Source organism: Rhizobium sp. RHZ01 (assembly GCF_014851595.1).
In the GTDB taxonomy this organism is placed as follows: domain Bacteria; phylum Pseudomonadota; class Alphaproteobacteria; order Rhizobiales; family Rhizobiaceae; genus Rhizobium; species Rhizobium altiplani.
Window position 1 is genome coordinate 1 of record NZ_JACUZZ010000010.1, and the last position, 57,671, is coordinate 57,671.

A 57,671-nucleotide genomic window follows, 5' to 3' on the forward strand; every position below is an offset into this window, starting at 1 on the left:
CGATGCGAGCGTTCTCGCCTGGCTCGACACGCTCTGAAATAATGCGGAGGAATGTGGTCAGAAACCCTGGCCTTCAGCCAATCTGGTCGCATTCCTTCACATTATGGGCTGCTGCGGATAACTGACACTGCTTAGCGGTGACAGGCGCGCGATCTTCACGGCCGCTTCACAGGCGCAGCGTGCCGTCGATTACCTGCACCATTTGCAACCACGGTTCGCAGACGAGGGGGCGGCGTGAGCCGCCCTTTCACGCCTGAGGATGCCGAATGGAAAGCAGGACCCCGCCCAATCCGAGCGGGGTCCTTCCCATTTACTTGTTCAGTGCGTTCTTTGGTCAGCGCAAGATTTCCAGGACTTCTGATTAAATTCGCGGGCGATGACCGCTGCTCGCGGCTTGGCCAAGATACTGACGTCTCGGACTTGGAGTGTAACGAAGAAATGGTGCGCTGGAGAGCACCCGGCATCTCAAGTTTGCGGCCCTTCGAACAGTCCCGCAAATTCAGGGTCCGCGTAGTATCTGAGCTTTCCGGCAGCGATCGGCCGTTGTCCGGCGATGAACAGGATCTCGACACTGGCGGGCAGGTTGCGGACCTCATCGGGTGTCAGAAGCGGGCGTGCGACATGCTGCTCGGCAAATGAGAGACCGGTCTTTTCGGAATCGAGTGCGCGCGCAAGTGTATTGAACACGACAGTCTCCTCACCGAGCAGATCGGAGACCAGCCGGGCACTGTCATGATCATTGACCCCGAAGACCTGCAACACGCCGGCATTCGATAAGAACGTGCCGGCGCGCTGGCCATAGGTGGCGCGTAGCTGATGAATGTCCTGGACGATTGGCCAGAGCTGCACGCCATACCCTGCCATCAGCCCCATGGCCCGTTCGATCGGTGCCAGATGGCCAAGGGCTGCAAACTCGTCGAGAAGATATAGGACGGGTGGCGCCGATGAAACTGACGCCGATGAACGTGACGAAGGTGGCGTGCGCGCCATCTCGATCAGGCTCTGGGAGATCACCAGGCGCAGCCAGCGCGAATAGGCCGCAAGCCTGTCCGGCGGCAACACCAGAAAGACGGTTGCCTTTTCTGACTTCAGATCGCCAAACCGGAAATCCGAGCGCGATAGCACGTTGGTCATGCGCGGGCTGTCGAGGAAATGCGTGTGCCGCTGGGCGGCCGAAAGCACGCCGCTTGCCTCGCGATCGGACTTGCCAAGATGCCGGTTGGCCGCACGCGCGATCAGCCCATTGACCGCATCACTGTCCTGCATCTCGTCGAGCAGGATGCGGAACGCGTCTGGTGCCAGCGTCAGCATGTGCCTCAGCATCGTCAGCGTGCGCCTGTCGTCGGGCTGGGTTGCAACGACATGGAGGAGCAGTCCCGCAATCAGGGCCTTGGCTTCCTCGTTCCAGTGAGCGTCGCCCGCAAGGCCTGGCTCGTCGAACACGAGCGCATCGGCAAGCGTGGCCGCGTCCTCGGCGACATCGATACTGTCAGCGTCAAAGCCGCTGAGAGGATTGAAGGCAGCCGATGGCTTGCCGGTAATGCCGAACGGATCGAGGATATGGACCGGTCCGAAGCGGAGCCGTGCATCGCCCGCTACCCTTGCATTCTCGCCTTTCGGATCGACGCAGATGATCGAACGATCTGCCGTCAACAGGTTCGGGATGATCGTCCCGACACCTTTGCCACTGCGGGTCGGTGCCATCGTGATGAGATGGGCCGGTCCGTCATAGCGAAGAAGCCGGCCCGAGCCAGGCGCGCGGCCGATCAGCAGGCCATCAGGTGATCGCGTCAGCGGTTTGATTTCCGTTTTGCTGGCCAGGCGCGCCGAACCATGCGTGTCGTCACTTGCCATTCCAAAATGCGTGATCAGGGGAGCCGACAGCATCCGCAGGAGCAACGCCAGAGCAAACAGGAAAAACAGGCAGTTGCCGACAAGGACGAGGATGCCTCCTTCGCTGCTGCCGGGAAGGCGCCAGGTCAGATAGTCGATCCCGATTGAGACGATCAGGATGATCGATACATAGCTCATCGCATGCATGGCGAACGACTTCGCGTACCGGAACGGAAACGTGATCATTGCAACGATCGCCCATAACGGGTCGCGCGCCGCCATGCGCATCATGTTTGCCACAGCGCGTTTGACGAGAGCAAACTGGGTCATTGGCCGACCTCCCTGTCAACGGTCTGGGTGCCCGAGGTCGGCGTCTGCACCGTTAGCAGGTCGTCAAACAGTTGCCGGTCGGCGTCCCGGACCAGGAACTTCGGCAGTTCGGATCTGAGCCACGTGGCGAGCCCTCCCGATATCTGCACATCACGGTTGGTCAGCCGATGCAGGATGAGGGCGCCGATCAGCACCTTGCGCCGGGTGTCGATGCTGCGCTCCTGCTTGCTGAGGCGGATCTGCAGTGTCTTTCGCTGCGCTTCCAGCTGCGCCAGCCGTTCGCCGATCGATTTGCGTGCCACGTCTGCTGTCTCCCCTTTGAACGTTGTTGAAGCGCATGTCCGGCAAGGTGTCGTCCGCGATGAATGCGCGGCCATGAGGCTCACCGAACCCTTGCATTCCGGCAACTCGCAAATCTGCGGGTAGATGCATGCAAGTGGCAGCGGAGACACTGGTCGCGGGCATCGCCTGCATGCTCCCACCAGGGCCGGAGGAGGCAAGCCGACGAGGGCACAAGGGCGCACTTACGAGTTGCGGGGCAACTCAGTGCGCGGGCCGGCAGACCCCGCGGGAAAAGGAGGACTATGGCGATCTACCATCTCAGCATGAAGGCTATCGCTCGCAGTGGCGGGCGCAGTGCTGTCGCCTCCGCCGCCTATCGTGCCGCGGCGCGGCTCACCAATGAGCGCGACGGGATGACCCATGACTTCACCAACAAAAAGGGTGTGGAGCATGCCGAGATCGTATTGCCCGCTGAAGTGTCGGCTGATTGGGCAATGAAGCGATCGGTCTTGTGGAACGCCGCCGAGCGTGCGGAGAAGCGAAGCGACGCGCGTATCGCTCGGGAATTCGAGATCGCGCTGCCGCACGAGCTCAATCCAGATCAGCGCGTGGCTTTGACCCGTGCGCTCGCCCAGCATCTCGCCAATCGCTATAGCGCGGCCGTCGATTTCGCAATCCATCAGCCCGACGTCAAAAGCGATCTGCGCAACTGCCACGCGCATCTGATGATGACGACCCGAGAGGTGAAAGAGTGTGGCCTTGGCGATAAGACGCTGCTTGAGCGAGAGAACCGATGGCTTCTCGCCAACCATATGCTCCCGTCGCAGTTGCAGCTGCAGGAGCTCCGGCAAGCCTGGGAGCACCTCGCCAATCGGCATCTTGCGAAAGCAAGCGTCGATGTTCGCATTGACCACCGCTCGCACCTGGAGGCTGGGCTGACGATCGAGCCGACCGAACATGTCGGTGTTCACGCGACCCAGATAGATCGCCAAGGTGGGCAAGTCTCGCGTGCCCGCATCGCTCCGCAATCGGCCGATCGAAATGCAGAAACCATTCGCCGGCGTCCCGAAGAGATTCTGAAGCTTATCACCAACGAGAAGAGTGTCTTCAACCGTTACGACATTGCCCGGGCCCTGCACCGCTACATCAATGATGATCCGCAGACATTCCAGAATGCCTTTGCATCAGTCATGTCGTCCAAGGCACTGGTCGAACTGAAACCTGAAACAGCGGATCGCGGCGGCAGCGGAGAGGCACGCTATTCGACGATGGAGATGGTTGCGGTCGAGGGTGCGATGGCAACCTCGGTGGTGGCAATGAAAGGACGTCAAAAGCACTGGGTCTCGAAGCGGCACGTTGAAAAAGCGATTTTCGATCAGGACCGGCTGATCAAGGCGAGCGGTGCATCATCGGGGCAGGGCCTGTCGGGCGAACAGCGTCGTGCGATCGAACATGTCACCGCGCCTGGTCAGATCGCAGTGGTGCTCGGCATGGCCGGTGCTGGCAAGAGCACGATGCTGGCAGCCGCTCGGCAGGCCTGGGAGGCTCAGGGCTATCGTGTTCACGGGGCAGCGCTTGCCGGCAAGGCGGCGGAAGGATTGGAGGAATCGTCAGGCATAGTGAGCCGTACTCTTGCGTCCTGGGAATACAGTTGGCAGGCCGGTCGCAGTCGCCCCAAATCGAGGGATGTGTTCGTCATCGACGAAGCCGGAATGATTGGAAGCCGGCAGCTTGCGCGCTTCGTCGAGGAGATCAGAGAGGCTGGAGCAAAACTCGTCCTTGTCGGAGACCATGAACAGCTCCAGGCGATTGGAGCAGGAGCGCCGTTTCGAGCAATCGCAAAAGTGGTCGGACATGCGCAGCTTTCTGAAGTTCGCAGGCAAAGATCGGATTGGCAAAAGCGGGCCTCAATCGACTTTGCCTCTCACCGGACCGCTGCTGGGCTGTCAGCCTACAACGCACACGGAAATCTTCATCTCAAGGCAAGCCGCGAGGATGCTTTGAAGGCGATCATTGCGGATTATGTTGCTGACCGATCGGCAAACCCTGATGCTACACGCATTGCGATGGCGCACAGTCGCAAGGACGTGGCTTCGATCAATGCTGGAATACGGGCAGCATTACAGGAGCGTGGTGGCCTTGCGAAAGGCGCTAAAGGATCGGACGTTCAGGGTCATGAACTCACTTACAGGACGAACAACGGGATACGCGCCTTCGCCCGGTGCGATCGGATTGTTTTTCTGGAAAATGATCGCGACCTCGGCGTCAAGAACGGCATGTTGGGTGAAGTGATATGTGTCGCGCCGGACGCAATACAAGTCCGGCTTGATGGAAGCGCACAGGCGGCAAATGGCCAACGCTGCGTGACCATGCCGGTGAATAGTTATCAGGCGTTTGATCACGGCTACGCGACAACAATCCACAAGACCCAAGGGTCGACGGTGGATTGCAGTTTCGTTCTGGCATCGAGGACCATGGACCGACATCTGGCCTACGTCGCAATGACCCGTCATCGTGAGAAGGCGCAGCTTTATGCGGGGTTGGACGAGTTCAAGACGGTGCGGTCCTTGAGTGAGACACTCAGCAGGTCAGGGGCCAAGGAGACCACGCTCGACTATGCCCCATCGGTTGCCGGCCGACGCGGCATAGGTGATCACCATGGCAAGGGCGGTGAGGCCGAGAAGGAGGAGCGGTCCGTTCCGGCTGGGCACACTGTCGCGCCCACGCACGAAACGCCGTCGCTGACTGGTCATAATGTGTGTGAAGGCGGCGTCCGCCCTGAGAGGCTTGACCACGGTCATGATCGTCCGGTGCTAATCCCGGCAATCGCGAAGTATGAGAACAGCGTGGATGACGTCGCACGCTTGAAAGCGATGCCGGTATTTGAACGCGATTGGGAATCTGCGAAGTTGCTTGCCCGAGGGATATACTCCAACGCACATGCCGTCATTGACGGGTTGCGGGGCCGCATTGTCGAAGGAAACGTAGACCCTGCTGAACTCGGGAAACAGCTTCGCTCCACACCGGAGACACTCGGCACTCTCGTCGGAAGGACAGGAACATTCGGAGAGAACGCCGAGCGCCGACAGGCACTTGGCCTCGTCAACGCGCTTGCGTTTCGTGTCGAACAATCCGGAAAGACTTGGCAACGCCGTTTTAAGGCGGAATGCAGCTCCGAGCAATGGAGGCGAGAAAAGGAGGATGTGATCGACGTGCCTGGTCTCAGCAACCATGCCGAGGCGCTGCTTCGGAAGCTCGATGATTTGCCTTACGCGGAAAAGGGGGCGTTCGTTGCACAGCTAAAGGCAACGATCGAGGGCTCCAAGGCGCTCGACGAGGCAACTGAGACGGCGAGTGCGATCGAAAAACGCTTCGGCCGCGCCAATCCGTCGGATCTTGCGGAGCAGCTGAGGCGGGCTGGGCTCAATCAGACTGGCGATATCGAGCGCATCCGCGACGTCGTACGCCTCGCCGATCGTAGCCATCGGGCCGAACTCACTCAGCAGAGTGAGATGAAGCGCTCGCTTTCACGGAGGAAGGGGTTGCGATTGGGGATGTAGCGTCGACAATGCCGAACGCGCTGGCTGTCACCAGATGTTCATGGCGGAAGGCAAAAACTCGACTTGTGCGCCGTTCAGCAATGTGCAGACTTCATGTGGGTGGGGGACGGGAACGCGTGTCGGAGAAGGTGTTCGTAAGTGCGCAGGAAGTCGCTGATAGAGCGGGCGTTTCGCGATCTGCTGTGTCGCGGACGTTTACGCCAGGTGCCAGCGTCTCACCCGAGACCCGGCGACGGGTGCTCGAGGCAGCCGAAACGCTCGGCTATCACGTAAATGCTCTTGCCCGCGGTCTCATGCGCAATGAAAGCGGCATTGTTTGCCTCATCGTGTCCGACGTGGCGACACCCAATCGTTCTGCTTTGCTACGCGAACTGACAATGTTGCTGCAGAATGCCGGCAAGGTGGCGATGTTGATCAACACGGACCGCTCGGACGGCAGCGTGGACCAAGCCCTTCGCCAAGCGATCCGCTATCGAGCAGATGCTTCGATCATCCTGTCCGGAATGCCGGACAAATCCATCGCACAACTCTGTCTGCGAAGCGGACAGCGGCTTGTCCTCATCAATCGCGATGACGAACAGCCCGGTCCATTGCGGATCAATCTTGATGATCGCGAGGCGGCCGGTCAGGTGGTGACGGCCTTCGTCAGAGCTGGATGCCGGAAGCTGGCTTTTGCCAACTCGGAAGCCGGAACACCAAGCTTGATGGCTCGTGAGCGGGGATTCGTCGCGGCGGCGAATGCGCTCGGAATGGAGGTTTCTGTCGAGCGTCATGGGTGGACGGGTTACGATGCGGGAAAACTCCTCGCACAGCGAATGTTGACGCGCCCGGAGCGCCCGGATGCCGTCTTCTGCGCGACCGACCTCCTCGCATGCGGGTTCATGGACGCCGCCCGCCACCAGTTTTCGATATCGGTGCCAGACCAGCTGTGCATTGCAGGCTTTGACAATATCGAGCAGGCCTCATGGTCCTCGTATGACCTGACGACCTTCGCCCAGCCGGTTTCAGCGATAGCTTCCAAGGCTATCGACTGGCTCTCGCATTCGCAGCCGGACAATGATGGCGCCGTCCACGAGCAGTCGATCAGACTTCATGCCTAACTGGTTTGGCGCGGCTCGATTCGAGGCGGCTAAGTCGATCTGCCCGGCCGCGTTATTTCCATTCCCAGAACAGAGCAGATGCAAAAGGTCTGCGCAGCACCAAACTGTCCGTTCGAGCCGTCTGCTCGTAGGATGTGGCTTCCGCCTCCCCATTTAATCCAACAAAGTGCATCCGGGTGGACGCCGTCTTTGGTTGTCCCTTCCGACGGTAGTCAAAATGCACCGCACAGGTCGGGTACTGCCAATTATCGGTTAGAAGCTCGGCGAACTGTTTGGCATTCTGCTCGCGCCCCTGTCCGGTGAAGGCCAGAAACTGGCCAAGATTGAAGAACCCGCTGAACAGCGCATAGGCGCTTTCCTGCTGCATCCGGACAGCTTGCCCCGTCGTAAAGTCGCGTCGATAGGAGACGCCTTCCGTTTGCCCCTTCGCTTTTTTTGCGGAGTAGCTGACAAGGTTCTTTTGGGCTAACAGTTCCATCGTCAGCGCGTAGCTCTGATAGCTCTCCGCGTTGGTGTGCAGGTCATCGATCCTGGCTTTCAGGTCAACGATGTAGTCTCGATACAATGCGGCGGCCATCTCAACTGCTCCGGTGACGGTGGAGCGCGCTTGCTATCAGATTGTGCGGCGTGGCCAAACCGATATCGCGCCTCCCAAGCCGTTCCTGCGGAAAAATCGTATCAGATGTGCAGCGCGTGCCCCAACGCCTTCAGTGCTGCTTCCTGCACGGCCTCGCTCCGTGTCGGATGCGCGTGGATCGTGCCCGCGAGGTCCTCCAGCCGTGCGCCCATCTCGATTGCCAGCGCAAAGCTCGCCGACAGTTCTGAGACACCCGCACCGACGGCCTGCAGGCCAAGAAGGAGACCGGTATCCGCACGCGCCACGACCCGCACGAAGCCTTCCTCAGACACCATCGTCATTGCGCGGCCGTTTGCGCTGAACGGGAATTGACCGACCCGGATCGCGTAGCCTTGGACGCGCGCCTCCTCCGGCGAAAGTCCTGCCGTTACGATTTCCGGATCGGTAAAGCAGATCGCCGGGATGCAACGCTTGTCCCAGGCACGCTGCTTGCCGGCAACGATCTCCGCAACCATTTCTCCCTGCGCCATGGCGCGATGGGCCAGCATTGGCTCGCCGGTAATATCACCGATCGCATAGACGCCCCGCATCGAGGTGCGGCAGCGATCGTCGATACGCAGATATGGTCCTGTACGATCGAGATCGAGCTCTTCGATACCCGATCCCGATACTTTGGGGCGGCGACCCACGGTCACCAGCACGCGGTCGGCGGGAAGCAGTTGTTGCTGGCCGTCCGACGTCTCGACGGCCAGCGCATTGCCGTCGTCCGAAAGGCCCTTCGCTTTTGCGCCTGTCAGGACCCGAAGGCCAAGTTCGCCAAGCCGTCGTGCAACCGGCCGCACGAGATCGGCATCATATTGCGGCAGTATCTGCTCCATCGCCTCGACGACCGTTACCTCCGACCCCAGCTTCGCAAATGCCGTACCGAGTTCGAGGCCGATATAGCCACCACCCACGACGACAAGTTTCTTCGGCAATTCGGCCAGCGAGAGCGCCTCCGTGGACGAGATGACCCGACCCCTGAACGGCAGGGCTGCGAGTTCCACAGGTTCGGAACCCGTAGCAATCACCACCGTCTCGGCACGAACGACCTGCGTGCCGACCTCGGTTTCGACCTCCACGGTTTTGCCGTCGCGGAAGGCCGCGCGGCCGTGAACGATTTTGACCCTGGCCTTCTGCAGCAGGGCGGAGACGCCTCCATTCAGTCTACCGACGATCCCATCCTTCCAGGCGATGGTTCTTGCAAGGTCGATCGAAGCAGCCTCGACACGAATGCCCATTGCGTTCTTGCCAGCAAGCATCTGTCTTGTGGCTCCGAACTCCTCGGCCGCATGGATGAGCGCCTTTGACGGAATACATCCGACATTCAGGCAGGTGCCGCCGGGCTTGCCCGCCTCGACGATGACGGTATCGAGGCCGAGTTGTCCGGCCCTGATGGCGCAGACATAGCCGCCCGGCCCGGCGCCGATGACGAGAAGCTTGCAGACGATCTCTTTCATGGATGTTAGCCTTCGATGAAGATAAGGGCGGGCGTCTCGAGAAGGACCCGAACACGTTGGACGAAGGTGGCGGCATCCCATCCGTCGATGATGCGGTGGTCGAAACTGGAGGAGAGATTCATCATCTTGCGCGGCACGAATTGGGTGCCGTCCCAGGCCGGGCGCACAGCGATCTTGTTCACGCCAACGATCGCGACCTCCGGGTGGTTGATGACAGGCGTCGAGACGATGCCGCCAAGCGCCCCAAGCGAGCTGATGGTGATGGTCGAACCGCTTAATTCATCGCGGGTTGCGGTGCCCGCGCGCGCAGCATCCGCCAGGCGGCCCATTTCGGTCGCGCAATCCCAGATGCCACGCGCCTCCGCGTTCTTGACAACAGGGACGACAAGCCCGGCGGGCGTCTGCGCGGCAATGCCGATATGGACACCGCCATGCCGGGTGAGGATGCCCTTGTCGTCGTCGAAGGTCGCGTTCACGTTCGGTTGTTCGGCGACAGCCCTCACGATTGCCCGCATCAGGAACGGCAGGACAGTGAGCTTCGGCTGTTCCGGCTTGCGGTCGCGGTTCATGGTGGCCCGCAATTCCTCCAGCGCCGTCATGTCGACTTCCTCGACATAGGTGATGTGGGGAATGCGAGAGGTCGATAACGACATCTTTTCGGCGATGCGGCGCCTGAGGCCGGTGAGCTTGATCTCCTCGGTCGACGTCCGTTTGGCGATCGTTACCGGTTGGGACGGCACTTCGCCGCGCGCGATAAATAGCTCGACATCCTCGCGAAGAATGCGGCCGGCGGGTCCCGATCCCTTGAGTTGGCGCAGGTCAACGCCGCTTTCCCTTGCAAAGAGCCGCACGGATGGTGATGCCAGCGGCTTTTCTGTCGGCGCCGGAGCCTCGGGGCGAAGCACAATCGCGGCCTTGGTGACCGGCCGGGTGTCCGGATCGACGGCAGGGGGTGGACTGTCGGCAGCTTTCGCCGGTGCCTCGGCAGGAGGTGCCTTCACGTCGCCCGTCGTCTCGCCATCGCCAGTCTCGATCCTGACAAGCGGGGCCTTGACGGCGATCTTGTCGCCAACTTCAGCGCCCAACCAGACGACGGTCCCCGTAACGGGCGAAGGGATCTCGACCGTCGCCTTGTCGGTCATGACGGCGGCGATGACCATATCCTCCTTGACCGGGTCGCCCGCCTTGACGTGCCATTCAACAAGCTCGGCTTCCGCCACACCTTCGCCGACATCGGGCATCTTGATCGTGAATTCGCCCATGTGTCAGGCCTCCATGACTTCGGCAAGCGCCCGTCCAACCCGTCCGGGGCCGGGGAAGTAGTCCCATTCCTGCGCATGCGGATAGGGCGTATCCCAGCCGGCAACGCGCATGACCGGCGCTTCGAGATGGTAGAAGCAGTGCTCCTGCACGAGAGATGCGATCTCTGCGCCAAACCCTGACGTCAGGGTCGCCTCATGGACAACGACGCAGCGCCCGGTCTTGTTGACGGACTGCACGATGCTATCGAGGTCGAGCGGCAAGAGGCTGCGCAGATCGATCACCTCGGCATCGATGCCCGTGTCTTCGGCGGCGGCAAGCGCCACGTGCACCATCGTGCCGTAGGCGATGACCGTCACGGCTGAGCCCGAGCGCCGGATGTCGGCCTTGCCGATCGGGATCGAGTAATGGCCCTCGGGCACCTCTCCGAGGTCGTGCTTCGACCATGGCGTGACCGGACGCTCGTGGTGGCCATCAAATGGCCCGTTGTAGAGCCGCTTCGGTTCCAGGAACATCACCGGATCCGGATCCTCGATCGAGGAAATGAGCAGCCCCTTCGCGTCATAGGGATTGGAGGGTACGACGACCTTCAAGCCGCAGACATGTGTGAACAATGCTTCCGGGCTCTGGCTGTGAGTCTGGCCGCCGAAAATGCCGCCGCCAGTGGGCATTCGCAACACGATCGGACATGTGAAATCGCCATTCGAGCGATAGCGGATGCGAGCGGCCTCCTGGGTGATCTGATCGTAGGCCGGATACATGTAGTCCGCGAACTGGATCTCGACACAGGGCTTGAGACCATAGGCCGCCATGCCGATCGCGGTGCCGACAATGCCGGACTCGCTGATCGGCGCGTCGAAGCATCTTGTCTTGCCGTACTTCGCCTGCAGTCCTTGGGTACAACGAAACACGCCGCCGAAATATCCGACGTCCTCGCCGAACACCACCACGTTGTCGTCGCGGGCCATCGAAACGTCCATGGCGCTGCGCACCGCTTCAATCATCGTCATCCTGGCCATGTCAGAAACCTGCCTTCTGCCGCTGGCGACGAATGTGTGGCGGCATTTCCGCGTAGACGCCTTCGAAAATGTCTCGCACCGAGGGCTTGCCCCCTGCATGCAGCGTGCCGTGGTGCTCGGCCTGCTTCTGGGCTTCAATCACCTCATCCATGATTTCCGCTTCGGCCTGGACATGCCGCTCTTCCGACCATGCGCCCCTGATGATCAGGTGCTTTTTCAAGCGGAGCACCGGATCGCCCAGTGGCCAGGCTTCGGACTCCGTCTTTGGCCGATAGGCGCTCGGATCATCAGAGGTCGAATGGGCGCCAACACGGTAGGTGACATATTCGATCAGGGTAGGTCCGAGGTTTCGCCGTGCCCGCTCGGTTGCCCAACGTGCGACGGCGTAGACCGCGAGATAGTCGTTGCCATCGACGCGCAGGGCCGGAATGCCGAAACCAAGTCCGCGCGCTGCAAACGTGCCGGAGCCGCCGCGGGCGATCCCCTGGAATGTCGAAATCGCCCACTGATTGTTGACGATATTGAGGATGACCGGGGCTTTGTAGGTAGAGGCAAACACGAGAGCGGAATGAAAATCAGACTCCGCCGTCGAGCCGTCACCGATCCAGGCAGCCGCGATCCTGCTGTCGTTCTTGATGGCTGACGCCATGGCCCAGCCGACCGCCTGGACATATTGGGTGGCGAGGTTGCCCGAGATGGTGAAAAAGCCGTGTTCCTTCGACGAATACATGATCGGCAGCTGGCGCCCTCGCAACGGATCGCTTTCGTTCGAGAAGATCTGGTTCATCATCTCGACCATCGGATAATCGTCGGCGATCAGGAGACCTGCCTGGCGGTAGGTCGGGAAGTTCATGTCGCCCTTGCGAAGCGCCTTACGGAAGGCGCAACTGACGGCTTCCTCGCCGAGATGCTGCATGTAGAAGGACGTCTTGCCCTGTCGCTGTGCCATGAGCATGCGAGCATCGAAAGCGCGAAGCTTCATCATGTTGCGCAGGCCGATCAGCAACTCTTCGTCGGAGAGCATGCCCGACCATGGGCCGACAGCCTCTCCCTCGCGGTTGAGGACACGAATGATCGAGTAGGCGAGGTCGCGGATCTCTTCCGGCGCAACGTCGACCTCGGGGCGCGGCACCACGCCTGCCTTGGCTATCTTCACGTTGGAGAAGTCGGGTAGGCCGCCCGGCCGGACGGCAGGTTCCGGCACATGAAGGCTCAGTTGAGCTGTGTCCGTCATATCGTAATTTCCCTCCCAACTGCGGTGCTCGCTTCTCTCCTCAAAGAGGAACGCCGCAGTTCTTGTTCTTATAGATTGCGCGCGATCACCATTCTCTGCACGTCGCTTGTGCCTTCATAAATCTGGCAGATGCGCACATCCCGATAGATGCGCTCGACCGGATAGTCCGCCATATAACCGTAGCCCCCATGGATTTGGATCGCATCCGAACAGACCCGCTCTGCCATCTCGGACGCGAAGAGCTTGGCCATCGATGCTTCGGAGAGGCACGGCAGGCCATTGTCGCGCAGCGCCGCAGCGTGAAAGACGAGTTGGCGCGCCGCTTCGATCTGGGTCGCCATATCGGCGAGGCGAAAGGCGACCGCCTGGTGCTCTATGATCGCCTTGCCGAAAGCCGTGCGTTCGCGTGCATAGTCGCGCGCTGCCTCAAAAGCGGCGCGTGCCATGCCGACAGCCTGAGCGCCGATGCCGATCCGACCGCCTTCGAGATTTGCCAGCGCGATCCGGTAGCCTTCGCCCTCCGCACCCAACCGCAATTCGGCCGGGATGCGCATGCTGCTGAAGGCGATCTGACAGGTGTCGGTCGAATGCAGGCCAAGCTTTTCCTCGACGCGGACGACTTCGTAGCCCGGCGTGTCGGTCGGTACGATGAAGGCGGTAATCCCCTTCTTGCCGGCATCCGGATCGGTCACCGCAAAAACGATGATCATCTGACCGTTCTTGCCCGACGTGATGAATTGCTTGGCGCCGTCGAGCACGTAGTGATCGCCATCGAGGCGCGCGCGGCTGCGCAGGTTGGACGCTTCCGAACCTGCTTGCGGCTCCGTCAGCGCAAAGCCGCCAATCCATTCGCCGCTGGCAAGCTTCGGCAGGAAACGCTGCTTTTGCTCCTCGGTGCCGAACTTCAGGATCGGCACGCATGCGACCGAACTGTGGACGCTCATGATGGTCGAGCATGGCCCGTCGCCTGCAGCGATCTCCTCGAGAGCTGCTGCATAAGCGAGCGTTCCGGTATTGGAGCCGCCATATTCCTCGGGAACCAGCATGCCAAGCAGACCGAGTTCGCCCATCTCGCTCAGCTCTTCGCGCGGAAACCTGTGTTCCCGGTCACGTGCTGCCGCACCAGGGGCAAGTTGCTCGCGGGCAAAATCGCGTGCCAGATCGCGAATTTGCTGCTGGAGATCGGAAAGAACCATGCTTGCCTCCTTGCTGTCCGCTCTAGTGCCGCTCGATGGCCACGGCGGTCGCTTCGCCGCCGCCAATGCACAGAGCTGCCATCCCGCGCTTCAGGTCGTAGCGTTTGAGGGCGGCAAGCAACGTGACCAGGATACGCGCGCCGGATGCGCCGATCGGGTGGCCAAGAGCGCAGGCTCCGCCGTGCACGTTAACCTTTTCCTCTGGTAGCCTGAGGTCGCGCATCGCAGCCATGGCGACAACCGCAAAGGCCTCGTTGATCTCGAAGAGATCGACGGTCTCGAGCGGCCAGCCGGTGCGATCGGAGAGCTTCTGCAAGGCGCCGATCGGAGCCGTAGCAAAGAGATTGGGCGCCTGCGAGTGCGTGGCGTGTCCAGTAATGGTCGCGAGCGGTGCCAGTCCTTTGCGCTCGGCCTCGGAACGACGCATCAGCACGAGGGCGGCCGCACCGTCGGAAATCGAGCTGGAATTGGCAGCTGTCACGGTCCCGCCGTCACGAAAGGCAGGCTTGAGGAGCGGGATCTTGTCGATCTTCGCCTTGCCCGGCTGCTCGTCCCGGCTGACCGTTTGTTCGCTCTTTCCCGCAGCGATCGTGACTGGCGTGATCTCGGCCTCGAAGCAGCCGGTGTGGATCGCCTCTTGCGCTCGGGTCAATGATGTCACCGCATAATGGTCCTGCGCCTCGCGCGTGAACTGGTAAGCTTCGGCGCAGTCCTCGGCGAAGGTGCCCATCAAACGTCCCTTGTCATAAGCATCCTCCAGCCCGTCGAGGAACATATGATCGATGACGCGTCCGTGGCCGAGCCTGTAACCGCCACGGGCACGATCGAGAAGATAGGGCGCGTTGGTCATGCTTTCCATGCCGCCGGCGACGCCGATCGTGGCGCTGCCCGCTGCCAGGAGATCATGTGTCAACATGACGGCTTTCATGCCGGAGCCACACATCTTGTTGACGGTGGTTGCACCGGTCGAGAAAGGCAGGCCCGCGCCGATCGCCGCCTGCCGGGCAGGCGCCTGGCCGAGGCCGGCCGGGAGCACGCAGCCGAAGACGACCTCGTCGACGGCATCCAGCTCCACACGGCTTCGTTGAAGTGCCGCGCGGATCGCGGTGGCACCGAGGTCGGGCGCCGTTGCCCCTTTGAGTTCGCCTTGGAAGCCGCCGATCGGCGTGCGCGCCGTTCCGACAATGACGACAGGGTCCTGCAAAGCCATGTTCAAGTCTCCGGGTCAAAACGCGCTAGCGCGCGCTCATGCGCAATGCGCCGTCGAGGCGAATGACCTCGCCGTTCAGCATGCCGTTTTCACATATATGGCGCACCAGCGCCGCAAATTCCGCAGGCCTTCCGAGGCGCGGCGGGAAGGGCACGCTCTTGCCGAGCGCTTCCTGCACCTCATGTGGCATGCCGGCCATCATCGGCGTCTCGAAGATGCCCGGGGCGATCGACACGACCCGAATTCCATGGCGGGCAAGCTCGCGTGCAATCGGAAGCGTCATCGAGGCAATGCCACCCTTGGACGCTGCGTATGCGGCCTGTCCAACCTGTCCATCGAAGGCCGCGATCGATGCGGTGTTGACGATGACGCCGCGCTCCCCCTCAGCGTCCGGGTCCTGCTGCTGCATGGCAGATGCCGCCAATCGGATCATATTGAACGTGCCAACGAGGTTGATGGTGATCGTGCGCACGAAGCTGTCGAGGTCGTGGGGGCCGTTGCGACCGATGATCTTCTCGCCCGGCGCCACGCCGGCGCAGTTCACCAGCCCGCTCAGGCCGCCAAAGGCCTCCATCGCAGCGGCTACGACAGCTGCACCATCCCCGGCGCTCGTCACATCGGCCTTGACGTATCTTGCGTCCACCCCGAGTTCCGCGGCGATCGCTTCGCCGGCAGTCTCGTTGAGGTCGGCGATGATGACGCGCGCGCCGTTCTCAGCCAGCATGCGCGCCGTGGCAGCGCCCAGGCCAGAACCTCCACCGGTAACGATAAAGCTTCCTTCACGGATCAGCATCGGTTTGCTCCCATCACCTTGCGATCGTCTGCCCGGACTGTGACACCTCCCCGGCCCAGCCCAAGCTGACGGATTCTATTCCGTCGCCATATTGCAAGCGATGACAAAAATGCTGCATTGTTTCGGACAGTTTTGCCATAGGTGGAGAAGCTGGTGGCTGACATTGAGAGACGCATGATCGCGCGCGGCTTCGTCGAGGAGGCGCTTGACAGCTTGCGCCGAACAGGGCGGCCGACAGCGCCAATTCTTGTGTCGCTGGGGCTGCCCGAGGTTATCGATGAGCCCGTATCCGCCGAGAGCTATGGCGCTCTCTGGCTTGCGATTGCCAAGGAGCTCGATGACGAGTTTTTCGGGATGGGCGGGCGTCCGATGCGCAGCGGCAGCTTTACGCTGCTTTGCCATTGTGTCCTGCACGCGCCGACGCTCGGCCATGCGCTGCGACGGGCACTGCGTTTCCTCGACGTGGTGCTGGACGATCCGCGTGGCAAGCTTGTTGTCAGAGACGGGCTTGCCCAGATCGAACTAACGGATGCCTGTGAAGCACGGTCGGCCTTCGCCTATCGCACCTACTGGATCCTTATCCATGGGATAACCTGCTGGCTGGTCGGCAGACGCATTCCGATTCGGCTTGTCGATTTCCGTTGCGCCGAGCCGACGCAGGGGGCTGACTATCGGCTCTTCTTCGGAGCGCCCGTCAGGTTTGGACAACCAACCAGTCGCCTCGGTTTCGACAGCGCAATGCTGGATTTGCCGGTCACCCGCACGGAACAGGCGCTGAAGCAGTTTCTGCGGGGCGCACCGGCCAATATCCTCGTGCGCTATCGCTACGATGCGGGGCTCGCCTCCAGCGTCAGGCGGCGCTTGGACAAGGTGCCTCCGGCCGCATGGAAGACATTCTCGGATCTCGCTGTTGAAATGCGGATACCGCCCTCAACCTTGCGTCACCGCTTGCGTGACGAAGGCCAGAGTTACGCCGGCATCAAGGATGACATACGCCGCGATCTTGCCGTCGATCTGCTGCTCAACACGTCGAAGACAACAGGTGATATCGCCGCCCAGCTTGGCTATTCGGAGCCCAGCGCCTTCTTCCGAGCCTTCCGCAAATGGATGTCGAAAAGCCCCGACGCGTTCCGGCGCGAGGGCAGTGGCGCGGCCGGGCAGGACGGGCGCAGCTCGCGGACGATGCGTCACGTCTTCCCGGATCTAGCCCTGAACGTTTCAAAGTCCGTCACTCGGCGCATGAAAATACCCGGCTGACGATGGTATTTAAACGGCGCACCATTGCCGTGCCGAGTACGAGGGGGCGTCGTCAGGGGAGGGCAGCCAGGGATATGGCGGCAGCGAGCATTGCGGACTATCATGTTCCTCCGTGCATCGGTGCTTCGGATGCCGGAACGTGTGCCATCGAGCGCATGCGTGTTCTTGAAAGGAAAGGTTGATCGGTATGCCTGCCGCTCGCGAGGATTTGCGGGACTTTTTGCGCGGAGAACCGGATTGCATACTCGTCGAAGTGACGGGAGCGGTTGGCTCGACGCCGCGCGATACCGATGCCTGGATGCTGGTGTCCAAGCGCCGTTCCTTTTCAACGATCGGCGGCGGCCAACTGGAATATATGGCGATCGACCAGGCACGACGGGCACTCCGCCAGTCCCAGTCGGTAGCGACGATGAGCATTCCTCTCGGGCCTGAGATCGGTCAATGCTGCGGTGGTCGCGTTGGCCTTTCCTTCACCGCAGTCACAAGCGAACTGGCCGATGAGTTGATTGCTCGGGCCGATGACGAGATTGCCCAACGGCCCCATGTCTATGTCTTTGGAGCCGGTCACGTTGGCGACGCATTGGCCCTTGCGCTGTCACTGGCGCCATTGCGCACAATACTGGTCGATACCCGTGAAGACGAGCTTGCCGCCTCGCGTGCTTCGGGGATCGAAACGTGCCTGACCGCAATGCCCGAGGCGATCGTGCGCAATGCACCGGCAGGAAGCGCGTTTGTCATCCTCACCCACGATCACGCGCTCGACTTTTTGATTGCCATGGAAGCACTGCGTCGGGACGATGCCGCCTATGTCGGGATGATCGGCTCGAAGACGAAGCGTGCGACCTTCAGGAATTGGTTATCACGCGAAGTGGGCAGGCCAGAGCTTCTTGATCGCCTCGTCTGCCCGATCGGCGGCACCGCCATAAAAGATAAGCGCCCCGCTGTCATCGCATTGCTGGCGGCTGCCGAGATTATGGTGGCGGTGCTATCTTTCGGCGCGGGGGCCATTAGCGGAAAGCACAAGCTCAAGGCTGACGAATGACCTTTCGACTCCCGCTCTCGAGGGAGCCGTCGGGTTCCTGACCGACCGTGATTTGTTACGATGTCACGATCGGTGGCTATCCGATGCCAAAGGGAGCTCTTGACAGAGGCGTATGAATTTCGCGCCTTCGATGCAATGTTGTTCTGCCTCGCGCGGCAAGCAGCCTATCCATTTCATGCCGGGAGCTGCCGAAACTGGTCAGCAGCCGCCGCGCTTCTCCCTTGTCGAGGCAATACTGTCTCTGCAACATGGCCGGTGAATACGATATCTCGCGTAACTCTTCTCTCATGACGTCTCCTTTCAACTAGGAAACAATCGCGGGCGCTCGGTCGTTCCTTCACTGCTTGAGACCGCGTGTAAGATTGGGCGAGGTCGAGGGCTACGGCCTGACGGCTAAGCCGACTTCGGTCGATGGGTCGGACGGACCGTGTGGCGTTCGATCCGCCCCGCGACTGAAAAGATCAGCACCTCGACGTCCATGTCGATCCTGTCGCCATCCATGAGCCTGACCACGTCGTCGATACCCGTGGTCGGGTGGCCATCGATCGCAAGCAGATAGTCACCTTCCCGAAGCCCGGCTCGCGCTGCGGGACTGTCAATTTCGACCCGGCGCAGTCGCACTGCCGTTGTCTGGACAAGCCCGGCTTCCAGGGCCACGCGGCGTTGCAGTTCCACGGTATCCGCCGCGATGCCGATGTAGGCGCGCCTCACATGGCCGAACCTCAAGAGTTCCGACACAACATGCTTGGCGGTGTTGGACGCGACGGAGAAGGCGATGCTTTGCGCACCTTGGATCACGGCCGTGTTGACGCCAATGACCTCGCCTGCCGAGGACACCAGCGGGCCTCCGGAATTTCCCGGATTGAGCGCCGCATCGGTCTGGATGATATCATCCATCAAGCGTCCGCTGGCGGCGCGCATCGATCGGCCGAGCGCGGATACGATGCCAGCCGTCACCGTCCACTCGAAACCGAGAGGATTGCCAATTGCGATTGCGATGTGGCCGCGCTTCAAGCTCTTAGAGTCCCCAAGCTTGGCCCAGGCGCCCGGCCAGTCGTTCGCTCGAATGAGAGCGAGGTCGCTGTCCGGATCCCGGCCCAGCACCTTGCCCTCGATCACAGCGCCATCTGGCGTTTTGATGCGAACGGTCTTTGCATCGTCGACGACATGGTTGTTCGTCACGACAAGACCATCGGGAGAGATCGCGAAGCCGGAACCGTGCCCGGTGCGGCCGCCCACCCTTTCAATGCGACTGACGGCGGGGCCGACGAGTTCGACCGCGTTCGATACAGAATGAGAATAGGCATCCAACAGGCTAGCGTCCTGAGACGGTTGGATGTCACGATCCAGGAATCCCATGAAAACTCCTCCGACGCGCAAGCGTCGCTTTGAGGAACGGCAGCGGCTGCAAAGGCGAGGGGCTGTCGGTTCGACAGGTTGAAATAGTGTCTATTCAGATGAGATTGCGCGCAACTTAAATCAAGGGGCGCCCAAGCTACTGTAGCGAGCACGTTCAGAGACGCCGGCATTGCGCCGACCCATCACTGAAATTTGACCCAGCGGATGCAAGGCAACGTCGCCTGCATATCAAGCTGTGCTACATTTTTGACTGCTTGGATAAAGGGATTGGAGTGCCATGTTTGCGACGCTCGCGATGCTGATCAGCCTCTCCGGTGCAACCCCCGTTGTGGCGGAACCCGGGGGAGGCGAGGTTGACGTGAAACTCGTCCTTGCTGTCGATACCTCTCGATCCATGGATCAGGAAGAGGCTCGCATCCAGCGCGAAGGCTATGTAGAGGCGCTCAAGCACAGAGAATTCATCGACGCGGTGACCGGGGGCCTCACAGGCCGCATTGCGATCAGTTACTTCGAATGGGCGGGCTATGTGGTGCCGGATTCCGTCATCGATTGGCATGTGATCGCGACGGAGCAGGACGCGATCGCCTTTGCCAACAAGCTCGAGCAGCGGCCGATCGCTACGCAGCGCCGCACGTCGATCTCCACCGCGATTGCGCAAGGGGCTGCGATGATCGTCTCCAGCCCCTACACCGGTATGCGACAGGTGATCGACGTCTCGGGAGACGGTACGAACAATTCCGGCAGTCCGGTTGCGCCAACGCGCGACAAGGCAGTGGAGACGGGCATGGTCATCAATGGACTTGCGCTCATGCTGCGCCCGTCCGGGGCTCCAGCCGGTCTCGACAGGTATTATGCGGATTGCGTGATCGGCGGCCCCGGTTCTTTCGTCTTGCCGGTCTACAAGATCGAGGATTTCGCCGTCGCGGTGCGGCGGAAACTTGTTCTTGAGGTCAGTGGTCTTCCTCCACCGCCGGCGACACAGCGGATCGCCGGCCAACCCGCGACCGACTGCATGATCGGCGAGCGGCAATGGCAGGACATGTTCGAGCGCTGATCGCGAGCCGGCTGCCGCCCGCTCAGCCCCTCAAAGTGTCGCGCAGCACATCGAAGACGCGGGCATCCAACGTCTGGGAAACATTGAAGCGCATAAAGTTCTGGGCTGACTGTGAAAGGCTGAACGCGTTTCCTGGGGCGAAGACAATTTTCCGTTCCAGGGCAGCGCGTGCAACATCGGCAGCGTTGATGTCTCCGGGCAACCGGCACCAAAGAAACATGCCTGCCGAGGGTTCCAGCCAGGGAACGATGCCGAGGTTCTTCAGCTTCGCCGAGACGTTAAACATCGCCTCCGAGAGCCGGCTGCGCAGAGCCTCGACATGCTTGCGGTAGCTGCCATCGCTGAGGACCTTATAAACAAGTTCGGACGAAAGCCGCCCGCCGCCGAATGTGGTGGCGATCTTGAGGTCGATCAGTGCGTCGACCCATTCCGGCTTTGCGGCGATGAAACCGCAGCGGGCCGAGGCCGACAGGGTTTTGGAGAAGCTTCCGATATGGATGACCCTGTCCAGGCCATCAAACGCCGCAAGACGGGGCGCCGGCGTGTGCTCGAAATCGGCGAAAATATCGTCCTCGACGATGGTGAGCTCGAATTGATCAGCGATCTTCAAGACCTTGTGGGCCGCAACAGGAGAAAGCGTCGCGCCTGTCGGGTTGTGGATTGCCGAGTTGGTGATGTAGAGGCGTGGTCGATGTTCAGCAACAACCTGGCTGAACAGTTCGATGTTCGGACCTGAGGGTGTATAGGGAACGCTGACGATCCTGGCACGATGGGCCCGCAGCAGCGCCTGGAAATTGAAGTAGCAGGGATCATCCACCAGCACGACGTCATCAGGTTCGAGAAGGAAACGGCAGAGGAGATCGATCGCCTGTGTGCCCGATTCCGTCAGCATGATCTGATCCGGGGAGGCCTCCACGCCTCGCTCCGCCATGCGTCGCGCAATGTGCTGGCGTAACGGCGGTAATCCGAGGGGCGAGCCGTAGTCGGCGAACGCCGTGTTGTCGGCACGCGACAGTGTTCGCAAGGCCCGTCGAATGCCGTTTTCCGGAAGCCAGGACGGTGGGAGCCAGCCGCAGCCTGGCTTCAGATCCCCGTCATCGGCTTCAAGCGACTGCCGGGAAACCCAGAACGGATCGACGGCTCGGTCCAGCTTGGGGCCGATGTCGGAGAGGGAAAATGGAGCGGCCTGGTTTGCGACGTAGAAACCGGAACCCGGTCGAGACAGGATCACGCCTTCGGCAACCAGGCGCTCATAGGCGTCGACGACGGTCGACGTGGACACGCCGGATGTTTTGGCCATTGCCCGAACGGATGGCAATTTCGCGCCTGGCGTCAGGTTGCGGCCGGCGATCCGTTGCCGGATCGTGGCCATGACCGTCGCCACCCGGCTGGTGTTGAGTTCCGTATTTAAATCCATCTGTACTGCTACCTCAGGCATAACAGTTTTCCTGAACTGTACCAGATTGTCGCTGGCGCTGCCATGGCTTTGGGCCGATAAGAACGGCATGTGAGAAAGGCAGTGTACATGGACCGCACCGCATCTGGGTGGCTTAACGGCCTTATTGGCGTAGTGATTTTCAGCGGCTCGCTACCCGCCACGCGTGTGGCGGTCATGCAGTTTGATCCGGTGTTTCTGACAGTGGCGCGAGCGGGAATTGCAGGAGCACTGGCGCTTTTGCTTTTGCTGCTGTTCAAGGAGAAGCGTCCGGCAAGAGACGATCTGATATCGCTGGTGGTGGTTGCCGCAGGCGTGGTGGTCGGCTTTCCATTGTTGACTGCGCTTGCCCTGCAGCATGTTACCTCGGCACATTCGGTGGTCTTTATCGGGCTCCTGCCACTTGCCACCGCCATCTTTGGCGTGATCCGCGGCGGGGAACGTCCGAAGTTGGCATTCTGGCTCTTTGCAGTGATGGGAAGTGCGCTGGTCTGCAGTTTCGCCGTGGCGCAGGGACTGAGTGCTGCGCCCCTCGGAGACGCCTTGATGATGGCGGCGATCGTCGTCTGCGGGCTTGGTTACGCCGAAGGGGCGAAGCTCTCGCGGAAACTCGGGGGATGGCAGGTCATTTCCTGGGCGCTCGTTCTGTCGCTGCCGCTGATGATCCTTGCGTCGATCTGGTTCATGCCAACAAGCTTCTCGGGCATCAATGCCCCTGCGTTGGCGGGCCTCGTCTATGTCTCTTTATTCAGCATGCTGATCGGCTTTGTTTTCTGGTATCGGGGCCTGGCACAAGGCGGAATCGCGAGCGTAGGTCAACTGCAATTGCTTCAGCCCTTCCTCGGCCTGACGCTTGCCGCAACGCTGCTGCATGAAACGGTGACCTGGACGATGTTTGCGGTAACCGCAGCGGTAATTGCCTGCGTGGCGGCTGCCCGCAAATTTGCCCGATAGCGCGGCGCCTCGTTGTCGGCAGCGTCTTTCAAGCGCCGTCGAACCTGAGTGCTCCTTCCGCTTCCAGACGAACGCGGCCCCTTCCGACCCTGACAATCCGGATTGGGGCCTGCTTCTCTTCGAGCCGCCGGCGCAGCAGCAACAGCCGGGTCTCGAGATTGTCCTTGATCTCCGGCATCCGGCCGCCAACGGCCAGCCGCATCTCCCTGTTGGTGAACTCGTTGCGGCCGTCGCTCAGGTGCCATTCGAGCATCAGACGAAGCAGCGTACCGGCAATGCCCTTCACGATATAGGTACCGTCGACGAACACGCTGTCGTCCACGCGATGATGGACAACGCGGATATCCCGGCCGCAGGCCGCAGGTTCGGACGCGAGCGCGGGTGCACCCTGCGTCGGCTCGGCCGACGCCGCCTCCCGTTCGCTCGCCCTCAAGGCGCTGGCGGCCTGTCCTGCCAGAATTTCAAGCGCGGCCTCATCTTCCTCGCGGAAGGCCAGCCGTTCCGTGCTTTCGACGAAAAGTACTCCGGTCACGGTGCCTCGAGCTGACATGGGTACGGCGATCTGGCTCATTACCATGGGCAATTGCGGAAAGGCGACGATACGCGTGGCGTTTTCCGATGCCTCTGCCTCCATACCGATCGCTTCCCCGAGCCGGCGCACGCGGCTCATGTCGCTGACCTTGATCGTTTGTCCGCTCGTTGCCGCCGCGCCGATCATCCCCTCGCTCCCGGCGATTTCCGATCCCAGTCCCGAACGGTCGTAGCCGAGGCTGCCGGTCGTGACCAGGCAGCCGCGATGGCTATCTTGGATGAGCACGACCGCATTTCGATATCCAAGAACGCGCTGAATGCCGGCGAGGAGGCTATCGATGATCTCGTCCGTTTCTCCCTGCCGTTCGATGGCCCGTATTGCGTCCGATAGAGCGGGAAGGCTGACGGGATCACGGCCTGTCGGGCTACGCGCGGTTTCCACCGGGGAGGGGACCTTCTCGATGCGGCGCACACGGAAGATATCCGCGCTCCGCAGCCGCATTACCTCCGACATGCCGACCTGCGCGCTGCTCGCCTTGAGCTGGAGCGCTATCTTGTCGAACAGCTGGCCGGCATCGACGGAGCGCACGAATCCGATGTCGAGCAGGAACTGGTCGCCCGTGAAGCCATCGACAAGGATCAGCGCGACCTGAGGGTTGGCGCGCACATTCGCCGCCGTCTTGGCAAAGAACTGATTGGAGAGGGCAACGTGGTCTTCATCGACCCGCACCACATGAGAAAGATAGGAGATGTTTGGCGTTCCGTCGGCCGCGGCAGTGGCGATGATGGAGGGAATGACGCCTTCGAAGCAGGCTGACAGGTCGCTGAGACGCAAGCTCATCTGGGCCTCGCGAAAGCCAGCATGCCGGCAAGCGGGCCGGGCGTCTGGATATATATTTCACTCACGGAAAGCCGAACGACCTTGGCCTCGCGAGCAGTAAGCCACGGCGTAATGATGCGCCCGGGCACTCCAAGGGCTTCAAGCTCGCCCGTGGCTGCCGCGATGAAGCGGTCAGCACAATCGATATCATGTGCCTCCGTGTCCCGCATCGAGGCGGCCCCCTTGAGCTGAAAGCTTACATAGTCAGATGGACTGACGAAGGTGGCGGCAATCCGGCCCGTCTGCCGGACGGAGGTTTCGAGCCGAGGCCATTGCCAGGACGAGAAGATGACGTCGATCGTCTCCCGGTCGTCGAAAATGTGGAAGCCGACTCCGCGTCCAGCCGATGGGTGCCCCGTTTCGTCGGCGGCGGCTATGATGCACATAAGTGGTCGCTTGAAGAAATCGAGAAGCTTGTCGTCGACCTGCACCGCCGCCCCCACTGCGTGTCCTAACCCTCTTTAGCATCCTTTTAGGATATTCGGCACGGTTTGCACATTCTTTTAGGAACGCGCGGTTTTCCGGCGCGCTATAGAAACGCCGCACGGATTGGACCGTCTGGATAACCATCTGCCCCGTCGTTTGCGGATCTATGCCACCGAAGCTGCAAACGCCGAGATCATGCCGCCATATCGAACCGGCACGGCATCCGAACCCGTCCGTGCACGAAATCGTCGCAACCGAAACGGCTGAAGCCTGGAGTGAATGATGGAGAAGTTTACGCATGCGGCGGTATCGCCGCCGAACCATGGAACGCCCGCAATGGCGTTCGGCAAGCATGTCATACGCATGATGGCGGCCAACACCGGCGGTTCGTTCGGTATGTTTGAGGCCACCGTGCCGCCCGGGGAAGGTCCGCCGCTTCATATGCACGAGCGCGAGGATGAGTTCTTCCGTGTCCTGTCTGGCCGCTTCGGTTTCTGGTGTGCCGGTGACTATGTCGAACTAACGGAAGGCGGCTGCATCGCGCTGCCACGCGGCGTTCCGCACCGCTTCCGGAATGTCGGCGAAAGCGAAGGCCATATCATGGTCGTTGTGACGCCCGGCGGGTTCGAGAATTTCTTTCCGATCATCGAGCTTTGCAAGCCCGAAACGCCCGAGCAAATCGCCTCTGTCGCGATGGATTTCGGCCTGACCTTCCTGCCCGTCGAAGGCCGCAAGGTCGCCTGATCCGGCGACAAGCCACCCTGAAATACAGCATCGAGAATTCAATAACGGTCCATCGAAAGGAGACCGAAGGATGACACGCGCGCCTTCAAACGAAAACGAAATGACGCTGACAGCCGATCAGCTGGATGCCTATCTTGCCAAGATCGGGGTCTCCCGGCCTATTTCTCTCGACCTTCAGGGCCTATCGAGACTGCATCGCGCCCACCTCATGAAATTCACATGGGAAGCGCTGGATGCCTTTATGGAGTGGCCGTCCTCGATAACACCAAGATCGGCTTTCGCCAAAATGGTGGAAGGAAGGCGCGGCGGTTGGTGCTACGAGATGAATGGCCTCTTCGGTGCGGCTCTCGATGCACTCGGCTTTCGAGTGACCCGCCTTTGCGGCGGCGTCGACCGTGAAAAGCTGGGCGACATCGCGATCGGCAATCACCTGACGCTGCGCGTCGATCTCGAGCGTTCCTATCTCGCCGAGGTGGGCGTGGCCGACGCCATCATCGAACCCGTTCCACTTGCTGTCGGACCAATCAGCCAGCGCGGCTTCGACTTTTCGATCATGCCGACGGATGACGGCTGGTTGCGCTTCAACAATCATGTGCATGGCATCGCGCGCAGTTTCGATTTCCGCGCCGACCACAGCGATGAGGCCGCCATGGCCGCCACGCATGCCTGGTTGACGCGGGACCCGGGATCGCCGTTCACAAATGCGCTCGCCGTTCTGCGTCATACCACGGACGGTTATGTCGCCCTGCAGAACGATCGCTTGCGCAGCGTCACGCCGAACAGCGTTCGCGAGCTGCGCATCACAAGTGCGGACCATCTCGCGGACACGTTCGAAGCCTTTTTCGACCTCGACGTTCCCCACCTCGGACGGGTCTGGGAGAAGATCCGGGCGATTGGTCACAACAAGGCGGCCTGAACAGACCGCCCATTTCAGCACTATGGACTTCAAGGAAATATCCATGCTTCGCATAACGGCATTCTGTATCGGTCTCGCCCTGAACACGGCATTCTCCGTTGCCGCGGACTCCGGTGAGCCGGCTCCCGCGGGAGCCTACAAGACCGACCCCTCGCATTCGAGCGTCAATTGGTCGTTCAGCCATTTTGGCCTGTCCCACTACACCGCGCGCTTCACAAAGGTCGACGCGCGGCTTGAATGGAATCCGGAAAAGCCGGAGACATCCGCGCTTTCGGTCAAGATCGACCCGCTTTCAGTTCGCACCGATTATCCCTGGCCGGAACGGGTCGACTTCGACGCGAAGATCGGCGGTGACGAAATGTTCCTCGCTGGTAAGCCGATCATTTTCGTCTCAAGGGCGATCCGCGTGACGGGCGACAAGTCTGGGACCGTCGAAGGGCTTTTGACCTTTCGCGGCCAAACGCACCCGGCAACCCTCGACGTCATCTTCAATGGTTCGATGGCGAAGCACCCGATGATGGGAATTCCGAAGGTCGGGTTCTCGGCGACCGGCAGCATTCGGCGCAGCGAATGGGGACTGGACTTCTCCATTCCGGAGCTGAGCGACGAAGTAACATTGGTCATCGAGACTCAAATGGTTCCCGCCGATTACGAGTTCCAGTGATCGGCCCATTGCCGGCGGAACGGGTTCGGCCGAATTCGGATCATTTAACCCGCCGCTCTGCAACGCATGGATATTGTCATGCCCGAACCAACGGCAAATTCCGCTTGCAGAAGGGCGGGATGTTACGCGCAGTTTCAGTGGATTTACCGTTGCGTACTTCAGTCGCGAGGAATTGAAGGCAAAACTCGATACAGACGGTGATGGGCTGAAGTCAGCTCCCTTGCCGCCGGATATCGGAGGAAGTCTGAATGACGGCGCGTGACGACATTTTCGAGCTTGGCAAACGGGTCAGCCAATCCATCATTGGTCAAAATACAATGGTCGAGCGGCTGATCATCGGTCTCCTTGCAAACGGGCACCTGCTTGTCGAAGGTCTTCCGGGGCTTGCCAAGACGCGAGCGATCAAGAGCCTGGCGAAGAACCTCGATTCAGAGTTGTCACGCGTGCAGTTCACGCCCGATCTGCTTCCCGCCGACATCACGGGTTCGGAGGTGTATTTTTCCGAAGGTGGAAAGGGCGAGTTCAAATTTCAGCAGGGGCCGATCTTCGCAAACCTTATCCTCGCCGACGAGATAAACCGCGCGCCAGCCAAGGTCCAATCCGCGCTTTTGGAAGCGATGGAGGAGCGGCAGGTAACCGTCGGTGGCACAAGCTATCCGCTGCCCGACCTCTTCATGGTGATGGCGACGCAGAACCCGATCGAGCAGGAAGGCACCTATCCCTTGCCGGAAGCTCAGCTTGACCGCTTCCTGATGCATGTCGAAGTCGGCTACCCCGACGAGACGTCCGAGGCGGCAATCATGCGCCTCAATCGCGACGAGGAGAATGCAGGGCAGAACAAAGACAAGCACGCCGATGCCCCGAGACTCAACCCCCAGGCGATATTCGACGCGCGGAAGGAAATCGGTGCCACTGCGGTTTCAGAGCCGGTGGAGAAATATATCGTCGCTCTGGTGATAGCTACGAGGTACCCGGATCGCTACGACAAGGATCTCGCCAAGCTATTGCATGTCGGGGCGAGCCCGCGCGGCGTCATCAGCCTCGATAAGGTTTCGCGATCGCATGCCTGGCTCAAGGGGCGCGACTATGTGACGCCCGACGACGTCAAGGCGGTCGTCAACGACGTCCTGCGCCATCGCCTTATTCTGTCCTATGAGGCGCATGCCTCTAATACGAGCGCGGATGAGGTGATCAACCGCATCACTGAATTGGTGGCAGTCTCATGAAGGCCCCGACACCGAGCATCGGGAACGGCATACATGTCACGACCCAGGAACTTGTTGCCCTGGAGGGACGCGCGCGCGACCTGGCTTTCATACAGCGTGCGCGTAGCCATCAGCAGCTTGCGGGGCGCATGCAGTCCTCGGTGCGTGGCCGGGGTTTGATTTTCGAAGAGCTGCGAGAGTACCTCCCCGGTGACGACGTCCGCGCGATCGATTGGCGCGTCACCGCCCGAACGAGGAAGCCCGTCGTCAGGGTCTACGGCGAGGAAAAGGAGCGTCCTGCAATTGTTGTCGTGGACCAGCGCATCAACATGTTCTTTGGCAGCCGCTTCGCGATGAAATCGGTAGCAGCCGCGCAAGCGGCGATGCTCGCGGCCTGGCGCATACTGGGGTCCGGTGACCGCGTCGGCGGCTTCGTGTTCAACGATGAAGACATCAGCGAGATCAAGCCGCACCGCAGCCGGAATGCCGTGATTGCGCTGGCGGACAGGATCGCCGAAAAGAACGGGATGTTGAAGTCCACCTATGCGGGCGCACCATCACCCGAGGCATTGGACAACGTTCTCCGGCAGGTCGCGGGCGTCGCCCATCACGACTTTCTCTTGGTTGTGGTCAGCGACTACGATGGCCATGGGGACACAACGCGGCAGCTCCTTCTCGAGCTTTCCAGCCGCAACGATGTCATCTGCCTGCTGATCTACGATCCGTTCATGCTGGAATTGCCGACAACCGGGGATATCGTGGTGAGCGGCGGTGCGCTGCAGGCCGAACTCTCGTTCAGGCAAGCCGGCGTGCGCCAGTCCATCGATACCTTTGCCCGTGATCGCGGTCGCGAACTGCGGGAATGGCAACGGCAACTCGGCCTTCCGATGCTTCCGATTTCCACCGCAGAAGAGGTCGCTCCACAGCTCAGAAGCCTGCTTGAGCAATCCGCCTGGCGTCAGCGGAGGCGCTGATGGACTCCGAACCCAAACTCGACCCCATCACCGAAATGGCGCTTCGTTCGCTGAAGGACATCGCGGTCCCCGCGCCGGTTTCCTGGATGCCTCAAACCTGGGGCTGGCTGATTGTCGTGCTGCTCCTGCTCTCTGCGATCTTGCTGTGGTGCGCGCTCGCCTATCGTCGGTGGCGGAAAAACGCCTACCGCCGAGAAGCCTTGAAGCACCTTGAGGCAATAGAGGTCGCGGTTCGTGACGCCGATAAACGCGCGCGGGCACTCCGCGACCTTGGTGAATTGCTCAAGCGTACAGCTCTGGCGGCTTGGCCGCGGAAGGATGTTGCCGCGACCTCCGGGCTGGCTTGGGCAGCGTTTCTTGTCGAGCATCGCAATATGAAGAATGGGGAAGCATTTCAGCGGTTCTTTGACGATCTTGAATACCAGGCGGCTACGCTGGTTTCCACAGAGGTTGCAGACGGACTTGTTCGCGACGCTCGACGCTGGATCGAGGGACACCATGTACCAGCTTGATTTCCCCTGGCTGCTCCTGATCTTGCCGGCTCCCCTGATCGTGTGGTGGTTGTTGCCCCCGCATCGTGAAACGTCCGCTTCGATCCGCCTTCCGTTTTTCAACCAGGTCGCACGCGCCGCCGGCGTAGAGCCCACCGAGGGCTCCGTCGTGCCGAAGAGGTCCTGGATGCAGGTCGCGGTCGATCTGATCGCCTGGTGCCTCATCGTTCTCGCTCTGGCCCGGCCGCAATATGTCGAACCACCGGTCGTGAAGAACGAACCGCAGCGAGACATCCTGCTCGCGCTCGATCTCTCGCAATCGATGGATACGCGCGATTTCGCCGCGCCCGACGGTACGTCAAAGGCGCGCGTTGAAGCAGTCCGAACCGTTGTTTCCGATTTCGTATCCAGACGACCCGGGGATCGCCTCGGGCTGATTGCCTTCGGAGACGCGCCGTATCCCCTTGCTCCCTTCACGATGGACCACGCCCTTGTCAAAAACCTCGTGGAAAGTCTTTTGCCCGGCATTGCCGGTCCGCGCACGGCAATGGGGGATTCGCTCGGGCTCGCCATCCGTATGTTTGAAAAGACAACGGTGCCGCAAAAGGTCCTGATATTGCTGACCGACGGGAACGATACAGCCAGCAAGATGCCGCCTCTCAAAGCTGCCGGTATCGCCAAAAGCAAGCAGATTGTCATCCACACGGTCGGCATTGGCGACCCTGCGGCGACGGGAGAGGACAAACTCGACACCGCGTCGCTCGAGAAGATCGCCACTGATACTGGAGGCCGCTACTTCTTTGGGGGTGATCAAAGCCAGCTTCAGGAGATTTACGACGAGCTTGATCGCATCACGCCTGAGGACCAAAAGCAGCTGTCCTGGCGTCCCCGAACCGAGCTGTTCTTCTGGCCGCTGGGCGGAGCAATCGTCACGATGCTCGCCTGGTATGGTCTAACCGGATTGTATAGCCTCGTTCGCAATAGGTTGCCGGCATGATCTCCGACTTTCATTTCCTGCGCCCCCTGTGGCTGCTCGCTCTTCTGGCGCCACCGGCAATCGTCTGGATGGCATCCCGTTCAGGCGATATTCGCAATCGCTGGAAGGGCATGATCGCGCCGCACCTCCTCGACAGCCTCGTGATCGAGCCCGACGGGCGACGTCGGTATATGCCAACCTGGATGTTGGCCGGCGTGATTTCGATAGCGGTGCTAGGCGCTGCCGGACCGACCTGGAAACGCGAAGCCCCTCCCTTCGTCGCCGACACGGCTTCCCTGGTCATTGCCATTGATCTTTCGCCGACGATGGACGCCATCGACGTCTCCCCCAGCAGGCTTGAACGGGTCAAGCTGAAGATCCACGACATTCTGGCTGGCCGGAATGGCGCACGCACTGCTGTCGTGGCCTACGCCGGTACGGCGCACCTGGTGGTCCCTCTGACCGATGACACCGATCTCATCGAAACCTATACCGATGCCCTCGCCACAAACATTATGCCAAAGCCCGGTAGGAATACCCCTGCGGCCCTGAAACTCGCGGATGGGCTGCTTCAGCGGGATGGAGCTCCCGGAACGATCCTCCTTGTTACCGATGGCGTCGAGGCGGGAGCGACAGTCGCGTCCGACGGGCTGCATAGCGCAATTGTCGTTCTCGGTGTCGGCACCCCTGAGGGTGGCGTCGTCAAGCGCTCCGACGGTAGCTTCGTCAATGACGCAGGTGGCGCTCGGATCAATGCCAAGCTGGATGTGGAAGCTCTGAAGAAGTTCGCGAATGACGCTGGAGCGGATGTCGCGACGATGACGGACGATGACACCGACATCAGGTGGGTCGGACAGCGCGTAAGGACGAATTTCGCTCAACAAACGACATCCCAGGGAGATCGCTGGCACGACGTCGGATGGTGGTTCATCGCACCGGCTGCTGCGCTATCAGCGCTTTCGTTTCGGCGAGGCTGGTTGGTCAAGTTTGCAGTGATCGGGCTCTGCTTTCATCTGCTCCAGCCGTCGTCCGCGGGAGCAGCCGGGTTCATGGACCTTTGGTTGACGCCGGATCAGCAGGGCCGTCTCGCCTATGAGCGAGGAGACTATGCATCGGCCTCTGCGCACTTCCGCGATCCCATGTGGAAGGGGACGGCGCTCTATCGTGCCGGTCACTATCAGGATGCCATCGATGCGTTTGCGTCGATCGACAGCGCGGACAGCTGGTACAATCAGGGAAACGCGTTCTTTCATCTGGGCGATCTGGAGGAGGCGGGTTCGGCCTACCAAAAGGCCTTGGAAAAACGGAAGGACTGGTCCGACGCACAGGAGAACCTGGCAATCGTGCAGCGACTGCTGAAAATACAGAAAGACAAGGAGCAGGAGCAGCAGCAGGATCCGAACGAAAAGCCCGACAGCGTTCAATTCGATAAGAAAGCCGACAAGGGCAAGGCAGGCGAGGTCCAGGTCGTCGAACAGACGTCGGAGATGTGGATGAAGAACATTCAGGTGAGCCCCGCCGATCTCATGGCGCGAAAATTTGCCATCGAGGCGGGTGAGACCAAGCCATGATGAAGTTTCTGCCGGGTGTCTTCCTTTTGCTTTTACCGGCCATGGCCTGGGGAGCGGAACCCTTCGCGCGCGCCACGGTAGAAGACAACGGCACCATTGTGCCCGGGCAGCAGGTGCGAGTTGATGTCGATGTGTTCGCGCCTGATTTCTTTACCTCGCCTCCGCAGTTTCCTCTTTTTGATGTTCCAGACGCTCTTGTCACTCTTCCAGAAGAGCGGACGCAGAACATCAGTGAAACCATCGACGGCGTTCAATATTCCGGAATCCGGAAATCCTATGCCGTCGTGCCGCAGGCGCCCGGAAAGTTTGTTCTGCCGGAGATCGACATCGGGTTGGGCTATTCGGTCGATGGAAAGCCGACAAAGGCAACGGTGAAAATGCCTTCGGTTTCGTTCAACGCCGGAGAGGCATCCGGGGCCGCTGGGCAAAAGATTGTCTTCGCAGCAAGCGATCTCACTATCGAACAGGCTTTCGACCCGAGCGCCCCGTCGCTCAAGGTCGGCGATGCTCTCGTCAGAACAATCACGGTGACGGTGGAAAACACGCAAGCCATGATGATACCCCCGGTTGGGGTCGGGACCATTTCGGGGCTGCATCAATACGAGAAGCAACCGAAGATCGAAGACGGCATCCCCGCCGGGCGCGAGACGGCAAGCCGCCGAACCGAAACCTATGTGTATACCGCGGACAGGGAAGGGTCGTTTACAATCCCTGCGGTTTCCTATGATTGGTTCGATGTCGCGCGCCATGAGCAGACATCCGCTTCGCTGCCGTCGGTAACGGTTGCCGTCTCTCCCGCCGTCGCCATTACCCCGATCAAGCCTGTACTTGATGACGTACGACGCCAGGCGCCCCACGTCATCAGACAGAAAGTCGCCCTTGCAATCTTGGGGCTGTTGGCGGCGATGGGAGTGTTGTGGGCTGTCTTACGCTTTTGGCCGGGGATCAACAGTCTGCTGCAGAACGCGCGCCTGAAACACCAGGCATCGCACGGCTACCGCTTGAAGCGGCTCCGCCAACTCATCCGCTCGGGGAGCGAACAAGAGATCTATAATGGTCTCCAAACCTGGAGCCGAAGTCTGGGGAATGGCACGCTGGAGGAATGGGTTCGTTTCGGCCCCGCCGACCTACAGCGCCAGGTCGACATTCTTTCTCAAAAGCTGTTCCGATCCGGGCGTGCTGAAATCGACAGGGAGCGACTGGCCGCAGTCGTTGACTACCGCCGACCAGCGCGCCTCAACGCGTCCCGGGTGCTTCCGCCGCTCAATCCTTGATCGGAAGCCATAGATGGTTCGCCTTTGGTGGAGACCGTCCACTGGCGACGATATCGGGGAATGCGAGCTCCTGGTGACCTGCTGGCTGCGGTGGTGGGAATGCGCGAACACCTAAGAGGAAGCCGTTTCAAGCTCGTAGAGCTGGTCCATGCTCAATGTCGCGATCTTGGCAAAAGAGGTCTGGTTCTTGACGCGGCCATCTTGAAGTATGACGACTTCGTCGCAGAACGAGATGGTGCTGCGATGATGGCTGATGACGATTGTCGTGCGCCGACCGGCTCTTGATTTCAAGGTTTCGACAATCGCTGCCTCCGACAGTCCGTCCATGGCATTCGTGGCCTCGTCCAGAATGAGGATTTCCGGATCGCGCACCAGGGCCCTTGCCAGAGCGATGCGCTGTCGCTGTCCCGCCGAAACGGTGGCTCCCCGGTAGCCGACGACGGTCTCATATCCATCTGGCAGCTTTTCGATGAATTCGTGCGCTTCAGCAAGTCTGGCTGCGTTCTTGACCTCTTCAAGCGAAGCGCTGTGGCCATAGGTGATATTTTCGAGAATGGTGCCGTCAATCAGCTCGAGATCCTGGCTGGCGAGCGCAATTTGTCCCCGCCACTGCATCGGATCGATTTGATTGAGCGGGGTGCCGTCGACCAGAATGTTTCCTCCGTCAGGCTCGACAAATCGACATAGGAGATTGACGATCGTCGTCTTTCCGGCGCCGGACCGTCCAATTATGGCGGTTGAACGACCTTTGGGAAGATTGAAGGTCGCAGCGCGCAGCACGACGGGTCGCGAGCCGGAGCCCGGATACTTGAACGTCACGCCATCGAATTTGATGTGCTGACGGATGGCCTGAACCGGAGCATCGCCTGCCGGTGGGTTCGGCTTGTCGGACGGATCCAGTAACCATCTGACCTCTTCCAGGGACCCGCTCCAGCCTTGCACGGCGCTCCATGCCATTTGCAGCGCGCGGACATGCGGCTGCAGCCGATAAAGCAAGACAACGAAGGCCACGATAACAGGAAAGCTTATACCCCAAAGCCAGGCGCTGACGACGACAGTCAAAAAGAGAGCCGAATGCAGCACCTCTGTCAGTGGCGGCAATACCGCCTGGCGGGATTGGAGATCGAAGCCAGCCTCTCTGACCGCATCCGACGAGGTATCGAAGACTGCTTTCTCCCGCTGTTCCTGTCCGAAGGCGCGAATAAGCCGTCCGGCGTGAACGAGGTGAAGCATCTTGGCGGCAAGTTCACCGTTGAACGACGTGACTTTGCGGCTCGGGGCTCTGAGGCTGGCTGAGAGAAGCGCGTGCAGGGCCTGGATCACCACCAGCCCAAGTGCAACGCCAAGCGTCATCTGCCATGAAAGAAGCAGGAGAAAGGCGAGGAGAATGACCACAGCCGATGCGTTTACGACCGCTGAAAGTGTAGTCTGGATTGCGTCCGAAGCACGCCATGACTCGTTTGATATGATGTTGAGCAGTCGCCCCGGACTTTGCTGGAGGAAGAATGAGTATCCAACCGTCAGAAGCTGGCGGGCAAGAGAGCTTCGCATGGCATGGCCGGCCCTGCCGTAGATCAAATTGGTGAGCACGGCGTTGGCGAAGGCGAGCACATTCTTCAGGGTGATCAATCCGAGGATTGCGGCGGCAATCACAATCAGCCTTGCCCGGTCATCCAACCCGGCACCGACTTGCTGAAAGACCGCTGAGAGCCCCGCCATTCCCGACGGTTCCTCCCCGCCGGCGATAATGCTGAGCATTGGGATGATGAGACCGATGCCCGTACCTTCGAGAACGGCGGTGCTTAGTCCCAAAATGACGACGACCACCAGCAGACCGACCTGCCGGCCGAGTGCCTGACGCAATAGACGAAAGCTCAACTTGGCGAACTCTAGCATGGCTGCGACCCCAGCGAGTGATGAACGCGTGCGCGCGGGAATTCGCGATACTTTCCGGCCATCATGCTAGCCCTTGAAGCGGCTGTACGGACTTGGCGGGCACCGATTGATAGTACCGCGTCATGAGATCCATGCGCCGGGTTGCACCGTCCGAGAAACGGCACAGCCACGGTGCATAAGCGGCGGAAAGAAGGCCGTATCGCTCTCGACGCCGGATGAGCCGCCACTTTCCCGTCTGCGTGAGAAAGGCGTGTGTCAGCTCCGGGCGCTGCTCATCGATAATGAGCTGATAGAGGAAATAGAAGAAGCACAAGGTTCCATGCGCATAGCTCGAGGACGCGCGGCCCTCCTGCTCGGCGATTTTTCTTTCGATCGTAAGTATGCAATCCGCAGCGCGGCGCACGGTGTCATGGGTGACGGCAGCACCAATATCGTGAAGGGCGCCGGGATCGTCGCAGAGAGACTGTCGTTCAAGGTTCTCGGCCACGATCTTCAAGTGGGTTCGCCGCATTTGCCGCTTGTGCCTGCTTGAGACGCTGTCGCTATGAATGCGATAGGCGACCAGGCTCTCATCGATCATCGCTGCTGGAAATTGCCGTGCAATGCGTCCGAAGAGATCGAAATCCTCGGCATGGACATAGCCTGCATCGTACACCAGCATGTCTTCGGGAATGACATTGCGGTTGTACATCACTGTCGAATGCAAGAAGATGGTAAAAAACATCGACAAGATGTGCCAATCGCCAGTCTGATAGATTGGATTTGGCCTGCCGCGGACCACCCGGTTGCCGAGAAGCTGATCGATGCCGGTGCCGCTGATGGCGAGCTGAGGCTGTCGGGCAAAGAGCGCGACCTGACGCGAGAAGCGCGACGGGTAGGAAATATCGTCCGCATCCATTCTGGCGATGAGATCGCCTTTCGCCAAGGCGATTCCCTCATTCAGCGTCGCAATCAGCCCACGATTTTCGCGCGAGACGATCCGGATGCGATTGTCGGCGTTTTGATATCGTTGGAGGACCTCCAGCGAGCCATCGGTCGATCCGTCGTCAAGAGCGATGACCTCGAAGCGGGTGTAGTCCTGGCGCAGAATGCTTTCGAGTGCGGCGGCAACATGGGGTTCACCGTTATAGACCGGCAGCACGACGGAGATCAGTGGATCAGACATCCTTCAGCTCCCGCGTTCATTAGGGTTGGCGTAGCTCGGGCGATAGGCCGAAGCCTCATACCCCCGCTCGCCGGCAATGCTCGGCCGGGACGACGGCGGCGTGCTCGGCCTCGCCGAGCTGACGTAGGGGAAATAGCGCTTGAGCTGGTTGAGCGGCCTCTCGAATGCCAGCCAGGAAATCGAAGCCAGCATCAATGTCGCTGCGGTCGCAACCACAAAACGACCGGGCCCCTGCTCTGAGACATTGACCGGGATCCAGGACTGAGCCTTGACGACCAGCGACAGCACAACTGGATGAAATAGGTAAACCCCGTAACTCATACGTCCGATCGCGGTACTCGTCGGTCGTTCCAGCATCCGGCCGAATACACCCTGCATGCCCGATGAGCAGCATCCGACCAGCATGACGAGGGGTATGAGGGGGAACACCTCCCCGCCGATCCATGTCACCCATTCCAGGGGCGGTGTCATGGACACCGACTTCAACCACAGGAACGTGATCGAGGCTATGGTTAAGGGCACGACACTTATCCCAATCCATCGGGGCCAAGCCTCGGTTTTCCTGCGGTAGACGGCAAGGAGAGCGCCGGCCACCAGCGCATCGACGGACGCCGGAGGAAGGAGGTCTCGCGCCAGAGATGGTGTGCCCGTAAATGGCCAATAGAGGCGATAGGCCAGCGAGAATGCTATGACGGCGACGCAAACAGGCGCAATTAGCCGGCGCGGAGCCAGCAGGATCACCAGAGGCCAGGCGATATAGAACTGTTCCTCGATGCTCAAGCTCCAGGCGTGACACAACACCCAGGGCGTCCATTCGTTTCGAAGCGCATACCAGAAGTTCGACAGATACAGCGCGTGCCACTTGAGGCTGCCCCGGGCGCCCTCAAGGTTGACAAACCATATGAAGCCCAACATCGCGAAGTAAGGAGGAAATATGCGCAGTGCGCGGCGAATGTAGAATGCCTTCAGCGCCGCACTTGGCTGGTAGTCGGCAAAGGAACGTGCGTCTAGCAGGAGCCGGGTTATCAGAAAGCCGCTGAGGACGAAGAACAGACGTACGCCGAGATGGCCCAGGACTGATCCATTGACCGCAAAGAAGTGGTGATAGAGGACCATTGTGACTGCGAGAGTCCTAAGTCCGTCCAGTTGCCGGTCGCGAGACATGGATCTCCTTGGCCGATCGGGAATCGCTCCTTGTGAGAGCCTTCCTCGATGGCATTCTTGCAGCTCGCATTGCTGCTGATTGTGCCGTCCCGGACGAGACGAACTGAAGTATCGACGCAGGCGCGAAAATTCTGGCGGAATCGGGCCAAACTGTGACCCTGGCGTGTGATCAGACTTTGGTCCGATGCCTCCGCGACAAGGTTTGCCTCGATTTCGGGGCTTCGCGTGTCGGCACTGATCCTCCAATTCTGCAGCCCAGATCGGGTTCCAAAGCCGCTCGCGGGCACCCGGAACATGACGGCTTGTCGATTGCCAGCTGACATCAGACGAGCCGCTGGCCCAGATGCACGAAAGCTATTCGGTACTCGCTACGAGCGCGTGAATTGCGCTCTCATTGCGGGGAGGGGAGAAGTCGTCAGGCACTCGTCGCGGCGCGATATTGCAAACCAAAGGCGAGGCTATTTCTGCATGACCCTTTGCCGAAATTGAATTGGTCAGCCGGAGCAAGTTCGCGTCAATGTGCCGGCCTGGGCCAAACAGTCGAAATGAGGGTTGCATGAGCAGGATCGTCTTTGTTCACGGGTCTTTCGTTCCCGAGGCGGAGGCGCGAATCAGTCTTTTCGATCGCGGCTTCCTGTTCGGCGACGCGGTCTACGAGGTCACGGCCGTGATCGATGGCCGGATGATTGACAACGATCTGCATCTGGCTCGGTTCGCCCGTTCTCTGAAGGAGATGGACATTCCCCTGGCCTTGTCTCTGGATCGCATCGTCTCGATCCAGTTGGAGCTGATCGAACGCAATGACCTGCAGCACGGCACCGTCTATCTTCAGGTTTCGCGCGGCGAGGCCGATCGCGACTTTCTGTACAGCGACAAGATGGAGCCGAAGCTGATCGGCTTCACCCAGGCGAAGCGGCTTACGGGAACCGCGGCGCAGCGCGACGGAATCTCCGTCGACCTGGCTCCGGATCAGCGCTGGCAGAGGCGGGACATCAAGACGGCAATGCTGCTCGCACAGGTCATGGCCAAACAGGCGGCACGCGCGCGAGGCTTCGACGATGTCTGGCTGGTCGAGGACGGACTGGTGACGGAAGGCGCGTCTTCGACCGCGCATATCATCACTGCGGATCGACGAATCCTCACCCGGCCGGCTTCCCGTGCCACGCTGCCGGGCTGTACGCAGCGCGCCGTTGCACGTTTATGTGCCGAACAGGGATTGCTCTTCGAAGAGCGTGCCTTTACGCCCGAGGAAGCGCAGGGCGCCGCCGAGGCGTTCCAGACCTCAGCCTCGAGTCTGGTCATGCCGGTCGTGCGCATTGCCGACAAGTCGATCGGCGACGGCAAGCCTGGCCCGATGACGCGTCACCTCCAGACGCTCTATCTGAAGGCGGCTGGCGTTCTGGCATAGACAAGAGAATAGAGATGAAAACAGCGCGGGAACTAGGACTGATATTTGAGGGAGTAATGGCTCCCGGGCCAGAAAACGCCATTACCGATGTGCCTGGCGTGGCGGTTGGACACCGCTCGCTGCGCGCCGAAGGCATCCATACGGGCGTCACCGCCATTGTTCCTCATCCAGGCGACATCTTTCGCAGGAAGCCGCGTGCGGCGGTCGAGGTGATAAACGGCTTCGGCAAGTCGGCGGGACTGATGCAGGTCGCTGAACTCGGCACGATCGAGACACCGATTCTCCTGACCAATACGTTTGGTGTGGCCGCCTGCACCGAAGCGCTGATTCGCCGTGCGATCGCGGCAAATCCGGCCATCGGGCGCAAGACCTCGACGGTCAATGGCCTCGTCTTCGAATGCAATGACGGTAGCATCAGCGACATCCAGGCCATGGCGGTAACGCCCGCCGACGCCTGTGCGGCGCTTGACGACGCACGGACGGGTGAGGTGGAGCAGGGTGCGGTCGGAGCCGGATCCGGCATGACTGCGTTCGGCTTCAAGGCTGGCATTGGTACCGCGTCGCGGCGACTGCGGATTGCGAAGCGTGATTTCACCTTGGGAACACTGGTTCTTGCCAATTTCGGCGCTGCCGGCGATCTCATTCTGCCCGATGGTCGCCGTCCGGATCCTCGCCGTCCAGCCAGCCCGGAGCGGGGCTCCGTCATCGTCGTTATGGCGACGGATTTGCCGCTCGCCGATCGCCAGCTGCAGCGCGTCGCCAAACGCGGCGGTGCGGGGCTGGCGCGACTCGGTGCCTTCTGGGGCAATGGCAGCGGCGATATCTGCCTGTGCTTCACCACCGCCGATCCGGTCGATCAGGAACCGGCGTCACCCATTACGGTCCAGGACCGGCTTTCCGACGCGTTCATCGACATTGCCTTCCGCGCTGCCGCTGAAACCACACAGGAGGCGGTACTGAACGCGCTCTGCATGGCGCCTGCAACGCCCGGCCGCAACGGCCGCCTTTATCCCGCCCTTGCCGACTGGCTACAGGAGAACCCGCTGCAATGAAAGTTTTCATCTCTGCCGATATCGAAGGTACCGCTGGTATCGTTCATTGGGACGAGGCCGAGCGCACGCATGCCGACTGGAACGAGTTCCGCGCACTGATGACTGCCGAGGTCGTTGCTGCCTGCGACGGGGCCCGCGCTGCGGGAGCGACCGAGGTCGTGATCAAGGATGCCCATGACAGCGGGCGCAACCTGATCCTCGAGCGGTTGCCGGACTATGTCCGGATCGTGCGTGGCTGGTCGGGGCATCCCGATGCGATGATGTTCGGTCTCGATGCCGGTTTTGCGGCGGCGATCTACACCGGCTACCATTCCAAGGCAGGCAGCGAGGCCAATCCGCTCGCTCACACGTCCAACCTGCGCATATCGCGCCTTCTCCTGAACGGTGAGGTGGCTTCCGAATTCACCGTGAACGCCCTCTGCGCGGCGGGATATGGGGTGCCTTCCGTCTTCCTGTCTGGCGACGCGGCCATGTGCGCGGAAGCGCGCGCGATGGTGCCCGGTATGTCCACGGTGGAGACACTTGAGGGAAAGGGCCGTGCCTCCACGTCGATCTCGCCCGCTTGGTCGCGCCGGCTTATCCGCGAGGGCGTGGCGTCCGCGCTGTCGGCGGATTTCAGCCAGGCGCTCCCCGACCGGGCCGAGCGCTACGAAGTGGTGATCGAGTTCAACAATCCGACCGACGCCTATCGTGCTGGCTGGTACCCGGGCGCACGATCCCATGGTCCGCGCGCCGTTGCTTTCGCCAATGCGGATTTTGCCGAAATCCTGCGTGCACTCGTTTTCATGAAGGTCTGAGCCTGTCGTTTCGTAAGCCGGTCGTCAGGCCGGCTCGCGCTCCAGCAATTGCCCGGACATGCGCCAGAGTTCGTCGACCTTGCGATTGCGGCTCGCCGCGTGGCGGTAGAGGCGGATTTCGAGATCGAGGTTCCACCCCTCGTCCTTCGAGGCGGGGACGAGGCGCCCTGACTCCATCTCGTCACGTGCGAGGCTTTCAGGCAGCCAGCAGACGCCCGCTCCCGCAAGCGCCATGTTCATCAAACCGGCACTGATCGTATTCTCATGTGTCGTCCGGCGACGAAATGGCGGGCGGCGAAGCAGAAGACGCGAGAGAGCTACGCCGAAGAAGGAATTGAAGCCGTAGCTGAGATAGGGGATTGCTAGCCGCTGCTGCTCGACGGCCCGATCCAGCAAATTTCTTCCGGCTTGCGAGTGACCGGAAACGATGACGTTCGGCGCCACCAGGGGGATCAGCCGGTCGTGGGCGACAGTCAGCCACGCGAATTTGCCGCGGTCGAGATGGAATGGCACCTCCGGATGGGCGTAGGTCAGGAAAAAATCGGCCTCGTCGCCAACGAGCGCATCCAGGTTCGCCTCGATGCCACCTCGGTCCGGTATCAGCGAGGTGTTGAACGCTCCCCCTGCTTTCTCCAACGCCCTTAACCATTGCGGAAAGAATGTAACCGTCAGCGTGTGCAGTGCCGCGAAGCGAATGAGGCCGGGTTCATGTGACGGACGCAGGGCCTCTCGCGCCGCATAGCATGAGCGGATCGTTTCCTGTGCGACGGGCAGGAAATTCCGGCCGGCCGGCGTCAGCTCGGCAGGCATCGCCGCACGGCTGATCAAGGTCGCGCCCAGCCATCCCTCGAGCTGCTTGATTCGGCGGCTGAAGGCCGGTTGTGTCACGTTGCGCAGTTCAGCCGCTCTCGAGAAACTGGAGGTGTCCGCAAGGGTTACGAAGTCCTCCAGCCATTTGATTTCCATTCCATTCTCCTCCCCAATGCTCCTCGCCCAATTCAGCATAAGTCATTCATCTTGAATAGATATGCCAAATTCGCATGGGGTTGTGCCAAAACCGAATTGGCCAAGCCTGCCACAAGCTTTCACCTTGTCACACGACAGAAATTCATGGACGGCGCGAGCGCTTCGCATCGCCTGTCCTTAATGCCGGGTTCGTCCGGGTCGTGGCAACGGAGCAGTTAATGGCAGTCAGAATTGAAGCCGATCTCATCCTTCACAACGGCCGCATATGGTGTGGTCGCGAGGAAGGATCCTGCGAGGCGGTGGCCGTCTGGCAGGGAAAGGTTCTCGCAACCGGCAGCAGTGCAGAGATGCTGAACCTAAAGGGATCGCGCACCGAGGTCATCGATCTGGACGGCCGTTTTGCCAGCCCCGGGCTGATCGACAACCATCTGCACCTGATTTCGACCGGTATCGTCATGGGCTGGGTGGACGCGACGCCTGCCGCGGCCCCCACCCACGCCGCGCTGATGCGCCAGATCGCCGAACGCGCGGCGGTGACGCCGAAGGGCGAGTGGGTTCGCGCACGTGGCTATGATCAGGTCAAGCTCGATACGGGCCGGCATCCGACACGCGCGGACCTTGATCTCGCTGCGCCCGATCATCCGGTACTGGTGACGCGGGCGTGTGGCCATGTGGCGATCGCCAATTCGAAAGCTTTGACGCTGGCAGGCGTGACCGAGGCGACACCGGTGCCGGATGGCGGCGTCATCGGCCTGACGGACGGCAAACTGAACGGCCTTCTGGCGGAGAACGCCATGAACCTCGTCAAGGCCGTGATCCCGTCGGCCACGACCGCCGAACTGATCGATGGGATCGAGCGCGCCGGGCAATATCTCTTGTCCCTCGGCATTACGAGCTGCATGGACGCCGCCGTCGGACAGCTTTCCGGCTTTGCGGAAATTCAGGCCTATGAAATGGCCAAGATCGCGGGTCGCTTGCCAGTGCGCGTCTGGCTGACCCTTCTTGGTGATCCCGGAGTGTCGATCGTCGAGGACTGCTGGCGCGCGGGCCTCGTCTCCGGCGCCGGCGACGACATGCTGCGCGTTGGCGCGGTGAAAATATTCCTTGATGGATCGGCCGGCGGACGCACGGCGTGGATGACGAAGCCTTACAAGGACGAGCCGGAAAACCTCGGCGTGCAGATGCTGCCCGACGCGGTCGTCGAGGAGATTGTGCAGTCCTGCCATGACCGGGGCTACCAAATGGCTTGCCATGCAATCGGCGACGGCGCTATCGAGCAGTTGATCACGGCTTATGAGAAGGCGCTCGCTGCCAATCCTGATCCGGATCGCCGCCACCGTGTGGAGCATTGCGGCTATCCGTCTGCGGAGCAAAACGCGCGCATGAAGGCGGCGGGCATTCTGCCGGCGCCGCAGATGGCCTTCATTCACGATTTCGGCGACAGCTATATCTCCGTCCTCGGCGAGGAGCGCGGCGTTAAGTCCTACCCGATCGGCACGTGGGCGCGCATGGGGCTCAAACCCTCCACCGGCTCCGACTCACCGGTCTGCTCGCCTAATCCTTTCCCCGACCTCTACGCGATGATCACCCGCCAGACCGGCAAGGGCACCGTCATGGATGCCTCCGAGAAGCTTAGTCGCGAGGAGGCGCTCCAGGCCTACACGGAATACGGTGCCCATTCGCAGAGGGCTGAAAACGTGAAGGGGCGGCTGGTCGCTGGTCAGTGGGCTGACATCGCGGTCTTCGACAATGATCTTCTCACCGCATCGCCCGAGGCGATCCTGTCGGATACGCGCTGCCTGCTGACGCTGTTGGCGGGCAACGTTGTGCACGACGCGCGAGGCTGAGCCACCGAAAAGAATGACTGACACGATGCCGAAAAGGGAACCCGGCACAAAGAGGGAGAACGAAATGCTGAAGAGACTTTCAATCGCTGCGATGCTCAGCCTGGGCGTCGCGACCATGGCGTTTGCGGATGGCGAGCGGCATGGCGGTACACTTGTATTCACCGCGCCTTATGGCTCCAGTTTCGCAACGCTGGATGTTCAGTCGAGCCCCAACACGCAGGAAGAATTCATCACCCAGGCCATTCACCGGGCGCTGTACAGCTGGGACTCGATCAACAACAAGCCGGTTCTGGAATTGGCGACCTCGGCGGATGTTTCCGAGGACGGGACGACCTACACCTATCATCTGCGTGACAACGCCGTCTTTCACAATGGCAAGCCGCTGACGGCCGATGACATCATCTACAGCTACAAGCGCATCGGCAACCCGAAGAACGCGTTCCCCGGTGCCAGCTTCATCGCCATCATCAAGGGCGCGGACGACTATATCGCCGGCAAGGCGCAAGACATCAGCGGCCTGAAGAAGATCGATGATCACACGCTTCAGGTCACCTATACCGGGCCAATCAATCCCGGCTTTTCGTTGATGCAGAACACGACGGTGATCTATCCCTCGAACGTCGCTGACGAGTCGACTTTCGGCAAAAACCCGATCGGTCTCGGCGCCTTCGCCTTCAAGGAATACACGCCTGGCTCTCAGGTCGTCGTGGAGAAGTTCGACAAGTACTACGAGAAGGGCAAGCCCTATCTCGACCGCGTGAAGATCGTGCTGATGGGTGAGGATTCCGCCCGCGACGTGGCCTTCCGCAACAAGGAAATCGACGTGTCGATCCTTGGGCCCACCCAGTATCAAGCTTACCAGGGTGAGGATGCCCTGAAGGACCATCTGCTGGAGGTCGCCGAGGTCTACACCCGCAACATCGGCTTCAATCCGGCCTTCGAGCCGTTCAAGGACAAGCGGGTTCGCCAGGCCATCAACTACGCAATCAACACGCCGCTGATCGTCGAGCGCCTGGTCAAGAACAAGGCCTACCCGGCTTCCGGCTGGCTGCCGCTCTCCTCACCGGCGTTTGACAAGGAAAAGCCTGCCTATGCTTACGACCCGGAAAAAGCCAAGGCGCTTCTCGCTGAAGCCGGTTACGCCAAAGGCTTCTCCTTCGAAGTGACCGCCAGCCCGAACGAAAGTTGGGGCGTGCCGATCGTCGAAGCCGTCCTGCCGATGCTGCAGAAGGTCGGCATCACGGTGAAGCCGAAACCGGTCGAAAGCTCGGCACTCGGCGATGCGGTGACGTCGAACAATTTCCAGGCCTTCATCTGGTCGAACCTCTCCGGCCCGGATCCGCTGCAGGCGCTTCGCTGCTACTACTCCAAGACGCCGCAGTCGGCCTGCAACTACGAGAGCTTCTCGAACGCCGATTTCGACAAACTCTACGAGGCAGCGCAGCAGGAACGAGACCCGGCCAAGCAGAACGAACTGCTGCGCCAGGCGAACAACCTGATCCAGGACGAAGCGCCGGTCTGGTTCTTCAACTACAACAAGGCAGTGATGGCATACCAGCCGTGGATCCACGGGCTTGTTCCGAATGCGACGGAACTGGCCATCCAGCCTTACGATGAAATCTGGATCGACGACACGGCGCCGGACTCGCGCAGTTAATCCGGGAGTTCATGCCGGTGGCCGCGGGATTTCCCGCGGCCACTCGAATTCGCATTGCCGCGCGCCTCCCTAAAGGGCGACCAAAACGGGTTTGTTCATGCTTCGCTTCACTCTGCGCCGCGTCCTGCAGATCGTGCCGACGGTGATCGTCGTGGCGTTGTTGATCTTCGTCATCTTCAGCGTTGTACCGGGCAGTTTTGCCACCAGCCTGCTTGCCGACGGCAAGCGCACCGCTGACCCACAGCTGATTGCCCACCTCAACCAGGAATTCGGCCTCGACAAGCCGCTGACGGAGCGGTTCGTGAAATACGTCACCGACCTTGCGCGGCTCGACCTCGGGACCAGCTTTCGAAGTCGCCAGCCGGTGCTCGATCTGATCGGCGACCGCATGTGGGCTTCGCTGGAACTAGCGCTCGCCGCCATGGCGTTCGCGGTCGTGGTCGGCGTGCCGCTCGGCTTTCTCGCCGCTCTCCGTCCCGGATCGATTCTCGACACGACGACGATGATCGGCGCGGTCTCGGGTCTTTCCATGCCCCAGTTCTGGCTCGGGCTCCTGATGATGTACGTCTTTGCGCTTCATCTGAACTGGCTGCCGAGCTTCGGCTATGGCGACGGATCGTTCCGTAACCTGATCCTGCCGGCCGTCACGCTCGGCGTTACGCCGCTGGCGCTTCTGGCACGCACCACGCGGGCGGGGGTTCTCGACGTGCTGAACGCGGATTTCATTCGCACCGCGCATTCGAAGGGCATGAGCGAAGCCAAGGTCGTGCGCTGGCACGTGATGCGCAACGCTCTCGTGCTGATCGTGACAACGGTCGGTCTGCAATTCGGTTCGCTGATCGGGCAGGCCGTGGTGATCGAGAAACTTTTCGCCTGGCCTGGCATCGGCTCGCTCCTGGTGGACAGCGTGGCGATCCGCGACATTCCCGCGGTGCAGGGGACGATCCTGGTCATCGTCCTCTGGTTCCTCGTCATCAACACCCTTGTCGACCTGATCTACGCGGCGATCGACCCGCGCATCAAGCAGGGGTGAGGCTATGCGCTTTGGTTTCAATTTCATCCTCGGCGCGCTTCTCACGGTGCTCGTCATCCTCGCCGGCATCCTTGCTCCCTGGATCGCGCCGTTCGATCCGGTGTTGAATGCCGATCTGATGAATGCCGAATTGCCGCCCGATGCCACATTCTGGTTTGGTACGGACGCTCAGGGCCGCGACGTCCTTACCCGCATCCTCTTTGGTGCGCAGATCTCGCTGACCGTCGGGATCGTCTCGCAGGTCATCAACTCCATCATCGGCTGCACGCTCGGCATGACTGCCGGCTACTGGGGCGGCTGGTGGGACGATCTCGTAAACGGTCTCACAAACGTCATGCTTGCCATCCCCTCCTTGATCTTCGCGCTGGCGGTCATGGCCGTACTTGGCCCTGGCCTGCCATCACTTCTGATTGCCCTGGGGCTCACGAACTGGAGCTGGACGTGCCGCATTGCGCGCTCCTCCACCCTGTCGCTGAAGTCTCAGGGATATGTGCAGGCGGCACAAACGCTCGGCTACGGCGATCTGCGCATCATGTTCACGCAGATCCTGCCCAACATGATGGGTCCGATCCTTGTCATGGCAACGCTGGGCATGGGCTCGGCGGTGCTTTCCGAGGCGGCTCTCTCCTTCCTCGGACTTGGCGTCCAGCCCCCCTTTCCGAGCTGGGGCTCGATGCTGACGGATGCGCGCCAGTTGATCCGGACCGCGCCCTGGGTCGCGGTGTTTCCGGGGCTCGCCATCTTCCTCTCGGTGCTTGGCTTCAACCTTCTGGGCGATGGGCTGCGCGACAGGCTCGATCCGCATATGAGGACGCGCACGCCATGACCGCTCCGCTTCTCGACATCAAGGAACTCAAGCTCGATGTTTCGGCCGGGCGCTCTCTTCTTCCAATCCTCAAGGGCGTCTCGTTCCAGATCATGCCGGGTGAGGCCTATGGGCTCGTGGGCGAGTCCGGTTCTGGTAAATCGGTGACGTCGCTTGCCGTGATGGGTCTCCTGAAAAGGCCCTTGCGCGTTTCGGGCGGTGAGGTCGTCTTCAAGGGCCAGAACCTGCTCGCCCTGCCGAAGCGGGAGATGAGACGGCTGCGGGGAAACCGCGTCGCCATGATCTTCCAGGAGCCGATGACGGCGCTCAATCCGCTCTCCACGGTCGGGCGCCAGATCGCCGAGATGTTCGTCCTGCACCAGGGCAAGGACTGGGGCGAAGCGATGAAACTTGCCGTGGACGCGCTCGCAAGCGTGCGCGTGCCCAATCCGGACCGACGCGCCACGAACTATCCGCACCAGATGTCGGGCGGCTTGCGCCAGCGCGTGATGATCGCCATGGCGCTCGCCTGCAATCCCGACCTCTTGATCGCGGATGAGCCGACAACGGCGTTGGACGTGACCGTTCAGGCCGAAGTGTTACGGTTGATCAAGGAACTCTGCGCCGCGCGCGGCACCGCGGTCCTGTTCATCAGCCACGATCTCGGCGTGATCGCCAGTGTTTGCCAGCGGGTGGGAGTGATGTATGCCGGTTGCCTGGTGGAGGAGAACGACACCGCTCTGCTGTTTTCCGATCCGAGGCACGAATACACGCGCGGGCTTCTCGGAGCGCTGCCGCGGCTGGGGAGCCGCAGCCTGCATGGACGCCAGCGCCTGGTAGACATCGACAGCATCATCGCCGATCGCTCGAAGTTGACCGAGACGCGGTTCATTGCGCCACGCCGCGACGAAGGAGGAAAGCCGTGACCGGGTCTTTGCTGCAAGTGGACGACCTGCATGTGCGCTTTCCGGTGTCTGGTGGCGGGCTTTTGGGAACCGGACGGCGGACGCTTTACGCCGTAAACGGCATCAGCTTCGAATTGGGAAAGGGTGAGTGTCTGTCGATCGTTGGCGAATCAGGCTGCGGCAAGTCCACGACGGCGCTGTCGATCCTCGGTCTGCAGGCGCCGACCTCAGGAACGATCCGCTACCGGGGTCAACCGCTGACCGGACCTGGTGCGCCGGGGCGCATGCAGCGCGCCAAGGCGGTGCAGATGGTATTTCAGGATCCTTACGCCTCGCTGAATCCCCGCCAATCGATAAGGGCTTCGCTCGCCGCACCCCTTCGCCTTCATGGCATCAAATCGGCATCGGAGATTTCCGACAGGATCGAGGCGATGCTGATCGACGTCGGGTTGAAGCCGGAACAGGCCAGTCGTTACCCGCACGAGTTCTCGGGAGGGCAGCGCCAGCGCATCGGCATTGCCCGCGCACTCATCCTCGAGCCCGAGATCGTTGTATTGGACGAACCGGTATCGGCCCTCGACGTCTCGATCCGAGCGCAGATCATCAATCTTCTTCTGGATCTGCAGGAAAAGCTCGGTCTTTCCTATTTGATGATCAGCCATGACCTAAGCGTCGTGGAGCACATGAGCGATCGTGTGCTGGTGATGTTCTTCGGCCAGGTCGTCGAGGAAGGTGGGTGGCGACAGATCTTCGAGGCGCCGGCCCATCCCTATACGCGCCGCCTTATAGGGGCCATTCCCGATCCCGAAATCGCCATGAGCGGGCAGCCGAAGGCGAAGCGCTTCCATGATGCCCAGCTCCCGGCCGGACGCGGTTTCGGATCGGACGGGAGCCCGGCACCGGATGTCTTTGCCGCGCCGACCCCGTCGGAACTGGTCGAAATCGCCGACAATCACAGGGTGAGGCTGTCCGTCGCGGCTTGATTGAATTTCATGGTTTGATTTCCGGGAAAAGCGGCCCCGAATTGACGACTGTATAATTGCGTTGGGGCTCGTTCTCGAACGGGGCATCATGCCCCTGTCGACGCATTGAGCAAGTCTGCCGATATGCCGTTCGCAATGTTCGCGGGCAGTACCTGCGAAGGGAATTCGCAGAGCGGGCCGAAGCTTCTGGACAACGAGAGTGGGCGAAGCTGCAAGAGCTTTCTCCGGATCAAAGCTGACTATCGATGTATACTACCTTTTCAGTAGGCGGCAGCGCTATTCTGCGAAGTTCAACGCGATGCAACTTATTGTAACTTGCGCTGGCATCACTCTTTTTTCAAAGGAAGCCAGCATGTCATCTACCGATGATCGGAAGTTGCCCCTCAATACCGCGCGCAGGCATTTTCTAGGTGTGGCGGCTGCGGCCGGTGCACGTTTCGCGAGCGTTGCAACCATAGCAGCGGCAGTTTCATCGTCTCCTGCGCGTGCAATGGGCCGGCGCTGGGGGCGCGGTCACTCCGGTGGAGGCGGGAACGGCAATTCTGGTGGAAACGCTGGCGGTGGCGGCGGCGCGCAGTGCTTCCTGCGCGGGACGTCGATCCTCACCGATTGTGGCGAAAAGCGTGTTGAGGATCTTCGCATCGGTGATCGCGTGGCGCTTGCGGACGGAGATGCCCGACGGATCAAGTGGGTCGGTCGCCAGGTGTTCAAGAAGAGTGGTGCACGCTGGCAGGAGGGTGTCGTGCCGATCCGGGTCTTGCGCCATGCGCTGGATGATTGCGCGCCACATTCTGATCTCTATCTATCGCCAGGCCATGCACTGTTCCTGAATGGCGTTTTGATCCGGGTGCGTGATCTCGTGAACGGTACGACGATTGCGCCGATCCTTCCTGCCGACGACACGATGATCGAGTACTATGCGGTCTTGCTCGATACCCATGAGGTCGTTCTCGCCGAAGGCGCCGCGGCCGAGACTTTCCACATTTCAAGCGGCAATCACGAAAACTTCTCAAACTTTGCAGAGTACGAGCACCTCTACGCCGCGGAGGGCCGCACTGCAATGACCTCCTATGCCCCGGTTGCCGGCGAGGAAGGCGGTTGGAAGCATTTGAAATCGCTTTTGCTGCTTGGTGCGTCGCGTTTGATCCCGATGCGTGACCCATACGAAGAGGCGTGCGAGAAGATCAACGCCCGCGCCAGGGAATTGTCGAGCTGATACCTTGGACCGTCGCGGGCGCCTGCGGCAAAGGGACAGCAAATAGAGGCCTGGTCGCCGGCCAGTCGTGACGGCTGTCGAACACCTCATCCAGGGACGTCCTGTTTGACAAGAAAGCGCTGAGCCTTGTCAGCAAGACAGCTGACAGGCTCGCGTCAGTCGACAAACTCGACAGTCACGCCTGGTTTTACCATCGCGGCCAATTCCTCGGCGTCCCAGTTGGTCAGGCGGACGCATCCATGTGATCCGATCTTGTCGATAAGGGAGGGTTCCGGTGTGCCGTGAATTCCATACGTCGGCTCTGTCAGATCGATCCAGATGGTTCCAACCGGGCCGTTGGGACCTTTGGGCAGAGTTAGGGGCTTGGTGTTCTTTCCCTGCTGAAAGTTGATTTTCGGATCGTAACTGTATGGCGGCATTCGCGCGACGCCCTTGACCTTGTGGGTTCCTGACGGTGAAGGCGTTTGCCTGCTGCCGATCGTGGCGGGATAAACGGCCAGCAAGGAGCCATCCTTGCCAAAGGCCAGGACTTGCCCAATTCGTCGTCGCACTTCAATCCTCTTGACCATATCTTCTTTCGCGCTGCCGGGCATCGCCACCAGTATTGTCTTTCCGACCGTAAACGGCTTGCCGGCGTTCAGCGCTTTAAGAAGATCGATGTCCATGTGGAACCGCTCGGACAGTTTCTCGGCAACACTTGTGTATCCGAGGTACCTCATCTCGGCTTGCTTGGCGTAGTCTTTGGGAATGCGGTCGACGAGATCTTGTGTGTCTTCCGGGGAGATTACATAGGTCCCGATGACTGGCTGGTCGTCAAGCAGAAGGCGAATGACGGCAGGATCCAGCTTTCCATCGGTCGGGATGCCCCGCATGGCTTCGAGGCCAGCGATCGCCTTGGTGACGTTCTCGCCGTAATGCCCGTCTATCACCCCGGGAGACGACCCCAAGCGATCCAGAAGCACCTGCAGACGTATAACGGCAGGCTCTGGTCGAGGGGAGGCTTTGGCTGGTCGCTCGGTTGGAATGGAGTCGAGCGAGGCACTGTTGATGGTTTCCGCACCAAGTTCCTGGGCGCTTGCGGTGCCAAGCAGGCCCAGGGTCAGCGACACGACGAGAAAGATCGTTGTTTTCATGAGCGTGAAATCTACGACCGGCCAAGTTGTTCCAACGGCTATTACAGATCACTCACTGAGCGGTTCTCGGTCGAAGCCGGATCGCAAGACTACGGCTTTAGAGAACGTAGCTGATCGGATCGTTGCTGACCGGATGCGGAAAGACGCCCATTTCCAGACCGAAGACCGACTTGAGCACATCGGACCTTACGATTTCGGTTGGCGTGCCGTGTGCCGAGATGCGGCCCTTCCTCAAAGCCACGATCTCGTCGCAATAACGGGCGGCCAGATTGATATCGTGGAGGACGACGACGATCGTTAGCCGGCGCTCGTGGCTGAGTTCGCGCAGCAGCGCCAACACGCTGTCCTGGTGTAGCAGATCCAGCGCGGAGGTCGGCTCATCAAGAAGCAGGCACTGTGCATTCTGCGCCAGCATCATGGCGATCCAGGCGCGTTGCCGCTCGCCGCCGGACATGCTTGCGACCGGGCTGTCTGCAAAACGCTCGAGATCGGTTCGCTCTATGGCCTCGTCGACGAGTTTCTGATCGGCGCTGGTGAAACGGCCGAGCGTGCCGTGCCACGGGAATCGGCCAAGCGCCACCAGTTCACGAACCGTCATGAAATCGGTCGCTGGTGTGAACTGCGGCATGTAGGCAACCTGCCGGGCGAAGGGTCTGGCGCCCCAGCGCGAAATCGCCTCGCCTTTCAGCTCGACCCCACCAGAGGTCGGGGCAATCTGTCGGGCTATGATCTTCAGAAGCGTGCTCTTGCCGCTACCGTTCTGCCCAACCAGACCGTAGATGCGTCCGCTCTTCAACGTCAGGTCTATCCCGGAAAGGATGCTCTTTCCTGCCGCGTGATAGGCAATCTGTGACGTTGTAAGGAAGGGTGTCGACATGCGGCTTCTCTTTGCTTGCATCAGATAGCGATCGCGGCTCTGTACGCGCTCGTGCAAAACTTTACCGCTACTGTCAACTTATATATTCTCTGGCGAGCAATTATTTCGAAATGAAGCTTGGCCGCCTTGAGACTGGTTGCCCCGCACGCCGTCTTAAAAAGATTGGCCCTTTCCGTCATTTCGCCAGCAGCGCCCGAAATCGATCTGGTCAAGTTGCGACAACTGACCCTCCTAAGTCTTGCGAGTTGGTCGGAAAAACAGCAGCCTGCCATATACGCTGATCTACCGCAGGCGGCTGGATGCAGTCCGTCGTTCAACTTGTTCCCGACCTGCATAAATCCTTTCGTAGTGATCTTGATTGGGCCTCGCTGTCCCCTAGCTCAATTATTCAGGGCGTACGCGGCAATGGGGCTGCGCAAATTTCAGCCGAATGGAGCCCACCATGAAACATCAGACATTGGAGCAACTGCAGAATATTGCGGATATCGACCAGGCATATCCGCACCGCGTCATGTCGCGAAGCGAGCGTCTCGAGCGCTGGGTGGAGCTTCTCGAGTTGAGCCCGCATCGACGACTGGCTACCCTCTACCAGACCGAACATCAGCCGACGTCAGTGCTGTCGCTCCTGCGTAGCGATAACTCGCCGATCTCGGTCGCCTTTGAGGACCCGATCCTGCGAGCAGCGGGGCTTGAGAACGATACTTATGGCCAGGCCAAGAAGTTCTTCGGTCTAACCGACGGCGAACTGCATAACGTTCTTTGCTACTGCCATTTCGGCGCGACGGTCAGCGCCGCCACAGCCGCCCACTATGTACGCGGTATTCTTGGCGTGGATCGGCCAGGTTTATTCGCCCGTCTGCGGGCACTGTTCACATCCTGACTGGAACGAGACCAGGCGCCATTCGAACACCTGATCACTGCTCCCGTCTTCAAGCCGCCGCTTCGGCGGTCGCCGGCTTGTCGCTTGCGATCGCCAGCTAGCTGATCACTCACCATCCTCGCCAGACAGTCCGGTCTGCTGCTCCAGACTGCTCAGGCAGGCATCGTTATGAGCAAAGCGGAAAATACTATAGACCGCCAGTCCCCAGTCCTCACTTCCAGAAATCGTGACGCTGGCCGACTGGGCATTCTGGAACTTCGTGCTCAGATTGTCCCATTGCTCGAACACCTGCCGCTCCTGAGCGATGACCGCCTGCCGGAACATGCCGTCCTTTCCGAATTTGGACGTGGCGACATGGTCGACCTTCTCGTCTGCGGGCCCGAACTGGGAAGCGAGCAGCGAAGCCGCTTCCTTGTAAACCTGCCGTGTGGTCGTGCCGCGCTGATCATCGTCGATGTAACGGGAAATCGCGACGACGTTGCATATTCCCATGCCGTGGACGTAGGCCAGCACATATTGATCAAAGAGGTCGCTTCCGCCAGGCAGAACGTTGCATGAGTACTGACCTGTCGTATCCGGCTGCTCGCCATTGATCGGTTTGCAGCCGAGCGCTGACGGCAGCGTATCCTGCGAAACGCCGAGCGGCCGGAAGGCAGGTACATTTGTCTCGGACGGTGAAATGGACGCAGTCATAGTTGCGGCAAAAGCCACGGACGCCAGAATATCGATTACGGCCATCGAATCTCTCCCGAGTAAGATCGGGCAATACCACAACAGCAGCCGTCAGAAACCCGATCTGCGCGCCAGGCAGGGTGCCGCAAGTTGACTTTCCACAGCCTTTCGCGTTCAGCACATTCGCGCCGAAGGTTGAAATCCAATGGTCGGGAATTGTTCCATCACGATTCTGTGGCGAGCGGTGCCGCACTGTCCGCATAGGGTGCTATTCAAGCATGAGTTGCTTGCTGGTTGGAGTGGCTGTGGCAAACGGTCGCGCGGACCGATCGTGCTAGACAGGCATATGAGGAGATGCTTGCATGCCGCCAGCTGAGGGGCCGATGTAGGGATAAGATCATGGACATTCGAAATCTTTTTGCGAATGGCAAAAAGAACTTGAACGTGTCAGCGCAGATCAGAGGTGAACCAATCGAGGTTGTTCAGTCGCGCTCCCGGGCTCAGCCGAATCACAGTATCGATAGCGATGAGCGGGAAACACACACCGAAAGGAGCGCACGCATGACGCAAGGAAGCTTTGGCTTTCCGCCTGCGGATCTTCGAGTACGCGCCTTGGGGGAAATTCATGCGCGACCCTATGCGCTCGTTCAGGCACGCCGCGTCATCTTCCAGCTCGCTTTCCTGACGGAGAGTGCCGGTGACAATGACCATGAGATGCTTGCGGATCTTTCCCGATCCAGCGGCGTTGCTCCGCCGACCCGCGAGACCAGCCATCATGCGATAAGCTGGGGCCAGGGCACCTTGCGCTGGGAACGGCACACCGAATTTTCGACCTACTTCTGGGACTGCCCCGCACCAGAGAAGTTCGGCGCCCCGATCGCCGTTCATCCTTTCGGCGACAGCTTCACGCCACCAGGTCCGTTCATATCGGGCATTCGTTTGGAAATACGCCCCGACACGCCCGAGACAGTGCAGGAAATTGCCGTTTTCGATCCGACCAGCCTGTGTCGAAGCGAGCTCAGAAACGGTCAGGCAACGATCCTCACCGATTTCCGCCAGGATGGCGACGGATTGACGAAGTTTCTCGTGATCGATCGCGGCATGTCCGACAGCGCACGCGGTGCGCTGGTCCAGCGGCTTCTCGATATCGAGACCTATCGCACGCTGGCGATGATGGGCCTGCCGCTTGCACAGTCGCTCTCGCCCGAAATCCGCCAGATCGAGTCCGGCCTGACGGCCATTACGCAGCGGATGAAGCTGCATGCACGGGATGAAGCGGACCAGATGCTGTCCGAGATCACGCGCCTTGCGGCCGAACTCGAGGCGAATGCAGCGCTCAGCCTCTATCGGTTCGGGGCAAGCCGCGCCTACTACGAAATCGTTCAGGAGCGCATTCGGGCTCTTGCCGAGACGGCAATACCAGGCAGCGAAACACTCGGCTCATTCCTGGAACGGCGACTGGCACCGGCCATGCGAACCTGTCAGTCGGTCGAGGAGCGCCAGGCGAACCTTTCGCGCAAGCTTGCCCGGGCCACGGCCCTGCTGCGAAGCTGGATCGACGTCGAACTCGAGCGTATCAATACGACGGTGCTGAATTCGATGGATCGCCGGGCGCAACTGCAGCTGCGTTTGCAGCAGACCGTCGAAGGCCTGTCGGTGGCGGCAATCTCTTACTACGTCGTCGGGCTCTTCGGTTATGTGGCAAAGGGTGCGCACAATGTCGGCTTCGAGGTGTCCCCCGAGACGCTGACAGGTCTCTCGGTACCGATCGTGGTTGCCGGCATGTGGCTTGTCGTGCGAAGCATCCGGCGGAGGCATGCCGAAGAGGACAAGCGTTGACGTTTTGCGTCGTAGGCTGCCACTGCCCTGTCAGGGCGCGTCGGCCGGCCAGACGATGCCAGGAAGTCCGTCATGGACGGCACCATGCTTCCCGAGACGCACAAGGGAGCCGTCGTAAAGGAAGTCGGCCAACACGCGTTCGATCCGGAGGGCAAGCGCTTTCATTGACCGTAAGCCGCATGGCTCCCACCGTTCCGCTAATCCCAGCTGGCTTCAGAGTTGCGCCGTCGAACACTCGTAGAGCACCGCACCCGTTCCAGCATCGACACCACTCAGGCTCACGTCGTAACCCCAGAGGTGGCGAATATGGCCGAGCGTGGCATCACGGGTGCTCTCTTCCAGGAGGATGCCATTCTTCACATTATGCTGTAGCCGAAGTTGCCGGTCACCTAGCAAGTCCACGTCGGTAACCTGGATATCGGGCTGTCTGGCCCCGACGTCGTAACTATGGGCAAGCGCCGAGCGGATCCTGGAATAGCCGCGCTCATTATGGATTGCGGATACTTCGCAATAGCTGTCGGTGGCGCGATCGGAGAGCAGGAACAGCCGGAACTTGCGGATCATCGCCGGGCTCAGATATTGGAGCATGAAGGACTCGTCGCGGTGGTTTGCCCAGGCGTCGAGCAGCGTCCCCTGCCAATCGCCGTTGCCGGCAAAGGACGGAAACCAGTCGCGATCTTCCGCCGTCGGTTCCATGCAGATGCGCTCGATATCCTGCATCATCGCGAATCCCAGTGCGTAAGGGTTGATGCCCGGGAAGCGCGAATCATCGAAGGCCGGTTGAAAAACGACGTTGGAGTGGCTTTTCAGCAATTCCAGCATCGCCCCTTCGCTGATCCGGCCCTGATCGAAGAGGCGGTTGATGATCGTGTAGTGAACGAAGGTCGCGCAGCCCTCGTTCATCACCTTGGTTTGGCGCTGTGGATAGAAATATTGCGCAATGACGCGCACGATCCGGAGAAGTTCGCGCTGCCATGGATCGAGGATGAGGCTGTGCTTTTCCAGGAAGTAGAGCAGGTTCTCCTCCGGAAGATTGAGAACCTTCTTGCGTTCGGACGCGTCGCGTTCGGCCTCTTCCGGATTGCGGTTTTCCGTTGCCAGCGGCAGCGTGCGCCACAGATCGCTGTAGGTCTGCTCTTCATATTCCAATCGCTCTCGGGCGCGTTCTCTGACTTTTTCGGAGGAAAGGCGGGGCGGGCGGCGGTAGCGGAAGACGCCCTGGTCCATCAGGGCGTGCGCTGAATCGAGGATCGCCTCGACGGCGCTCAATCCATGCCGCTCCTCGCACTTGGCGATGTATTTCTTGGCGAAGTCCATATAACTCAGGATGGAGCCGGCGTCCGTCCACTGGCGGAACAAGTAGTTGTTCTTGAAAAAATGATTGTGGCCGAAGGCTGCATGCGCGGTCACCAACGCCTGCATCGCCATGGTGTTTTCTTCCATGAGATAGGTGATGCAGGGGTTGGAGTTGATGACCAACTCGTAGGCGAGGCCGCGCTGTCCCTTCCGATACAAGTGATCCTCGAAGATGAAGCGCTTGCCGAAGGACCAGTGCTGATACATCAGCGGCATGCCAACCGACGAATAGGCATCGAGCATCTGCTCGGAGGAAATGATCTCCAACTGGTTGGGATAGACGTCCAGTCCCATCTCATCGAGCGCAACGGTCTCTATCGCATCGTAGGCGCGCGAAAGGGTGGTGAAATTCCAGTCGGAACCATCAAACAGCA

General features: G+C 60.6%; 49 protein-coding genes and 1 pseudogene (1 of these 50 running past the window's edge). 28 read left to right on the top strand and 22 right to left on the bottom strand.

The window, feature by feature from the left end:
• Positions 1 to 139: 139 nt before the first annotated feature.
• Positions 140 to 238 (top strand): annotated as a pseudogene (locus IB248_RS31690) (antirestriction protein); the annotation flags it as partial.
• 227 nt (positions 239 to 465) lie between these two features.
• Here IB248_RS31690 and IB248_RS12485 read toward each other — a convergent pair.
• A complete protein-coding gene (locus tag IB248_RS12485; RefSeq protein WP_192240938.1) occupies positions 466 to 2,163 on the bottom strand; it encodes a type IV secretory system conjugative DNA transfer family protein in 1,698 nt (565 codons plus the stop codon).
• Positions 2,160 to 2,465: a mobilization protein gene (locus IB248_RS12490; RefSeq protein ID WP_192240939.1), complete on the bottom strand. Its 306-nt coding sequence runs from the start codon at positions 2,463 to 2,465 to the stop codon at positions 2,160 to 2,162. The genes IB248_RS12485 and IB248_RS12490 overlap by 4 nt, the downstream gene beginning before the upstream one ends.
• A 282-nt stretch (positions 2,466 to 2,747) precedes the next feature.
• On the opposite strand from IB248_RS12490, the gene traA reads away from it, so the two are divergent.
• Both traA and IB248_RS12500 read left to right on the top strand, forming a co-directional pair.
• Positions 2,748 to 6,005 (top strand): Ti-type conjugative transfer relaxase TraA, encoded by a 3,258-nt coding sequence (traA, locus tag IB248_RS12495; RefSeq protein ID WP_192240940.1) that lies wholly within the window; start codon positions 2,748 to 2,750, stop codon positions 6,003 to 6,005.
• Between the two features lie 116 nt (positions 6,006 to 6,121).
• Complete coding sequence (locus IB248_RS12500; RefSeq protein ID WP_192240941.1) at positions 6,122 to 7,105, top strand: substrate-binding domain-containing protein; 984 nt, start codon at positions 6,122 to 6,124, stop codon at positions 7,103 to 7,105.
• Positions 7,106 to 7,157: 52 nt separating this feature from the next.
• Here the strand turns inward: IB248_RS12500 and IB248_RS12505 are convergent, their stop codons facing one another.
• The 8 genes from IB248_RS12505 to IB248_RS12540 all read right to left on the bottom strand — a co-directional run bounded on the left by IB248_RS12505 (position 7,158) and on the right by IB248_RS12540 (position 15,893).
• Positions 7,158 to 7,682 carry a hypothetical protein gene (locus IB248_RS12505; RefSeq protein WP_192240942.1) on the bottom strand — a complete coding sequence of 175 codons (525 nt, stop codon included), beginning with the start codon at positions 7,680 to 7,682 and terminating at the stop codon, positions 7,158 to 7,160.
• Between the two features lie 101 nt (positions 7,683 to 7,783).
• Positions 7,784 to 9,181: a dihydrolipoyl dehydrogenase gene (lpdA, locus tag IB248_RS12510; protein ID WP_192240943.1), complete on the bottom strand. Its 1,398-nt coding sequence runs from the start codon at positions 9,179 to 9,181 to the stop codon at positions 7,784 to 7,786.
• A gap of 5 nt (positions 9,182 to 9,186) precedes the next feature.
• Positions 9,187 to 10,443 (bottom strand): dihydrolipoamide acetyltransferase family protein, encoded by a 1,257-nt coding sequence (locus IB248_RS12515; RefSeq protein ID WP_018857996.1) that lies wholly within the window; start codon positions 10,441 to 10,443, stop codon positions 9,187 to 9,189.
• 3 nt (positions 10,444 to 10,446) lie between these two features.
• Positions 10,447 to 11,460: an alpha-ketoacid dehydrogenase subunit beta gene (locus IB248_RS12520; protein WP_192240944.1), complete on the bottom strand. Its 1,014-nt coding sequence runs from the start codon at positions 11,458 to 11,460 to the stop codon at positions 10,447 to 10,449.
• 1 nt (position 11,461) lies between these two features.
• Complete coding sequence (locus tag IB248_RS12525) at positions 11,462 to 12,694, bottom strand: thiamine pyrophosphate-dependent enzyme (RefSeq protein ID WP_018857998.1); 1,233 nt, start codon at positions 12,692 to 12,694, stop codon at positions 11,462 to 11,464.
• Between the two features lie 68 nt (positions 12,695 to 12,762).
• Positions 12,763 to 13,890 carry an acyl-CoA dehydrogenase family protein gene (locus tag IB248_RS12530; RefSeq protein ID WP_018857999.1) on the bottom strand — a complete coding sequence of 376 codons (1,128 nt, stop codon included), beginning with the start codon at positions 13,888 to 13,890 and terminating at the stop codon, positions 12,763 to 12,765.
• A 22-nt stretch (positions 13,891 to 13,912) separates the two neighbouring features.
• A complete protein-coding gene (locus IB248_RS12535; RefSeq protein ID WP_169683320.1) occupies positions 13,913 to 15,100 on the bottom strand; it encodes an acetyl-CoA C-acyltransferase in 1,188 nt (395 codons plus the stop codon).
• Between the two features lie 25 nt (positions 15,101 to 15,125).
• On the bottom strand, positions 15,126 to 15,893 hold the full coding sequence (locus tag IB248_RS12540) for a 3-hydroxyacyl-CoA dehydrogenase (protein WP_192240945.1): 768 nt from the start codon (positions 15,891 to 15,893) through the stop codon (positions 15,126 to 15,128).
• Positions 15,894 to 16,046: 153 nt separating this feature from the next.
• Here IB248_RS12540 and IB248_RS12545 point away from each other — a divergent pair, with 153 nt between their 5' ends.
• Together IB248_RS12545 and xdhC are read left to right on the top strand one after the other, a co-directional pair.
• Positions 16,047 to 17,150, top strand: a complete 1,104-nt coding sequence (locus tag IB248_RS12545) for an AraC family transcriptional regulator (protein WP_348648597.1) — start codon at positions 16,047 to 16,049, stop codon at positions 17,148 to 17,150.
• A gap of 187 nt (positions 17,151 to 17,337) precedes the next feature.
• Complete coding sequence (gene xdhC / locus IB248_RS12550) at positions 17,338 to 18,192, top strand: xanthine dehydrogenase accessory protein XdhC (protein ID WP_192240946.1); 855 nt, start codon at positions 17,338 to 17,340, stop codon at positions 18,190 to 18,192.
• A gap of 393 nt (positions 18,193 to 18,585) precedes the next feature.
• Here the strand turns inward: xdhC and IB248_RS12555 are convergent, their stop codons facing one another.
• Positions 18,586 to 19,551 (bottom strand): trypsin-like peptidase domain-containing protein, encoded by a 966-nt coding sequence (locus tag IB248_RS12555; protein WP_192240947.1) that lies wholly within the window; start codon positions 19,549 to 19,551, stop codon positions 18,586 to 18,588.
• A 277-nt stretch (positions 19,552 to 19,828) separates the two neighbouring features.
• On the opposite strand from IB248_RS12555, the gene IB248_RS12560 reads away from it, so the two are divergent.
• Entirely contained in the window at positions 19,829 to 20,605 is a 777-nt protein-coding gene (locus tag IB248_RS12560) for a DUF1194 domain-containing protein (protein WP_018858005.1), read from the top strand.
• 22 nt (positions 20,606 to 20,627) lie between these two features.
• Here IB248_RS12560 and IB248_RS12565 read toward each other — a convergent pair whose 3' ends face one another.
• A complete protein-coding gene (locus IB248_RS12565) occupies positions 20,628 to 22,043 on the bottom strand; it encodes a PLP-dependent aminotransferase family protein (protein WP_192240948.1) in 1,416 nt (471 codons plus the stop codon).
• Positions 22,044 to 22,130: 87 nt separating this feature from the next.
• On the opposite strand from IB248_RS12565, the gene IB248_RS12570 reads away from it, so the two are divergent.
• Positions 22,131 to 22,994: a DMT family transporter gene (locus tag IB248_RS12570; protein WP_018858007.1), complete on the top strand. Its 864-nt coding sequence runs from the start codon at positions 22,131 to 22,133 to the stop codon at positions 22,992 to 22,994.
• Positions 22,995 to 23,022: 28 nt separating this feature from the next.
• On the opposite strand, the gene IB248_RS12575 is transcribed toward IB248_RS12570, so the two are convergent.
• A complete protein-coding gene (locus IB248_RS12575) occupies positions 23,023 to 24,366 on the bottom strand; it encodes a GAF domain-containing protein (RefSeq protein WP_192240949.1) in 1,344 nt (447 codons plus the stop codon).
• The gene (locus tag IB248_RS12580) at positions 24,363 to 24,836 is read right to left on the bottom strand and encodes a pyridoxamine 5'-phosphate oxidase family protein (protein ID WP_156828764.1); all 474 of its coding nucleotides are present in this window, start codon (positions 24,834 to 24,836) and stop codon (positions 24,363 to 24,365) included. The genes IB248_RS12575 and IB248_RS12580 overlap by 4 nt, the downstream gene beginning before the upstream one ends.
• 277 nt (positions 24,837 to 25,113) lie before the next feature.
• On the opposite strand from IB248_RS12580, the gene IB248_RS12585 reads away from it, so the two are divergent.
• The 9 genes from IB248_RS12585 (at position 25,114) to IB248_RS12625 (ending at position 33,646) form a co-directional block, all read left to right on the top strand.
• Positions 25,114 to 25,575, top strand: a complete 462-nt coding sequence (locus IB248_RS12585) for a cupin domain-containing protein (protein WP_018858010.1) — start codon at positions 25,114 to 25,116, stop codon at positions 25,573 to 25,575.
• A gap of 70 nt (positions 25,576 to 25,645) precedes the next feature.
• A complete protein-coding gene (locus IB248_RS12590) occupies positions 25,646 to 26,491 on the top strand; it encodes an arylamine N-acetyltransferase (RefSeq protein ID WP_192240950.1) in 846 nt (281 codons plus the stop codon).
• Between the two features lie 43 nt (positions 26,492 to 26,534).
• A complete protein-coding gene (locus IB248_RS12595; protein WP_192240951.1) occupies positions 26,535 to 27,155 on the top strand; it encodes a YceI family protein in 621 nt (206 codons plus the stop codon).
• A 248-nt stretch (positions 27,156 to 27,403) separates the two neighbouring features.
• On the top strand, positions 27,404 to 28,381 hold the full coding sequence (locus IB248_RS12600; RefSeq protein ID WP_062369183.1) for a MoxR family ATPase: 978 nt from the start codon (positions 27,404 to 27,406) through the stop codon (positions 28,379 to 28,381).
• Entirely contained in the window at positions 28,378 to 29,334 is a 957-nt protein-coding gene (locus tag IB248_RS12605) for a DUF58 domain-containing protein (protein ID WP_192240952.1), read from the top strand. Before IB248_RS12600 ends, IB248_RS12605 begins: the two co-directional genes overlap by 4 nt.
• A complete protein-coding gene (locus IB248_RS12610; protein ID WP_192240953.1) occupies positions 29,334 to 29,846 on the top strand; it encodes a DUF4381 domain-containing protein in 513 nt (170 codons plus the stop codon). The genes IB248_RS12605 and IB248_RS12610 overlap by 1 nt, the downstream gene beginning before the upstream one ends.
• Positions 29,833 to 30,822, top strand: coding sequence for a VWA domain-containing protein (locus tag IB248_RS12615; protein WP_192240954.1), 990 nt, complete (start codon positions 29,833 to 29,835; stop codon positions 30,820 to 30,822). Before IB248_RS12610 ends, IB248_RS12615 begins: the two co-directional genes overlap by 14 nt.
• Complete coding sequence (locus IB248_RS12620; protein ID WP_192240955.1) at positions 30,819 to 32,372, top strand: VWA domain-containing protein; 1,554 nt, start codon at positions 30,819 to 30,821, stop codon at positions 32,370 to 32,372. The genes IB248_RS12615 and IB248_RS12620 overlap by 4 nt, the downstream gene beginning before the upstream one ends.
• Positions 32,369 to 33,646 (top strand): BatD family protein, encoded by a 1,278-nt coding sequence (locus IB248_RS12625; RefSeq protein WP_192240956.1) that lies wholly within the window; start codon positions 32,369 to 32,371, stop codon positions 33,644 to 33,646. Before IB248_RS12620 ends, IB248_RS12625 begins: the two co-directional genes overlap by 4 nt.
• A gap of 111 nt (positions 33,647 to 33,757) precedes the next feature.
• Here the strand turns inward: IB248_RS12625 and IB248_RS12630 are convergent, their stop codons facing one another.
• The 3 genes from IB248_RS12630 to IB248_RS12640 form a co-directional block, all read right to left on the bottom strand.
• The gene (locus tag IB248_RS12630; protein WP_192240957.1) at positions 33,758 to 35,542 is read right to left on the bottom strand and encodes an ABC transporter ATP-binding protein; all 1,785 of its coding nucleotides are present in this window, start codon (positions 35,540 to 35,542) and stop codon (positions 33,758 to 33,760) included.
• Positions 35,543 to 35,603: 61 nt separating this feature from the next.
• The gene (locus IB248_RS12635) at positions 35,604 to 36,707 is read right to left on the bottom strand and encodes a glycosyltransferase family 2 protein (protein ID WP_192240958.1); all 1,104 of its coding nucleotides are present in this window, start codon (positions 36,705 to 36,707) and stop codon (positions 35,604 to 35,606) included.
• 3 nt (positions 36,708 to 36,710) lie between these two features.
• Complete coding sequence (locus IB248_RS12640; protein WP_192240959.1) at positions 36,711 to 37,871, bottom strand: acyltransferase; 1,161 nt, start codon at positions 37,869 to 37,871, stop codon at positions 36,711 to 36,713.
• A gap of 556 nt (positions 37,872 to 38,427) precedes the next feature.
• Between IB248_RS12640 and IB248_RS12645 the strand changes: the two genes are divergently transcribed.
• Genes IB248_RS12645 through IB248_RS12655 form a run of 3 tightly spaced genes read left to right on the top strand, consistent with a single transcriptional unit; the run spans position 38,428 to position 41,128 of the window.
• Positions 38,428 to 39,279, top strand: a complete 852-nt coding sequence (locus IB248_RS12645) for a D-amino-acid transaminase (protein WP_192240960.1) — start codon at positions 38,428 to 38,430, stop codon at positions 39,277 to 39,279.
• 14 nt (positions 39,280 to 39,293) lie between these two features.
• Entirely contained in the window at positions 39,294 to 40,331 is a 1,038-nt protein-coding gene (locus IB248_RS12650; RefSeq protein ID WP_192240961.1) for a P1 family peptidase, read from the top strand.
• Positions 40,328 to 41,128, top strand: coding sequence for a M55 family metallopeptidase (locus IB248_RS12655; protein WP_192240962.1), 801 nt, complete (start codon positions 40,328 to 40,330; stop codon positions 41,126 to 41,128). The genes IB248_RS12650 and IB248_RS12655 overlap by 4 nt, the downstream gene beginning before the upstream one ends.
• Before the next feature lie 24 nt (positions 41,129 to 41,152).
• Here IB248_RS12655 and IB248_RS12660 read toward each other — a convergent pair whose 3' ends face one another.
• A complete protein-coding gene (locus tag IB248_RS12660) occupies positions 41,153 to 42,094 on the bottom strand; it encodes a LysR family transcriptional regulator (protein ID WP_169683273.1) in 942 nt (313 codons plus the stop codon).
• A gap of 218 nt (positions 42,095 to 42,312) precedes the next feature.
• On the opposite strand from IB248_RS12660, the gene IB248_RS12665 reads away from it, so the two are divergent.
• From IB248_RS12665 to IB248_RS12695, 7 genes are all read left to right on the top strand, one after another.
• Positions 42,313 to 43,941 carry an amidohydrolase gene (locus IB248_RS12665; protein ID WP_192240963.1) on the top strand — a complete coding sequence of 543 codons (1,629 nt, stop codon included), beginning with the start codon at positions 42,313 to 42,315 and terminating at the stop codon, positions 43,939 to 43,941.
• Positions 43,942 to 44,005: 64 nt separating this feature from the next.
• Entirely contained in the window at positions 44,006 to 45,598 is a 1,593-nt protein-coding gene (locus tag IB248_RS12670; RefSeq protein ID WP_192240964.1) for an ABC transporter substrate-binding protein, read from the top strand.
• 97 nt (positions 45,599 to 45,695) lie between these two features.
• On the top strand, positions 45,696 to 46,631 hold the full coding sequence (locus IB248_RS12675; RefSeq protein WP_018858030.1) for an ABC transporter permease: 936 nt from the start codon (positions 45,696 to 45,698) through the stop codon (positions 46,629 to 46,631).
• 4 nt (positions 46,632 to 46,635) lie between these two features.
• Positions 46,636 to 47,457 (top strand): ABC transporter permease, encoded by an 822-nt coding sequence (locus IB248_RS12680; RefSeq protein WP_192240965.1) that lies wholly within the window; start codon positions 46,636 to 46,638, stop codon positions 47,455 to 47,457.
• Positions 47,454 to 48,362 (top strand): ABC transporter ATP-binding protein, encoded by a 909-nt coding sequence (locus IB248_RS12685; RefSeq protein WP_018858032.1) that lies wholly within the window; start codon positions 47,454 to 47,456, stop codon positions 48,360 to 48,362. The genes IB248_RS12680 and IB248_RS12685 overlap by 4 nt, the downstream gene beginning before the upstream one ends.
• Positions 48,359 to 49,324: an ATP-binding cassette domain-containing protein gene (locus IB248_RS12690; RefSeq protein WP_192240966.1), complete on the top strand. Its 966-nt coding sequence runs from the start codon at positions 48,359 to 48,361 to the stop codon at positions 49,322 to 49,324. The genes IB248_RS12685 and IB248_RS12690 overlap by 4 nt, the downstream gene beginning before the upstream one ends.
• Positions 49,325 to 49,676: 352 nt before the next feature.
• Entirely contained in the window at positions 49,677 to 50,540 is an 864-nt protein-coding gene (locus IB248_RS12695; protein WP_192240967.1) for a Hint domain-containing protein, read from the top strand.
• A 155-nt stretch (positions 50,541 to 50,695) separates the two neighbouring features.
• Here the strand turns inward: IB248_RS12695 and IB248_RS12700 are convergent, their stop codons facing one another.
• Together IB248_RS12700 and IB248_RS12705 are read right to left on the bottom strand one after the other, a co-directional pair.
• Positions 50,696 to 51,673, bottom strand: coding sequence for a L,D-transpeptidase (locus tag IB248_RS12700; protein WP_192240968.1), 978 nt, complete (start codon positions 51,671 to 51,673; stop codon positions 50,696 to 50,698).
• Between the two features lie 97 nt (positions 51,674 to 51,770).
• Entirely contained in the window at positions 51,771 to 52,550 is a 780-nt protein-coding gene (locus IB248_RS12705) for an ATP-binding cassette domain-containing protein (RefSeq protein ID WP_192240969.1), read from the bottom strand.
• A gap of 442 nt (positions 52,551 to 52,992) precedes the next feature.
• On the opposite strand from IB248_RS12705, the gene IB248_RS12710 reads away from it, so the two are divergent.
• Positions 52,993 to 53,430 carry a hypothetical protein gene (locus IB248_RS12710; RefSeq protein WP_192240970.1) on the top strand — a complete coding sequence of 146 codons (438 nt, stop codon included), beginning with the start codon at positions 52,993 to 52,995 and terminating at the stop codon, positions 53,428 to 53,430.
• 105 nt (positions 53,431 to 53,535) lie between these two features.
• On the opposite strand, the gene IB248_RS12715 is transcribed toward IB248_RS12710, so the two are convergent.
• Positions 53,536 to 54,168, bottom strand: coding sequence for a hypothetical protein (locus IB248_RS12715; RefSeq protein WP_025660249.1), 633 nt, complete (start codon positions 54,166 to 54,168; stop codon positions 53,536 to 53,538).
• A 495-nt stretch (positions 54,169 to 54,663) separates the two neighbouring features.
• Between IB248_RS12715 and IB248_RS12720 the strand changes: the two genes are divergently transcribed.
• Positions 54,664 to 55,941, top strand: coding sequence for a DUF3422 family protein (locus IB248_RS12720; protein ID WP_192240971.1), 1,278 nt, complete (start codon positions 54,664 to 54,666; stop codon positions 55,939 to 55,941).
• A gap of 213 nt (positions 55,942 to 56,154) precedes the next feature.
• Here IB248_RS12720 and IB248_RS12725 read toward each other — a convergent pair whose 3' ends face one another.
• Positions 56,155 to 57,671 carry the 3' portion of a SpoVR family protein gene (locus IB248_RS12725; protein WP_169683242.1) on the bottom strand. Its footprint extends 25 nt past the window's final position, so the window shows 1,517 of its 1,542 coding nt (coding positions 26-1,542); its start codon lies beyond the right edge, outside the window; it ends in the stop codon at positions 56,155 to 56,157.

Coding starts and splice junctions, on each gene's coding strand:
- IB248_RS12485 (WP_192240938.1), bottom strand. CDS start 2,163: ATGACCCAGTTTGCTCTCGTCAAACGCGCTGTGGCAAACATGATGCGC.
- traA (WP_192240940.1), top strand. CDS start 2,748: ATGGCGATCTACCATCTCAGCATGAAGGCTATCGCTCGCAGTGGCGGG.
- IB248_RS12505 (WP_192240942.1), bottom strand. CDS start 7,682: ATGGCCGCCGCATTGTATCGAGACTACATCGTTGACCTGAAAGCCAGG.
- lpdA (WP_192240943.1), bottom strand. CDS start 9,181: ATGAAAGAGATCGTCTGCAAGCTTCTCGTCATCGGCGCCGGGCCGGGC.
- IB248_RS12515 (WP_018857996.1), bottom strand. CDS start 10,443: ATGGGCGAATTCACGATCAAGATGCCCGATGTCGGCGAAGGTGTGGCG.
- IB248_RS12520 (WP_192240944.1), bottom strand. CDS start 11,460: ATGGCCAGGATGACGATGATTGAAGCGGTGCGCAGCGCCATGGACGTT.
- IB248_RS12525 (WP_018857998.1), bottom strand. CDS start 12,694: ATGACGGACACAGCTCAACTGAGCCTTCATGTGCCGGAACCTGCCGTC.
- IB248_RS12530 (WP_018857999.1), bottom strand. CDS start 13,890: ATGGTTCTTTCCGATCTCCAGCAGCAAATTCGCGATCTGGCACGCGAT.
- IB248_RS12535 (WP_169683320.1), bottom strand. CDS start 15,100: ATGGCTTTGCAGGACCCTGTCGTCATTGTCGGAACGGCGCGCACGCCG.
- IB248_RS12540 (WP_192240945.1), bottom strand. CDS start 15,893: ATGCTGATCCGTGAAGGAAGCTTTATCGTTACCGGTGGAGGTTCTGGC.
- xdhC (WP_192240946.1), top strand. CDS start 17,338: ATGCCTGCCGCTCGCGAGGATTTGCGGGACTTTTTGCGCGGAGAACCG.
- IB248_RS12555 (WP_192240947.1), bottom strand. CDS start 19,551: ATGGGATTCCTGGATCGTGACATCCAACCGTCTCAGGACGCTAGCCTG.
- IB248_RS12560 (WP_018858005.1), top strand. CDS start 19,829: ATGTTTGCGACGCTCGCGATGCTGATCAGCCTCTCCGGTGCAACCCCC.
- IB248_RS12565 (WP_192240948.1), bottom strand. CDS start 22,043: ATGCCTGAGGTAGCAGTACAGATGGATTTAAATACGGAACTCAACACC.
- IB248_RS12570 (WP_018858007.1), top strand. CDS start 22,131: ATGGACCGCACCGCATCTGGGTGGCTTAACGGCCTTATTGGCGTAGTG.
- IB248_RS12575 (WP_192240949.1), bottom strand. CDS start 24,366: ATGAGCTTGCGTCTCAGCGACCTGTCAGCCTGCTTCGAAGGCGTCATT.
- IB248_RS12585 (WP_018858010.1), top strand. CDS start 25,114: ATGGAGAAGTTTACGCATGCGGCGGTATCGCCGCCGAACCATGGAACG.
- IB248_RS12590 (WP_192240950.1), top strand. CDS start 25,646: ATGACACGCGCGCCTTCAAACGAAAACGAAATGACGCTGACAGCCGAT.
- IB248_RS12595 (WP_192240951.1), top strand. CDS start 26,535: ATGCTTCGCATAACGGCATTCTGTATCGGTCTCGCCCTGAACACGGCA.
- IB248_RS12600 (WP_062369183.1), top strand. CDS start 27,404: ATGACGGCGCGTGACGACATTTTCGAGCTTGGCAAACGGGTCAGCCAA.
- IB248_RS12605 (WP_192240952.1), top strand. CDS start 28,378: ATGAAGGCCCCGACACCGAGCATCGGGAACGGCATACATGTCACGACC.
- IB248_RS12610 (WP_192240953.1), top strand. CDS start 29,334: ATGGACTCCGAACCCAAACTCGACCCCATCACCGAAATGGCGCTTCGT.
- IB248_RS12615 (WP_192240954.1), top strand. CDS start 29,833: ATGTACCAGCTTGATTTCCCCTGGCTGCTCCTGATCTTGCCGGCTCCC.
- IB248_RS12620 (WP_192240955.1), top strand. CDS start 30,819: ATGATCTCCGACTTTCATTTCCTGCGCCCCCTGTGGCTGCTCGCTCTT.
- IB248_RS12625 (WP_192240956.1), top strand. CDS start 32,369: ATGATGAAGTTTCTGCCGGGTGTCTTCCTTTTGCTTTTACCGGCCATG.
- IB248_RS12630 (WP_192240957.1), bottom strand. CDS start 35,542: ATGCTAGAGTTCGCCAAGTTGAGCTTTCGTCTATTGCGTCAGGCACTC.
- IB248_RS12635 (WP_192240958.1), bottom strand. CDS start 36,707: ATGTCTGATCCACTGATCTCCGTCGTGCTGCCGGTCTATAACGGTGAA.
- IB248_RS12640 (WP_192240959.1), bottom strand. CDS start 37,871: ATGTCTCGCGACCGGCAACTGGACGGACTTAGGACTCTCGCAGTCACA.
- IB248_RS12645 (WP_192240960.1), top strand. CDS start 38,428: ATGAGCAGGATCGTCTTTGTTCACGGGTCTTTCGTTCCCGAGGCGGAG.
- IB248_RS12650 (WP_192240961.1), top strand. CDS start 39,294: ATGAAAACAGCGCGGGAACTAGGACTGATATTTGAGGGAGTAATGGCT.
- IB248_RS12655 (WP_192240962.1), top strand. CDS start 40,328: ATGAAAGTTTTCATCTCTGCCGATATCGAAGGTACCGCTGGTATCGTT.
- IB248_RS12660 (WP_169683273.1), bottom strand. CDS start 42,094: ATGGAAATCAAATGGCTGGAGGACTTCGTAACCCTTGCGGACACCTCC.
- IB248_RS12665 (WP_192240963.1), top strand. CDS start 42,313: ATGGCAGTCAGAATTGAAGCCGATCTCATCCTTCACAACGGCCGCATA.
- IB248_RS12670 (WP_192240964.1), top strand. CDS start 44,006: ATGCTGAAGAGACTTTCAATCGCTGCGATGCTCAGCCTGGGCGTCGCG.
- IB248_RS12675 (WP_018858030.1), top strand. CDS start 45,696: ATGCTTCGCTTCACTCTGCGCCGCGTCCTGCAGATCGTGCCGACGGTG.
- IB248_RS12680 (WP_192240965.1), top strand. CDS start 46,636: ATGCGCTTTGGTTTCAATTTCATCCTCGGCGCGCTTCTCACGGTGCTC.
- IB248_RS12685 (WP_018858032.1), top strand. CDS start 47,454: ATGACCGCTCCGCTTCTCGACATCAAGGAACTCAAGCTCGATGTTTCG.
- IB248_RS12695 (WP_192240967.1), top strand. CDS start 49,677: ATGTCATCTACCGATGATCGGAAGTTGCCCCTCAATACCGCGCGCAGG.
- IB248_RS12700 (WP_192240968.1), bottom strand. CDS start 51,673: ATGAAAACAACGATCTTTCTCGTCGTGTCGCTGACCCTGGGCCTGCTT.
- IB248_RS12705 (WP_192240969.1), bottom strand. CDS start 52,550: ATGTCGACACCCTTCCTTACAACGTCACAGATTGCCTATCACGCGGCA.
- IB248_RS12710 (WP_192240970.1), top strand. CDS start 52,993: ATGAAACATCAGACATTGGAGCAACTGCAGAATATTGCGGATATCGAC.
- IB248_RS12715 (WP_025660249.1), bottom strand. CDS start 54,168: ATGGCCGTAATCGATATTCTGGCGTCCGTGGCTTTTGCCGCAACTATG.
- IB248_RS12720 (WP_192240971.1), top strand. CDS start 54,664: ATGACGCAAGGAAGCTTTGGCTTTCCGCCTGCGGATCTTCGAGTACGC.